General features: G+C 68.9%; 57 protein-coding genes and 7 pseudogenes (2 of these 64 only partly in view). 37 read left to right on the top strand and 27 right to left on the bottom strand.

The window, feature by feature from the left end; genetic code table 11:
* The 5 genes in view from ABZZ74_RS21755 to ABZZ74_RS21735 are tightly spaced (at most 42 nt apart) and all read left to right on the top strand, a layout consistent with a single transcriptional unit that may run on beyond the window.
* Nucleotides 1-346 carry the final stretch of an ABC transporter substrate-binding protein gene (locus ABZZ74_RS21755; RefSeq protein ID WP_356767266.1) on the top strand. It extends 983 nt beyond the left edge of the window, so the window shows 346 of its 1329 coding nt (coding positions 984-1329); its start codon lies beyond the left edge, outside the window; it ends in the stop codon at nucleotides 344-346.
* A 12-nt stretch (nucleotides 347-358) separates the two neighbouring features.
* A complete protein-coding gene (locus tag ABZZ74_RS21750) occupies nucleotides 359-1297 on the top strand; it encodes a sugar ABC transporter permease (protein WP_356767264.1) in 939 nt (312 codons plus the stop codon).
* A complete protein-coding gene (locus ABZZ74_RS21745) occupies nucleotides 1294-2187 on the top strand; it encodes a carbohydrate ABC transporter permease (RefSeq protein ID WP_356767262.1) in 894 nt (297 codons plus the stop codon). Before ABZZ74_RS21750 ends, ABZZ74_RS21745 begins: the two co-directional genes overlap by 4 nt.
* A gap of 42 nt (nucleotides 2188-2229) precedes the next feature.
* Complete coding sequence (locus tag ABZZ74_RS21740) at nucleotides 2230-3186, top strand: carbohydrate kinase family protein (protein ID WP_356767260.1); 957 nt, start codon at nucleotides 2230-2232, stop codon at nucleotides 3184-3186.
* Nucleotides 3183-4493, top strand: a complete 1311-nt coding sequence (locus ABZZ74_RS21735; RefSeq protein ID WP_356767258.1) for an alpha-glucosidase/alpha-galactosidase — start codon at nucleotides 3183-3185, stop codon at nucleotides 4491-4493. The genes ABZZ74_RS21740 and ABZZ74_RS21735 overlap by 4 nt, the downstream gene beginning before the upstream one ends.
* A gap of 126 nt (nucleotides 4494-4619) precedes the next feature.
* Here ABZZ74_RS21735 and ABZZ74_RS21730 read toward each other — a convergent pair whose 3' ends face one another.
* The 5 genes from ABZZ74_RS21730 to ABZZ74_RS21710 form a co-directional block, all read right to left on the bottom strand.
* The gene (locus tag ABZZ74_RS21730; RefSeq protein WP_356767256.1) at nucleotides 4620-5015 is read right to left on the bottom strand and encodes a DUF2267 domain-containing protein; all 396 of its coding nucleotides are present in this window, start codon (nucleotides 5013-5015) and stop codon (nucleotides 4620-4622) included.
* Nucleotides 5016-5080: 65 nt separating this feature from the next.
* Entirely contained in the window at nucleotides 5081-5473 is a 393-nt protein-coding gene (locus ABZZ74_RS21725; RefSeq protein WP_356767255.1) for a DUF2267 domain-containing protein, read from the bottom strand.
* Nucleotides 5474-5502: 29 nt separating this feature from the next.
* On the bottom strand, nucleotides 5503-6009 hold the full coding sequence (grpE, locus tag ABZZ74_RS21720) for a nucleotide exchange factor GrpE (protein ID WP_356767253.1): 507 nt from the start codon (nucleotides 6007-6009) through the stop codon (nucleotides 5503-5505).
* A 2-nt stretch (nucleotides 6010-6011) separates the two neighbouring features.
* Nucleotides 6012-7871: a molecular chaperone DnaK gene (gene dnaK, locus ABZZ74_RS21715; protein WP_356767251.1), complete on the bottom strand. Its 1860-nt coding sequence runs from the start codon at nucleotides 7869-7871 to the stop codon at nucleotides 6012-6014.
* 38 nt (nucleotides 7872-7909) lie between these two features.
* Nucleotides 7910-8272, bottom strand: a complete 363-nt coding sequence (locus ABZZ74_RS21710; RefSeq protein ID WP_356767249.1) for a J domain-containing protein — start codon at nucleotides 8270-8272, stop codon at nucleotides 7910-7912.
* A gap of 173 nt (nucleotides 8273-8445) precedes the next feature.
* Here ABZZ74_RS21710 and ABZZ74_RS21705 point away from each other — a divergent pair, with 173 nt between their 5' ends.
* Both ABZZ74_RS21705 and ABZZ74_RS21700 read left to right on the top strand, forming a co-directional pair.
* Nucleotides 8446-8835 carry a hypothetical protein gene (locus ABZZ74_RS21705; RefSeq protein ID WP_356767247.1) on the top strand — a complete coding sequence of 130 codons (390 nt, stop codon included), beginning with the start codon at nucleotides 8446-8448 and terminating at the stop codon, nucleotides 8833-8835.
* A 199-nt stretch (nucleotides 8836-9034) separates the two neighbouring features.
* Nucleotides 9035-9187, top strand: a complete 153-nt coding sequence (locus ABZZ74_RS21700; RefSeq protein ID WP_165955065.1) for a hypothetical protein — start codon at nucleotides 9035-9037, stop codon at nucleotides 9185-9187.
* A 487-nt stretch (nucleotides 9188-9674) separates the two neighbouring features.
* On the opposite strand, the pseudogene ABZZ74_RS21695 reads toward ABZZ74_RS21700, so the two are convergent.
* The 7 genes and pseudogenes from ABZZ74_RS21695 to ABZZ74_RS21665 all read right to left on the bottom strand — a co-directional run.
* Nucleotides 9675-10460: pseudogene (locus ABZZ74_RS21695) on the bottom strand (AAA family ATPase); the annotation flags it as partial.
* 216 nt (nucleotides 10461-10676) lie between these two features.
* Nucleotides 10677-11099, bottom strand: coding sequence for an Hsp20/alpha crystallin family protein (locus ABZZ74_RS21690; protein ID WP_356767245.1), 423 nt, complete (start codon nucleotides 11097-11099; stop codon nucleotides 10677-10679).
* Between the two features lie 87 nt (nucleotides 11100-11186).
* Nucleotides 11187-11471, bottom strand: coding sequence for a hypothetical protein (locus ABZZ74_RS21685; protein WP_356767243.1), 285 nt, complete (start codon nucleotides 11469-11471; stop codon nucleotides 11187-11189).
* Nucleotides 11468-11815 (bottom strand): DUF308 domain-containing protein, encoded by a 348-nt coding sequence (locus tag ABZZ74_RS21680; RefSeq protein ID WP_356767241.1) that lies wholly within the window; start codon nucleotides 11813-11815, stop codon nucleotides 11468-11470. Before ABZZ74_RS21680 ends, ABZZ74_RS21685 begins: the two co-directional genes overlap by 4 nt.
* A complete protein-coding gene (locus ABZZ74_RS21675) occupies nucleotides 11788-12045 on the bottom strand; it encodes a DUF308 domain-containing protein (RefSeq protein WP_356767239.1) in 258 nt (85 codons plus the stop codon). The genes ABZZ74_RS21680 and ABZZ74_RS21675 overlap by 28 nt, the downstream gene beginning before the upstream one ends.
* A 310-nt stretch (nucleotides 12046-12355) precedes the next feature.
* Entirely contained in the window at nucleotides 12356-12535 is a 180-nt protein-coding gene (locus ABZZ74_RS21670) for a transposase (protein WP_356767386.1), read from the bottom strand.
* A gap of 143 nt (nucleotides 12536-12678) precedes the next feature.
* A complete protein-coding gene (locus ABZZ74_RS21665) occupies nucleotides 12679-12867 on the bottom strand; it encodes a hypothetical protein (RefSeq protein ID WP_356767237.1) in 189 nt (62 codons plus the stop codon).
* A gap of 164 nt (nucleotides 12868-13031) precedes the next feature.
* Here ABZZ74_RS21665 and ABZZ74_RS21660 point away from each other — a divergent pair, with 164 nt between their 5' ends.
* The gene (locus ABZZ74_RS21660) at nucleotides 13032-14171 is read left to right on the top strand and encodes a glutathione-independent formaldehyde dehydrogenase (protein ID WP_356767235.1); all 1140 of its coding nucleotides are present in this window, start codon (nucleotides 13032-13034) and stop codon (nucleotides 14169-14171) included.
* Between the two features lie 411 nt (nucleotides 14172-14582).
* Here ABZZ74_RS21660 and ABZZ74_RS21655 read toward each other — a convergent pair whose 3' ends face one another.
* Nucleotides 14583-15491, bottom strand: coding sequence for a LysR family transcriptional regulator (locus ABZZ74_RS21655; protein ID WP_356767233.1), 909 nt, complete (start codon nucleotides 15489-15491; stop codon nucleotides 14583-14585).
* A 137-nt stretch (nucleotides 15492-15628) separates the two neighbouring features.
* Here ABZZ74_RS21655 and ABZZ74_RS21650 point away from each other — a divergent pair, with 137 nt between their 5' ends.
* Complete coding sequence (locus ABZZ74_RS21650) at nucleotides 15629-16447, top strand: 3'(2'),5'-bisphosphate nucleotidase CysQ (RefSeq protein WP_356767231.1); 819 nt, start codon at nucleotides 15629-15631, stop codon at nucleotides 16445-16447.
* A 40-nt stretch (nucleotides 16448-16487) separates the two neighbouring features.
* Nucleotides 16488-17084, top strand: coding sequence for an NAD(P)-binding domain-containing protein (locus ABZZ74_RS21645; protein WP_356767229.1), 597 nt, complete (start codon nucleotides 16488-16490; stop codon nucleotides 17082-17084).
* 439 nt (nucleotides 17085-17523) lie between these two features.
* On the opposite strand, the gene ABZZ74_RS21640 is transcribed toward ABZZ74_RS21645, so the two are convergent.
* On the bottom strand, nucleotides 17524-18078 hold the full coding sequence (locus tag ABZZ74_RS21640) for a TauD/TfdA family dioxygenase (protein ID WP_356767227.1): 555 nt from the start codon (nucleotides 18076-18078) through the stop codon (nucleotides 17524-17526).
* A gap of 263 nt (nucleotides 18079-18341) precedes the next feature.
* Between ABZZ74_RS21640 and ABZZ74_RS21635 the strand changes: the two genes are divergently transcribed.
* The 11 genes and pseudogenes from ABZZ74_RS21635 to ABZZ74_RS21585 all read left to right on the top strand — a co-directional run bounded on the left by ABZZ74_RS21635 (nucleotide 18342) and on the right by ABZZ74_RS21585 (nucleotide 30729).
* Nucleotides 18342-19568, top strand: coding sequence for an acyl-CoA dehydrogenase family protein (locus ABZZ74_RS21635; protein WP_356767225.1), 1227 nt, complete (start codon nucleotides 18342-18344; stop codon nucleotides 19566-19568).
* A 136-nt stretch (nucleotides 19569-19704) separates the two neighbouring features.
* Nucleotides 19705-20085 (top strand): annotated as a pseudogene (locus ABZZ74_RS21630) (heavy metal translocating P-type ATPase); the annotation flags it as partial.
* The gene (locus ABZZ74_RS21625; RefSeq protein WP_356767223.1) at nucleotides 20082-20492 is read left to right on the top strand and encodes a (2Fe-2S) ferredoxin domain-containing protein; all 411 of its coding nucleotides are present in this window, start codon (nucleotides 20082-20084) and stop codon (nucleotides 20490-20492) included. The pseudogene ABZZ74_RS21630 and the gene ABZZ74_RS21625, both read left to right, overlap by 4 nt.
* A gap of 108 nt (nucleotides 20493-20600) precedes the next feature.
* Nucleotides 20601-21047, top strand: a pseudogene (locus ABZZ74_RS21620) (chlorophyllase); the annotation flags it as partial.
* Between the two features lie 5 nt (nucleotides 21048-21052).
* Nucleotides 21053-21220: pseudogene (locus ABZZ74_RS21615) on the top strand (DoxX family protein); the annotation flags it as partial.
* Between the two features lie 608 nt (nucleotides 21221-21828).
* A complete protein-coding gene (locus ABZZ74_RS21610; protein ID WP_356767221.1) occupies nucleotides 21829-23073 on the top strand; it encodes a hydrolase in 1245 nt (414 codons plus the stop codon).
* Nucleotides 23074-23387: 314 nt separating this feature from the next.
* Nucleotides 23388-25604, top strand: coding sequence for a HAMP domain-containing protein (locus ABZZ74_RS21605; protein ID WP_356767219.1), 2217 nt, complete (start codon nucleotides 23388-23390; stop codon nucleotides 25602-25604).
* A gap of 15 nt (nucleotides 25605-25619) precedes the next feature.
* Nucleotides 25620-27119 carry a poly-gamma-glutamate synthase PgsB gene (gene pgsB, locus ABZZ74_RS21600; protein ID WP_356767217.1) on the top strand — a complete coding sequence of 500 codons (1500 nt, stop codon included), beginning with the start codon at nucleotides 25620-25622 and terminating at the stop codon, nucleotides 27117-27119.
* Nucleotides 27116-27598, top strand: coding sequence for a poly-gamma-glutamate biosynthesis protein PgsC/CapC (locus ABZZ74_RS21595; RefSeq protein ID WP_133047809.1), 483 nt, complete (start codon nucleotides 27116-27118; stop codon nucleotides 27596-27598). The genes pgsB and ABZZ74_RS21595 overlap by 4 nt, the downstream gene beginning before the upstream one ends.
* Nucleotides 27599-27643: 45 nt before the next feature.
* A complete protein-coding gene (locus ABZZ74_RS21590) occupies nucleotides 27644-28729 on the top strand; it encodes an NlpC/P60 family protein (protein ID WP_356767215.1) in 1086 nt (361 codons plus the stop codon).
* A 71-nt stretch (nucleotides 28730-28800) separates the two neighbouring features.
* A complete protein-coding gene (locus ABZZ74_RS21585) occupies nucleotides 28801-30729 on the top strand; it encodes a glycosyltransferase family 39 protein (RefSeq protein ID WP_356767213.1) in 1929 nt (642 codons plus the stop codon).
* A gap of 106 nt (nucleotides 30730-30835) precedes the next feature.
* Here ABZZ74_RS21585 and ABZZ74_RS21580 read toward each other — a convergent pair whose 3' ends face one another.
* From ABZZ74_RS21580 to ABZZ74_RS21565, 4 genes and pseudogenes are all read right to left on the bottom strand, one after another.
* Nucleotides 30836-30997: a hypothetical protein gene (locus ABZZ74_RS21580; RefSeq protein WP_356767402.1), complete on the bottom strand. Its 162-nt coding sequence runs from the start codon at nucleotides 30995-30997 to the stop codon at nucleotides 30836-30838.
* A gap of 78 nt (nucleotides 30998-31075) precedes the next feature.
* A pseudogene (locus ABZZ74_RS21575) lies at nucleotides 31076-31354 on the bottom strand (transposase); the annotation flags it as partial.
* Between the two features lie 234 nt (nucleotides 31355-31588).
* On the bottom strand, nucleotides 31589-32401 hold the full coding sequence (locus ABZZ74_RS21570; RefSeq protein WP_356767211.1) for a maleylpyruvate isomerase family mycothiol-dependent enzyme: 813 nt from the start codon (nucleotides 32399-32401) through the stop codon (nucleotides 31589-31591).
* A 166-nt stretch (nucleotides 32402-32567) separates the two neighbouring features.
* Nucleotides 32568-32897 (bottom strand): annotated as a pseudogene (locus ABZZ74_RS21565) (IS3 family transposase); the annotation flags it as partial.
* 362 nt (nucleotides 32898-33259) lie between these two features.
* On the opposite strand from ABZZ74_RS21565, the gene ABZZ74_RS21560 reads away from it, so the two are divergent.
* From ABZZ74_RS21560 to ABZZ74_RS21550, 3 genes are all read left to right on the top strand, one after another.
* A complete protein-coding gene (locus tag ABZZ74_RS21560; protein WP_356767209.1) occupies nucleotides 33260-33673 on the top strand; it encodes a peptidase inhibitor family I36 protein in 414 nt (137 codons plus the stop codon).
* Nucleotides 33674-33999: 326 nt separating this feature from the next.
* Nucleotides 34000-34407, top strand: a complete 408-nt coding sequence (locus tag ABZZ74_RS21555) for a hypothetical protein (protein ID WP_356767207.1) — start codon at nucleotides 34000-34002, stop codon at nucleotides 34405-34407.
* Between the two features lie 133 nt (nucleotides 34408-34540).
* A complete protein-coding gene (locus ABZZ74_RS21550) occupies nucleotides 34541-34885 on the top strand; it encodes a hypothetical protein (protein WP_356767205.1) in 345 nt (114 codons plus the stop codon).
* A 391-nt stretch (nucleotides 34886-35276) separates the two neighbouring features.
* Here the strand turns inward: ABZZ74_RS21550 and ABZZ74_RS21545 are convergent, their stop codons facing one another.
* Complete coding sequence (locus ABZZ74_RS21545) at nucleotides 35277-35726, bottom strand: Clp protease N-terminal domain-containing protein (protein WP_356767203.1); 450 nt, start codon at nucleotides 35724-35726, stop codon at nucleotides 35277-35279.
* Between the two features lie 129 nt (nucleotides 35727-35855).
* On the opposite strand from ABZZ74_RS21545, the pseudogene ABZZ74_RS21540 reads away from it, so the two are divergent.
* Nucleotides 35856-36095, top strand: a pseudogene (locus ABZZ74_RS21540) (cytochrome P450); the annotation flags it as partial.
* Nucleotides 36096-36343: 248 nt separating this feature from the next.
* Here the strand turns inward: ABZZ74_RS21540 and ABZZ74_RS21535 are convergent.
* From ABZZ74_RS21535 to ABZZ74_RS21520, 4 genes are all read right to left on the bottom strand, one after another.
* Nucleotides 36344-37858, bottom strand: coding sequence for a glycoside hydrolase family 43 protein (locus ABZZ74_RS21535; protein ID WP_356767201.1), 1515 nt, complete (start codon nucleotides 37856-37858; stop codon nucleotides 36344-36346).
* Nucleotides 37859-37907: 49 nt separating this feature from the next.
* Entirely contained in the window at nucleotides 37908-39359 is a 1452-nt protein-coding gene (locus ABZZ74_RS21530) for a cellulose-binding protein (protein ID WP_356767199.1), read from the bottom strand.
* A gap of 247 nt (nucleotides 39360-39606) precedes the next feature.
* On the bottom strand, nucleotides 39607-40653 hold the full coding sequence (locus ABZZ74_RS21525) for a LacI family DNA-binding transcriptional regulator (RefSeq protein ID WP_356767197.1): 1047 nt from the start codon (nucleotides 40651-40653) through the stop codon (nucleotides 39607-39609).
* Nucleotides 40654-41098: 445 nt separating this feature from the next.
* Nucleotides 41099-41971, bottom strand: a complete 873-nt coding sequence (locus tag ABZZ74_RS21520; RefSeq protein WP_356767195.1) for an alpha/beta hydrolase — start codon at nucleotides 41969-41971, stop codon at nucleotides 41099-41101.
* Between the two features lie 83 nt (nucleotides 41972-42054).
* On the opposite strand from ABZZ74_RS21520, the gene ABZZ74_RS21515 reads away from it, so the two are divergent.
* Complete coding sequence (locus tag ABZZ74_RS21515; protein WP_356767193.1) at nucleotides 42055-42612, top strand: ABATE domain-containing protein; 558 nt, start codon at nucleotides 42055-42057, stop codon at nucleotides 42610-42612.
* A gap of 84 nt (nucleotides 42613-42696) precedes the next feature.
* Here the strand turns inward: ABZZ74_RS21515 and ABZZ74_RS21510 are convergent, their stop codons facing one another.
* Nucleotides 42697-43239, bottom strand: coding sequence for a hypothetical protein (locus ABZZ74_RS21510; protein ID WP_356767191.1), 543 nt, complete (start codon nucleotides 43237-43239; stop codon nucleotides 42697-42699).
* 313 nt (nucleotides 43240-43552) lie between these two features.
* Between ABZZ74_RS21510 and ABZZ74_RS21505 the strand changes: the two genes are divergently transcribed.
* From ABZZ74_RS21505 to ABZZ74_RS21495, 3 genes are all read left to right on the top strand, one after another.
* Nucleotides 43553-43972 carry a hemerythrin domain-containing protein gene (locus tag ABZZ74_RS21505; RefSeq protein WP_356767189.1) on the top strand — a complete coding sequence of 140 codons (420 nt, stop codon included), beginning with the start codon at nucleotides 43553-43555 and terminating at the stop codon, nucleotides 43970-43972.
* On the top strand, nucleotides 43956-44237 hold the full coding sequence (locus ABZZ74_RS21500; protein WP_356767187.1) for a hypothetical protein: 282 nt from the start codon (nucleotides 43956-43958) through the stop codon (nucleotides 44235-44237). The genes ABZZ74_RS21505 and ABZZ74_RS21500 overlap by 17 nt, the downstream gene beginning before the upstream one ends.
* An 84-nt stretch (nucleotides 44238-44321) precedes the next feature.
* Nucleotides 44322-44783, top strand: coding sequence for an LLM class flavin-dependent oxidoreductase (locus tag ABZZ74_RS21495; RefSeq protein ID WP_356767185.1), 462 nt, complete (start codon nucleotides 44322-44324; stop codon nucleotides 44781-44783).
* Between the two features lie 52 nt (nucleotides 44784-44835).
* Here the strand turns inward: ABZZ74_RS21495 and ABZZ74_RS21490 are convergent, their stop codons facing one another.
* Entirely contained in the window at nucleotides 44836-45444 is a 609-nt protein-coding gene (locus tag ABZZ74_RS21490) for a hypothetical protein (protein WP_356767183.1), read from the bottom strand.
* Nucleotides 45445-45751: 307 nt separating this feature from the next.
* Here ABZZ74_RS21490 and ABZZ74_RS21485 point away from each other — a divergent pair, with 307 nt between their 5' ends.
* Complete coding sequence (locus ABZZ74_RS21485) at nucleotides 45752-46126, top strand: hypothetical protein (protein ID WP_356767181.1); 375 nt, start codon at nucleotides 45752-45754, stop codon at nucleotides 46124-46126.
* Nucleotides 46127-46279: 153 nt separating this feature from the next.
* Nucleotides 46280-46723, top strand: a complete 444-nt coding sequence (locus ABZZ74_RS21480) for a spore-associated protein A (RefSeq protein ID WP_356767179.1) — start codon at nucleotides 46280-46282, stop codon at nucleotides 46721-46723.
* Between the two features lie 164 nt (nucleotides 46724-46887).
* Here ABZZ74_RS21480 and ABZZ74_RS21475 read toward each other — a convergent pair whose 3' ends face one another.
* Entirely contained in the window at nucleotides 46888-47493 is a 606-nt protein-coding gene (locus ABZZ74_RS21475; protein ID WP_356767177.1) for a dihydrofolate reductase family protein, read from the bottom strand.
* Between the two features lie 129 nt (nucleotides 47494-47622).
* A complete protein-coding gene (locus ABZZ74_RS21470) occupies nucleotides 47623-48423 on the bottom strand; it encodes a hypothetical protein (RefSeq protein WP_356767175.1) in 801 nt (266 codons plus the stop codon).
* Between the two features lie 264 nt (nucleotides 48424-48687).
* Here ABZZ74_RS21470 and ABZZ74_RS21465 point away from each other — a divergent pair, with 264 nt between their 5' ends.
* From ABZZ74_RS21465 to ABZZ74_RS21440, 6 genes are all read left to right on the top strand, one after another.
* Complete coding sequence (locus ABZZ74_RS21465) at nucleotides 48688-49998, top strand: ABC transporter substrate-binding protein (protein ID WP_356767173.1); 1311 nt, start codon at nucleotides 48688-48690, stop codon at nucleotides 49996-49998.
* A 118-nt stretch (nucleotides 49999-50116) separates the two neighbouring features.
* Nucleotides 50117-52132 (top strand): ABC transporter permease, encoded by a 2016-nt coding sequence (locus ABZZ74_RS21460; protein ID WP_356767171.1) that lies wholly within the window; start codon nucleotides 50117-50119, stop codon nucleotides 52130-52132.
* Entirely contained in the window at nucleotides 52129-52959 is an 831-nt protein-coding gene (locus ABZZ74_RS21455) for an ABC transporter ATP-binding protein (RefSeq protein WP_356767169.1), read from the top strand. Before ABZZ74_RS21460 ends, ABZZ74_RS21455 begins: the two co-directional genes overlap by 4 nt.
* Nucleotides 52956-53669, top strand: coding sequence for an ABC transporter ATP-binding protein (locus ABZZ74_RS21450; RefSeq protein WP_356767167.1), 714 nt, complete (start codon nucleotides 52956-52958; stop codon nucleotides 53667-53669). Before ABZZ74_RS21455 ends, ABZZ74_RS21450 begins: the two co-directional genes overlap by 4 nt.
* 103 nt (nucleotides 53670-53772) lie before the next feature.
* Nucleotides 53773-54615, top strand: coding sequence for a lysophospholipase (locus ABZZ74_RS21445; RefSeq protein WP_356767165.1), 843 nt, complete (start codon nucleotides 53773-53775; stop codon nucleotides 54613-54615).
* Between the two features lie 181 nt (nucleotides 54616-54796).
* Nucleotides 54797-55349 carry the 5' portion of a helicase C-terminal domain-containing protein gene (locus ABZZ74_RS21440; RefSeq protein WP_356767163.1) on the top strand. 1865 nt of this gene lie beyond the right edge of the window, so only the first 553 of its 2418 coding nucleotides appear in the window; it begins with the start codon at nucleotides 54797-54799; its stop codon lies off the right edge, out of view.

The raw sequence follows: 55349 nt of genomic DNA, 5'->3' as shown, positions 1-55349 counted from the left end.
CGACAACGGCGGCGCCCGCAAACGGGCCGCCAAAACCTTCGTGACCTGGCTCATGCAGCCCACGCAGGATGTGCGTTGGGACATCGACGCAGGCAGCCTGCCACTCAGCCGCCGCACCCGCGACCTGCCCGCCTGGCAGCACAAGGAAAGCGGCACCGAGGGACTGGGGGTGTTCACCAAGGCCCTCGACACGGCCCGGGCACGCCCCGTCCACGCCGCCTATCCGCAGATCTCCCAGGCTCTCGGACAGGCCATCGTCGCCGTGCTGCTGGGACAGAGCAGCCCCACCAAGGCACTGCGCGATTGCGCCGCCGACGCCAACGCCGCACTGCTCATCCCGCGCTGAGGAGCCCCCGTCATGTCGCGACTGCCCACCCCCATCACCGTGTCCGGGCCCCCGGACAACCGGCGAGCCCTGCGCCGCAGACGAGCCGGTGAAGCCGCCATGGCCTGGACGTTCGTCTCCCCCGCCGTCCTGATCATCATCGGCCTGAGCGTGGTACCCATCATCTGGTCGCTGCTGCTGTCCTTCCAGGCCGACGACCTCGTCACCCCCAGCCGTTGGGTGGGCCTGGACAACTACCGCGCCCTCGCCCAGGACCCGCACTTCAGCCAGGCGCTGCGCAACACCCTGCTGTACACCGCGCTGTACGTGCCGGCCAGCATGGTGCTCGGCCTGCTCCTCGCCCTCGCCCTCAACCGGCGCATCCGCTTCGTCGGGCTCTACCGCACCCTGTTCTTCGTCCCGTTCGTCGTCTCAGCGACCGCCCAGGGCGTGCTGTTCTCGTTCATCCTGGACCCCGAGTTCGGCGCCGCCAACGCCGTCCTGCACCACCTGGGCATCCCGTCCCAGGGCTTCCTCACCGACCCCTCCCAGGCACTTCCGGTACTCGTCGCGATCAGCCTGTGGAGCGGGACCGGCTTCTGCCTGGTGATCTACCTCGCGGCGCTCCAGGACGTGCCGGCCTCGCTGATCGAGGCGGCACGGCTGGACGGTGCCGACCGCCTCCAACTCCTGCGCCACGTCACGCTCCCCGCTCTCAGGCCCGTCACGGTGTTCCTGCTGCTGTGGCAGACCATCGAATCCCTCCAGGCGTTCGACCTCGTGTACGTCACGACCAAGGGCGGCCCTCTCGGCTCCACCACGGTGATCGTCTACTTCATCTGGCAGCAGGCCTTCCAGAACGCCACCGCCGGATACGGGGCCGCCTCGGCCTACGTCCTGGCCGCCTCCCTGGGCCTGATCGGCCTGATCCTCCAACTCCTCCGCCGCCGCGCCCAGGGGGCCTCCGCATGACCACCCTCTCCGCCCCGCCCGACGCCGCGCAGGCGGCTTCCCCCGCCCCCCGCCGCGCCGTACGACTGCGCCACCCGCGACTGCCGTTCAGCCCCTGGCACTTGCTCCTCGCGCCGATGGCCCTGCTGTTCGCCGTGCCCCTGATCTGGCTGGCGCTCAGCTCGGTGATGAGCAACGCCGAGATCAACCGTTTCCCGCCGGCGCTGTGGCCCTCGCATCTGGACCTGGGCGGCTACCGCTATGTGCTGGGCAACGCGATGTTCCCCCGCTGGTTCGCCAACTCGTTCCTCGTCAGCCTCGTCACGGTCACCGCCAACCTCGTGCTCGGCACGCTCGGCGGCTACGCGTTCGCCCGGATGCGGTTCGCCGGCTCCCGGCTGCTGCTGGGCCTGATGCTGGCCACGATGGCGATCCCGTTCCAGCTGACGATGATCCCCACGTTCCTGGTGATGAGGCAGCTCGGCCTCATCGACACCCTCGGCGCGCTGATCGTGCCGTCCCTGGTCACGCCCTTCTCGGTGTTCCTCCTGCGCCAGTTCTTCCTCTCGCTGCCCCGCGAGCTGGAGGAGGCCGCCTGGATCGACGGCTGCTCACGGCTGCACGTGCTGTGGCGGATCGTGCTGCCGCTGTCCCGGCCGGCCCTGAGCACGGTGGCCGTCCTTACGTTTCTCAGCACCTGGAACGACCTGACCTGGCCCCTGATCGCCATCAACCACGACACCCAGTACACGCTCCAGCTCGGCCTCACCACCTTCCAGGGACAGCACCACACCCAGTGGGCCGCCGTGATGGCCGGCAACGTCATCACCGTGGTGCCGGTCCTGCTCGCTTTCCTCGGCGCGCAGAAGGCGTTCATCCAGTCCATCACCTCCACCGGTCTCAAGGGCTGACCCCGCTCGCCCCCGACACACCCCTCAGGCAGGAAGACCTCAATGCCGCACTCGTTCGACCTGCTGGTCATCGGTGACGCCAATCCCGACGTCGTCGTCGGCCCGCTCGACGGCCCGCTCGCCTTCGGCCAGCGTGAACAGTTGGTGCCCACCGGCACCCTCACCGTCGGGGGATCCGGCGCGATCGTCGCCTGCGGGGCCGCGCGCCTCGGCCTGAGGGTCGCCTTCGCCGGCCGGGTGGGCGACGACGACGCAGGCCGCTACATGCGCGACCGGCTCCTCGCCCACGGCGTCGACACCGAGGCGCTGCGGCTCGACCCTGGCCGGCCCACCCCCATGACGGTCGTGCTCACCCGCGCAGACGACCGGGCCATCATCACCGCCCCCGGCACCCTGGCCGCGACCACGGCCGACGACGTACCCGCGACGCTGCTGGGGGCCGCGCGGCACGTGCACGCGGCTTCCTACTTCCTGATGCCACAGCTCGCCGTCGCGCTCCCCGAACTCCTGCGCACCGCACGCCGGCACGGCGCCAGCACCTCCCTGGACACCAACGACGACCCGTCAGGCCAGTGGGAGGCCTCGGGCCTGGACGCGGCCCTGGCCCACACCGACTTCCTGCTGCCCAACGCCGCCGAAGCCCGGCACCTGGCCCGCCTGGACACCGACGACCCCGCCGCGGCCGCCGCACGGCTCGCCCGCCGGGGCCCGGTCACCGCGGTCAAGAACGGCGCAGACGGCGCACTGTGCCACGACGGCGTACGGCTCTTCACCACCCGGGGCATCCAGGTCCAGCCCGTCGACGCGGTCGGCGCCGGCGACAGCTTCGACGCCGGATTCATCGCCGCCCTGCTCGACGAGACACCCCTGCCGGATGCCCTCCGCTTCGCCGCGGTCTGCGGAGCCCTGTCCACCCGTGCTCACGGCGGCACCACCGCACAGCCCACGCGGGACGAAGTCCTCGCCCGCCTCTCCGAGACCGAGGAATCGCCGGTATGACCACCCCCAAGATCGCGTTCATCGGCGCGGGCAGCGTCGTCTTCACCCAGGGACTGCTCGCCGACCTCCTCGCGTTCCCCGAACTGAAGTCGGCGCACATCGCGTTGCACGACATCGACACCGAGCGCCTGGCCACCGCACACGCCGCCGCCGCCCGGATCGCACACGCCCTCGGCGCCGACCCCACCGTCACCACGGACACCGACCGCCGCAAGGCCCTGGCGAACGCCGACTTCGTCATCAACATCGTGCAGATCGGCATGGGCGAGGCCACCCGCACCGACTTCGAGGTACCGGCCCGCTACGGCGTACGCCAGACCATCGGCGACACCCTCGGCGTCGGAGGCATCTTCCGCGCCCTGCGCACCTTCCCGTTCCTGAGGGAACTGGGACAGGACATCGCCGAGGTCTGCCCGCACGCCTGGCTGCTGAACTACACCAACCCCATGGCCATGAACGTCCAGTACCTGACGCAGGCCACCGGCCTGACCCGGGTGGTGGGACTGTGCCACTCGGTGTACTGGACGATGCGCGACCTCGCCGATCTGGTCAAGGTCCCCTACGAGGAGATCAGTTACCACGCCGCGGGCGTCAACCACCAGGCATGGGTACTGCGCTTCGAGCACCAGGGCCAGAGCCTCTACCCGAAGCTGGACGAACTGATCGCCTCCGACGGCCAGTTGCGCCGAAGGGTCCGGGTCGACATGTACCGCCGGCTCGGCTACTACCCGACGGAGACCAGCGAGCACTCCTCCGAGTACGTTCCCTGGTACCTGCACCACGCAAGCGAGGTCGAACGGCTGCGGCTGCCGATCGGCGAGTACCTCAAGATCGTCGACGAGAACGTCGCCGCCTACGAAAAGACCCGCGAAGCGCTGGCCGCAGGAACACCGCTCGCCGTCGAGGGGACGATGGAGTACGCGCCCCAGATCATCCACAGCATGGTCACCGGCACCCCGCGCACGGTCTACGGCAACGTCCCCAACCAGGCTCTGATCGACAATCTGCCCGCGCACGGGGTCGTCGAGGTGCCGTGCCTGGTGGACTCGCTGGGCGTCCAGCCGACCCGGGTAGGCTCCCTGCCGCCCCAGCTGGCGGCGCTCAACCGCACCTACCTGAGCGCGAACGACCTCGTGGTGCGGGCGGCGATCGAGGAGGAACCGCGGCACATCAGGCACGCCGCGATGACCGACCCCGCCACGGCCGCGGCCCTGCCGGTCGAGGACATCTGGCGCCTGTGCGACGACATGGTCACCGCCCACGGCGACCTCCTCCAGCCAGGGCTGCGCATCCGCCTCGCCCCGTAGGTGCCATGATCGGCGGGCCGCCCGTGTCGGCCCGCCGACCGGACCAAGTACAGGGAGAGCTGATACGTCCGCCCCCGCGCACTTGCCTGCTGTCGCTTGCACCCGGTGTGCGGCACCGGATGCCGGTCAGGTGGGCTGGGGGCGGCCGAAGAGCAGGTCGTAGCCTGTCGGGAGCTGGAGCAGGACCTGCTCCAGGAGGTCGTGGCCTGCTGCGTCGGCGACGGTGCTGAGGACGGCGCTGACGTCCCAGGCCGCGGTCTGCTCGGTGGCTCCCTCGATCCAGGCAGCCGTCGCCCGCACGAACCGCTCCGGTGTCAGCGGCTCGGCGCTCTGTAGGGGGTTCAGGAGGATCAGGGCAAATTCGTCTGGCAGGCGTGCCGCCAGTTGGGCGCGCACCTCGCCGACCAGGTGTGCACCCAGTAGGGCGAGGACAACGCGCGCCGCGCGTTCTGCCTCGTGTGGCGTTTCGTACTCGCCGCGTTCTTTGACCTGGTCGAGGAAGGCTTCGTGTCGCAGGGTCACGTGGCAACCACCCTTTCGGCTCTTTGCTGCGGCGTGGCCGTACTCGGGGCCCCGGGGTCGTGGTGTCAGCTAGCCAGATCGGCTGTGCCGAACAGGACGGCGTAGCCGGAGGGGAGTTGGCTGATGATCTGGTTCAGCTCACCGCCGGAGACGGCGTCGGCCAGGGTGGTCAGGACCGCGCCGGCGTCCCACTGTGCGGTGCGCGGCCGGGCGCCGGTGCGCTCGGCGACCCGGCGGTAGAACTCCTCGATTCCGAAGCTTTCGGCCTGCGCCTGTCTGGCCTGGGCCAGTGCCTGTCCCAGCGGTGCGGGCAGCTGGGAGGCAAGGTCGTCGACCTCGCCGGGGCTGATGCGCTGGGCGAGCACGCTCAGCACCGCGTCGGTGACCTCCGCGGCTTCGTCCTGGCTGGCGTAATCGCCGAGCTCGCGTACGCGAGCGAGGAACTCGTGGTGCTGCACGGTTTGTCACCTCCGCTTGCCAGTGATTCTCAGGGCATCGCAGGCGATGCCCTCTTCTCCGGTGCAGCGCTGCTCGCGGGCGGGGCCGGCCCGGTGACCTCGACAGTTGCTGGGCGCAGCAGGTTCTCGCCCAGCCGGTAGCCGGGACGCAGGACAGCCGAGCACACCAAGCCGTCCGCGGCGGCGCTGACGTGGTGGGCGAGGGCCTCGTGGCAGGCGGGATCGAACGGATCGCCCACATCACCGAACGACGTGACACCCAGCGAGCCGAGCTGCCCCTCGAGGCTGTCGGCGATGTCTTTGAGACCGGGCGTGAGCGGCTCGTTGGCGCACGCCCGGTCGACGGCGTCCAGCACGGGCAGCAGCGCCTTGAGCACGTTGGCCGCGGCGATCTCGCGCACGGCCATGCGGTCCCGCCGCACCCGCTTGCGGTAGTTGTCGTACTCGGCCTTGACCCGCTGCAGGTCGGCGGTCCGCTCCTGAACCAGGCGCCGCAGCTGCTGAAGTTCGGTGCTCTGCGGACCGCTCCTGTTCATCGTCAGCCAGCCTCCGGCTTGTCGTCATCAACGATCTCGGCGTCCACCACGTCATCCTCGGCCGAACCACCACTCCTACCATCGCCCGCGGAGGCACCGCCCGGCTGCTCGGCCTGGGACTGCTGATACAGGGCGGTGCCGATCTTCTGCGCGGCCTGGGCGGTGCGGTCGATCGCCTGCCGGATCGCGGGGGTGTCCTCGCCCTTCAGCCTCTCCTTCAGCTCGGCCAGCGCCGACTCGGTCTCGCTCTTCGCATCAGCCGGGATCTTGTCGGTGTTGTCCTGCAGGAGCTTCTCGGTGGAGTAGACGAGCTGTTCTCCCTGATTGCGGGTCTCGGCCGCCTCACGGCGCCTGCGGTCCTCCTCGGCGTGCTGCTCCGCTTCGCGGACCATGCGGTCGATGTCGTCCTTGGGAAGCGCCGAGCCTCCGGTGACGGTCATCCTCTGCTCCTTGCCGGTGCCCAGGTCCTTGGCGGAGACGTGCATGATGCCGTTGGCGTCGATGTCGAAGGTGACCTCGATCTGCGGCACCCCGCGCGGCGCCGGGGGCAGGCCGGTCAGCTCGAACATGCCGAGCTTCTTGTTGTAGGCGGCGATCTCGCGCTCGCCCTGGTAGACCTGCACGGTCACCGACGGCTGGTTGTCATCGGCGGTGGTGAAGATCTCGGAGCGGCGGGTGGGGATGGTGGTGTTGCGCTCGATGAGCTTGGTCATGATGCCGCCCTTGGTCTCGATGCCCAGGGACAGCGGGGTGACGTCGAGCAGCAGGACGTCCTTGACCTCACCCTTGAGGACACCGGCCTGGAGGCTCGCGCCGACGGCGACGACCTCGTCGGGGTTGACGCCCTTGTGCGGGTCCTTGCCGGTCAGCTCCTTCACCAGCTCGGTCACGGCCGGCATGCGGGTGGAGCCACCCACCATGACCACGTGGTCGATGTCGGACACCTTGATCCCGGCGTCCTTGATCGCGTTGTGGAAGGGCGCCTTGCACCGCTCCAGCAGGTCGGCCGTCAGTTGCTGGAACTGGGCGCGGGTCAGCTTCTCGTCCAGGTGCAGCGGGCCTTCGGCCGAGGCGGTGATGTAGGGCAGGTTGATGGTTGTCTCGGTGGACGACGACAGCTCGACCTTCGCCTTCTCCGCCGCCTCCCTAAGGCGCTGCACGGCCATCTTGTCCTTGGACAGGTCGACGCCGTGGTGGTTCTTGAACTGTGTGACGAGGTGGTCGACGATCCGCTGGTCCCAGTCGTCACCGCCCAGGTGGGTGTCGCCGTTGGTGGCCTTGACCTCGATGACGCCCTCGCCCATCTCCAGCAGCGACACGTCGAAGGTGCCGCCGCCCAGGTCGAAGACGAGGACCGTCTGGTCGTTCTCCTTGTCCAGCCCGTAGGCCAGTGCGGCCGCCGTCGGCTCGTTGATGATGCGCAGCACGTTCAGGCCCGCGATCTCCCCGGCCTCCTTGGTCGCCTGCCGCTGGGTGTCGTCGAAGTACGCGGGCACCGTGATCACCGCGTCGGTGACGTCCTCACCCAGATAGGACTGCGCGTCCCGCTTCAGCTTCTGCAACACGCGCGCGGAGATCTCCTGCGCGGTGTACCGCTTGCCGTCGACATCCCCGTGCTCGGGGAACCGCCAGCCGTGGTCGCCCATGTACCGCTTGACCGAGCGTGCGGTGCGCTCCACGTTCGTCACGGCCTGCCGCTTGGCCACCTCGCCGACCAGCACCTCGCCGTTCTTGGAGAACGCCACCACCGACGGGGTCGTCCGCGCGCCTTCGGTGTTGGCGATGACGGCGGGATCGCCGCCCTCCAGGACCGAGACCACCGAGTTCGTCGTACCGAGATCGATACCGACCGAACGCGCCATCCGAGCTCTCCCTTCTCGTCCTCACCTCATTCTTCATCTCACCGCCCGGGGATCCACCGGACCGGCCCGGCGCGCAGCGGCGGGTCACGCCGGACGTCCCCGAGCACCACCGCGTACCGCCGTGCGGGCCGCACGGGCTCGGTGGGGGCAGCACCTCGATCAGGCGCAGGCAGCGTGCGTTCGAGGCGCTGATCGTAGGCCGCCCGCAGGATGGGATCGTGCAGCGTCTCGTACGCCGCCCGCACTTCACCGAATCGTGCGGTGATGTCCGCGTTCACGCGGGTGTCCGGGCGCAGTTCCCGCACTCGGGCGCGGAAGGCCGAGGTGATCTTCTCGGCAGTCGCCGAGGGCTGCACTCCCAGCACCGCGTACAGGTCAGATTCTGGCTCCGGCGCCTGCACGTCGGGCCACCTCCCTTGCACCATGCTGAGCTGCGACTTCCTCCTTCTTGCCTACCTTCTGGGATAAAACTTGAGTCTTGCCTTGTCAAGTCTGGGTGAGGTATAGGGGAGGTCGAGACGGCTTTGTCGGCACCCCGGGCCGCGCCCACACACCGGATGGGAGGTGCAGTGCAGTGATCACCGAACTCGCTGTCGAACGTGTGGAGTTCACCTGCGGCTCGTGCTGGCACCGCTGGAGCGTCGACTACGACGTGCAGCGCTGGCGCGACGCTCTCGACGCCGAGTGGGAGGTCTTCTACCGCGACAACACCGCTGTTCCCTCGCCGTACACGCCGCAGGGTGCCCCGCCCTGCGCGCATTGCGGCCGCCACTGGGTCGGACGCCTGGTGGCGCGTCGGCCCGTGCCGCTACCCGGTGACGACGAGGCGCCCCGCAGCCGCGTCCTGGCCGAGGGCGGCCATCGTCCCGAGCGGCATACCGCGCCGATGCTGCACGCCGCCGACCACCCGCAGCCGCAACCCGGCGCACGAGCAGGGCAGGCACCCACGAAGCCGTCCGGTTGATCCGGACAACGCGCGCCCACCCCGTGACGGCGGGCGCGCACTGGTCTGTCAGGAACGTCGCACGCCGATCTCCCGGGCCCTGCGGCGGACCCTGAAGGGCGGCACGATCGGCCCGCATGTGTGAGCTGCGGCATTGCCGGTGAACGCGGTCGGCCTCCACGATGACCGGACCAGACGAGGTCAAGGAGGGCAGCTCCCCATGGGTGATCATGTGCACGTACGGCTCAGCCAGGGGCTGAGTGTGTCGGCCGATGGAGAACTGATCGAGCACTCCCGCTGCCGGTGCGGGGCCACCTTCACCAAGGTGTTCGACGCGGACAGCGGGAAGCCGGAGGGGCCGGCCCCGTCCTGATGCGCTCCCAGAGCCGCACGCGAGAAGCCGGCAAGGATTCTGTCGGCCTGACGGTCCGCGGCTGACCGTCGCGTCTGTTGCCCGCCGTCCATGCGGGTAAGCGGGTAACCGTGCGGGAGACCGTCGCTTTGCCCGGGATGACGGTGGCACCTCGGCGCCCCGGCGGATCGCGCGGAAGTGGGTTCGTATGGGCGGCGGCCGCCTTGCTCGGCAGTCCGGGATCCGCCGCGCCCCCGCCCGCCACGCGGCATCGTCCGCCCTCTCCTGCCCGGACCGCGGTTGCTGCAAGGGCGGCGCCTCCTTGTCGTCGCGGGCGAAGGAGTCGGCGCCGGTGGCATTCCGGGGCACCAGGCGGTCGGCTGCCCCTCGGGCTCATGGCCCGTGCCACGGCCTTCTGCCCGCACGGGTCCCTTCGGTACTGCCGCTGTTCGCCGGGCGCAAGGGCTGTCCGTCCCCGTCTCTGCGCAGGCGAGCAGCCCCCTTTGGGCTATGCCTGCGACTGTTGCACCGCCCCTGTCCTGGCAGCCGTGTCGGCCGATATCGGCTGTAGGTCGATGCGGCCGTCGACGACGTTCACACGGACGCGGTCGCCGGGGCTGAGGGTGCCGAACAGCAGCAGGTCGGCGAGGCGGTCGTCGAGCTCGCGCTGGATGGTCCGGCGCAGCGGGCGGGCGCCGCACTCGGGCTGGTGGCCCAGATTCGCGAGCAGGTCGGCCGCGCCGTCGGTGCCCTCCAAGGAGACGTCCTGGGCGTGCAGACGCCGGCGGCTGTGTTCCAGCAGCAGGTCGACGATCTGTCGCAGCTGGGTGCGTTCCAGGCCGCAGAAGACGATGATCTCGTCGATGCGGTTGAGGAACTCCGGGCGGAAGTGCTGCTGCAGCGCGGGCATCACCAAGTCGCGGACCTTGGCGCAGTCGGTGACACCGGCGCTCAGGATGCGGTCGGCACCGATGTTGGAGGTCATGATGACCACGGTGTTCTTGAAGTCGACCGTGCGGCCCTGGGCATCGGTGAGCCTCCCGTCGTCCAGGATCTGCAGCAGGGCGTTGAAGACGTCCGGGTGCGCCTTTTCGATCTCGTCGAACAGCAACGCCGCGTACGGCTGGCGGCGCACCTGCTCGGTGAGCTGGCCGGCCTCTTCGTAGCCGACGTAGCCGGGCGGGGCGCCGACCAGGCGGGAGACGGTGTGCTTCTCCTGGAACTCGCTGATGTCGAAGCGGATCATCCGGCTCTCGCCGCCGAAGAGGGCGACGGCCGGCGCGCGGGCGAGATCATGCCGCCTCATGGCGTTGCAGCCGCGTACCCAGCCCACCGCGCTCCTCACCCGCCCTCGGCGTCGGACTGTGCGGTGCGCGGCCGCGTTATGGACTGCCCCCCGGGGTCTGTCACCTGCCGGCGCCCGCGGTCTCAGATGCGCGAAGGGGTCAAAGACGGCGTCAGGGCCCCGGGCTGGTGCCCGAGACCCTTGGAGAGAGGAGTCGCTGTGGCGTCAGCCGCCCAGTTCCTTGCGGTCGCTGGCGCCGCTGATGGCGATCTTGCGGGGCTTGGCCTGCTCGGCGACCGGGATCCGGAGCCTGAGCACACCGGCCTCGTACGAGGCTTCGATCTTCTCGGTGTCGAGAGTCTCGCCGAGGAACAGCTGCCGGCTGAACGTCCCCGCGGGCCGCTCGGTGACCACCGTGTCGGTGTTCTCGCCGTACGTCGGCTTGCGTTCGGCCTTCACCGTCAGGACGTTGCGCTCGACATCGAGATCGATCGACTCCGCGTCCACGCCCGGCAGGTCCAGCTCCACGAAGAACGTGTCACCCTCACGCCAGGCGTCCAGCGGCATGCCCGCCGGGTGCGCGGCCGTGCCCCAGACCCGTTCGACGAGCCGGTCAAGCTCACGGAAGGGATCCGTACGCATCAGCATCTGTCATCCCTCCTTTACGTCGTTCCTTGCGTCCAATCGGCTCTACTTCTGATATAGCACCGGGCCGAAAAGTTGACAACTATCGACTCAACTTCTTTGTCTGGCAGTGTCCTGCCGCAGCCAGGCCGCGTCACCCTCCGGATCGGCGGTGGACACAGCCAGGCGGGCATACGGGGCGCCGTGACTCAAGGTCGTCACCACGAGCACCGGGACGCGGGCGCACGCACGCCGCCAGTGCGGCTCGAAGCGGACCTCGTCCACGAACTCAAGGGGCAGGCGCATGCTGCGGCGCCGCGCCGCCAGCGCCCACCGCCACGGCAGACGAACCACCAGATCGCCGCCGCCGATGTGCGGCCGCGTCACGATGCTCACCTGCCGATGCGCCGCGCCTGCAGTACTGGGGAGCAGGTCAGCGGGCCAGGCGGGCCCCCGGAGGCCGGCCCGCTCCACGACGGCGCACGGCGTCCGGTGCGGGTGCGGTACTCCCGCCAGGCGGCAGCCAGCCACAGGCAGCCCGCGATCAGTGCGTACACGCCCAGGACCAGTGCGATGGCCACCGCATCGGCCTCCGGGCGCAGCCACATCAGCGCACCCGCCCTCACCGACACCACGGCGGAGGCCCGCCACCACCAGGCGTGGCGGAGCTCATGCCGCATCCGGGTGGCGACCCACAGCTCCAGGCAGCCCGTCACAATGGCCCAGGCGACGCCTGCCATGATCCCAGCGCCAGGGCCGTCAGACCCGGCCACACGGCCGCGACGAGTCCGGCCACCGCTCCCAGCGCGCCGGCCGCCGCACACGCCACAGCGGGTCGGCACCCGTGCAGGTGCCGCCACGCCGTGCCCAGCAGCGTCACACCGTCTACCAGGGCGTACGCGCCGAACACCCAGGCCAGGGCCAGCACCGTCAGCTGCGGCCAGAGCAACGTCAGCACGCCGAATCCCATGCGCCAACCGCCCGTACCGCCGCGGTGGCGGCCACGGCGTCGTCGCAACCGAACACTCACAGCACGTGGCCCAACGACTCAGCGCCGATACGCAACGTCCAGGGCCGCCCCACCGGCGAGCACATCGCGGGCCTTGACGGATACGACGCTGAAGAGGGATCTGTGTCGGGAAAGCAAGCAGATCACCGACGGTCGCCCGGAAAGTCGTCCGCCTCAGCGACGCCGCACCCGGCGGGATGAGTGCCCGGCGGTTAGTCGATCACGGGCCCGAACTCCGTGGCCGCGGCCTGCTCTATGCCGACGGCCGTGCTCAGTCGGGCTGCTTCTGATTCTCGATGTAGTCCTTGACCACCCGGAGCGGCGCGCCGCCGCAGCTTGCGGCGCAGTAGGAGCCGGACCGGAACCGGCCGTACATGATCGCCCGGTTCACTGGGCCGGTGAATTTCCGTCGCAAGCGGCGGGAGGAGACCCGTTTGAGGGAGTTGACCAGGTTCGACAGGGCAACCTTGGGCGGGTAGTGCCAGCAGGTGCACGTGGTTCTCTTCGCGGCTCGGCAGGTGGCCGGCGCCTCACGCCGCTCGCCGCGCTTCTGGCTGGGCTGGGCCCACCGATCGTCCGCGGCGGTACGGCCGGTCAGCCTTCAGCGGCGTCCTCTCCCCGCCCCTCGGCGAACTCCCACCAGGCGAGGGGGAGCCAGTCTCCATTGACGAAACCGTCGACTGCCGACCCTCGGCCGTTGATCGACACGGCGGTTCCAGGGGGGTAGGTGGTGCCGGACAGTCCGGACACGGGGACGAGGAGGGTCCCGAAGCGTGGCGTCACTGTGGGCTTTCTCTTTCCCGGGGCTTGGTATGCGGGCTCGCGTGATCCGCAAGTGCGTGATGACAGTAGCCAATTTGGCTTAAGGCGCACAACGGACGGAACATGAGATAGAGCACAAATAACCGAGGTCTGATAGCAGCTGTGCCGAGCGGAGGTGCGTAGGCATGAAGGCCGTCGTCTATAAGGGACCGTTCGAAGTAGCGGTCGAGCAAGTGGAAAAGCCCGGGCTCCAACACCCGAACGACGTGATCGTCCGCGTGACGTCCACGGCAATCTGCGGTTCCGACCTGCACATGTATGAGGGCCGTACCGCCGCCGAGCCCGGCATCGTCTTCGGCCACGAGAACCTGGGGATCATCGAGGAGACCGGGGACGGCGTCTCGTCGCTCAAGGCGGGCGACCGGGTGGTCATGCCCTTCAACGTCGCTTGTGGCTTCTGCAAGAACTGCACGGCCGGCTTCACGGGCTTCTGCGTCACCGTGAACCCCGGGTTCGCCGGCGGGGCGTACGGCTACGTTGCGATGGGTCCGTTCAGCGGAGGTCAAGCCGAGTACGTACGGGTGCCGTACGCCGACTTCAACTGCTTGAAGCTACCGGAGGGTGACGCCAACGAGAGCGACTTCGTCCTGCTCGCCGACATCTTCCCCACGGGCTACCACGGCAACGAACTGGCCGACGTCCGTCCGGGCGAGAGCGTCGCGGTGTACGGCGGCGGTCCGGTGGGCCTGATGGCTGCCTACTCGGCCATGCTGCGCGGAGCCAGGAAGGTGTTCGTCGTCGACCGGGTCGCCGAGCGGCTGCAGAAGGCCGAGGAGATCGGCGCGATCCCCGTCAACTTCGGCGAGGGCAATCCAGTGGAACAGATCAAGGACCAGACGGAGGGAGAAGGCACCGACAAGGGCATCGACGCGGTGGGCTACCAGGCCCAGGCGCGGGGCGCGGAACGCGAGGAGCCGGCGACCGTCCTGAACTCGCTCGTCGAGACGGTGCGACCGACCGGAGCGCTCGGCATTCCGGGCCTGTACGTTCCCTCCGACCCCGGCGGCCCCGACGAGCAGGCCAAGCAGGGCTTGCTGCTGGTGGCGATCGGCAGGCTTTTCGAGAAGGGGCTGCGGCTGGGTACCGGCCAGTGCAACGTCAAGCGGTACAACCGGCAGCTGCGCGACATGATCATCGAAGGGCGCGCGCGGCCCAGCTTCGTCGTCTCGCACGAGCTGTCGCTCGACGAGGCGCCGTCTGCGTACGAAAAGTTCGACAAGCGCGTCGAGGGCTACACCAAGGTCGTCCTGCATCCGAACCGGTGACCTGACCTGGGGCACCGGTCGCAGCAGGTGGGGCTGTGCGCCGCCCCACCTCGGCCGGCGGCCGGTGCCACTCGGGCGGCGAGGTTCTCGAGGACTTGGAGTGACACGGCGGACGTTCGGGTCTGTGCACGCAGCCGGGCGATGGTTGCCAACGAGTGGTCGCAGGACGCTGCACTTTCAGCAGGCCACGACCTCCCTAGGGGTGGGGGACATGCGCGTGGACGAGATCTCGGCCCGCAGCGCGTTCCAGATCGATTTCCTGCACCGCCTCCACCATCACCCGATGGCAAGCGCGGGCCCTCTTCCCGTCCACAGGACGGGCCGCGAGGGGCGGTAAAGGACAACCGCAAGCAGCTGCGTCCGCCCCCTGAAGTGGCCTTCGGCCACGGTGACGCGGCCGGACGGCGCCGACTACGACGACGCTCCGCCCGTGGCCAGCGCGGTTCGCGCCAGCCCGCGCAACCAGGCGTGGGCGTGGTCGGTGTCGTAGCGCTGGTGCCACGACAGGTATATCGGTGCCGACGGCAGTTCGAGCGGCAGGGAGAGCACGACCAGGCCGAGGTCGGCGACCGCGGACCGCGTGGTGGCTTCGGGGACGCTGATCAGGAGATCGGAGCCGCGCGCGAACTCCAGCGCGGCCGCTTCCGTGGGCGCGGACGCCACCACGCGGCGGGTGAGGCCGAGCCGCGCGAGGGCGTCGTCGAGGGCATTGCTGAGGTTTCCACGTCGGGAGACGGTGACGTGCTCAGCGGCGGCGTACCGCTTTGCGGTAATGGTCCCCACGCGGGTGAGGGGGTGCCCTCGCCTCACGACGATGACGAGGCGGGTCTCGCCCACGTTCTCGGCATGGATGTCCGGTGCGCTCGGACGGTGGGCGTTCGCCTCCAGGTCCACCTCGCCGCGCCGCAACCCGGGGGTGTCGATGCTTGACTCCGCGACGAAGCGCAATCGCACGCCCGGCGCCTCTTCACGGACGGCCGAGAGCAGTGCGGGGCCACTCAAGGCGACCAGCGAATCGTGCCAGCGAAGTGTGAAAGTGCGCTCCAACGTTGCCAGATCGAGTTCACGGCTCGGTGCCAGCACTCCCTGGACCTGGTGCAGCAGCTCATGCACCTGTTCCCGGACAGCGATCGCATACGGCGTCGGGGTCATCGTGCGGCCGGTGCGCACCAGGATCTGATCCCCCGTCGTGCGCCGGATTCGACCCAGACTCCGACTCATCGCGGGGGCGGTGACATGCAGGCGCGCGGCGGCCCCGGCCACACTGCCCTCCTCCAGCAGCGCGTCGAGCGCAGCCAGCAGGTTCAAATCCAATTGCATGTGAGTAATCCTAGCCGTGCTTTACATGCATTTGAAGTTAATCAAAGGGCTCTATACCTTCGAGACCAGAGCGCTGAACAGAGCGCACAGTTCGGCCCGAACGGCCCCATCTCCTCCTTCTCAAAAGGGAGTTCACCATGTCCGAAATGCTTCAGGCCCCTGACGTCGCCGCCTCCGACTCCGACCTGCTCGGCCAGACCGCGATCGCCGTGCGCGCGGCCGGCTCGGCGCTGCGCGAGCGCTTCGGCGAGGTGGTCCGCTACCAGACCCGCGAAGAGCTGATGCGCGCGCTCGCCGCCAACGACGACACGGCCCTGGACATCCTGCGCCCCCGCCTCACGCGTCTACGCCCGGACGCCGGCTGGGTGGAGGACGAACTGGACGGCGGGGCGCTGCCGCCCGGCGAATGGTGGGTCGTGGATCCAGCCGAAGGCAACATCAACCACCTGCACGCCCTGCCGGAATGGGCGGTGACCGCCACCCTCGTGCGTGAGAACCAGCCGGTACTCACCGCGGTCCACCTGCCGTTGACCGGCGAAACCTACACCGCGCTCACCGGCGCAGGCGCCCACCTCGACGGCCGACAGCTGCACATCTCCCAGACCGCGGACCTCGGCCTGAGCGTGGTGGCCACCAGCCAGGCCCGGCCGGACGAGGACGAGAAGGTCGTGCGGCGCATCGGCTCCTCGATCACCGCGATGCTCTTCGACGCGCTCGTCGTCCGCACCGCCGTGCCCGCGACCCTGCACCTGCTGAACGTGGCCGCCGGCCGCATCGACGCCTTCTGGCAGTTCGCCGGCGCCCGCGCGGACCTGCTGCCCGGGGCGCTGCTCGTCACCGAGGCCGGCGGACAGATCTCCGACGCCCAGGGCCGCCCCTGGACCCCACAGAGCGAGAGCTTCCTGGCCGCCGCGCCCGGCATCCACGCCGAGGCCGTCGCCACGCTCTCACGCTGACCGCCCACCACACCTGCGCGCACGGAAGGACCAGATCATCATGACCACGATCGCAGTTCTCGGAAACGGCCGCGTCGGCGGCAACCTGGCCACAGCCCTCACCCGGGCCGGGCATGAGGTGACCGTGGCGGACCGCGCGCCGGGCGCCGCCGGCGCCGCTGCCAGGACAGCCCAGATCGTCATCAACGCCACCCCGGGCGCCGGCTCGCTGGACCGGCTCGTCGCTCTGCGCGAGGAACTGCGCGACAAGATCCTCGTCGACGTCTCCAACGCCACCATCGACGATCCGGACGGACTGCCCGCCGACCTGATCTACCCCGGCTCAAGCCTCGCCGAGCAACTCCAGGAAGCGCTCCCCGAAACGCGCGTCGTCAAGACACTCAACACCATGCTCTTCCCGGTGATGACCGCGCCAGCCACGCTTCCCCAGGCGCCCGACGCCTTCCTCTCCGGCGAGGACCCGCAGGCCAAGCAGACCGTCCGTGATCTGCTCATCAACCTCGGCTGGCACAAGGAGTGGATAACTGATCTCGGCGGGATCAAAACCGCCCGCGCCACGGAGGCCGCGATCCTGTTTGTACCGCACGTGATTCGATCCAGCGGATTCGCACCCTTCGCGATCTCGATCGCCCGCTGATCCGCACACCGCGCACCACCGCCAGCGGGTCCACAAGAACAGATACGCCGCCGACCGCCGACCGCCGGCCATCGAGCGACCGGCCCAGGCTCTGCGCTCAGCCCGTGGGCGGTTGAGCTGGGCCATGAGCTCACGGTTGGTCGCCCGGGCGGCGGCGAGCTCGTCGCCTTGGTCCTGGAGTTTGAGCTCCAGGACGATCCGGGCCTTGAGCTGCTCGGTGTCCTCGGGGCCGCGCACCGCTGGCCGTGGTCAAGGAGCACATCGACAACCACAAGCGGCCGGCCACGATCCACTGGATGTCCGCCGCACCGGCCCCGAGCGAGTGCCGCATGCTCGGGATCGCGATGTGCAGGACTGCCTGGTCCAGCAGGGTCGTTGCCCCTGCGGCCATACACACCAGCAGGATGCGGCGGGCGACGCGGTCTTCTCCCGGGAGCATTCAGGCGTCCCGCTCCGTGGCGCCCGCGTCCGGCTCCACACCGAGGACCTTGCGGTAGACGCGCTCGCCGTCGCCGTAGTCGTCGACGGCGTAGTGCCAGGTCGCCCGGTTGTCCCAGAGGACGAAGTCGCCGGGCTTCCAGCCGAACCGGATCGTGTAGTTCGGCGAGGAGAGGTGCCGGAGCAGATGGTCGAGCAGCACCCTGCTCTCGGCCGGGGTCACTCCGGTGAGTTGCTTCGCCGAGCTGCCGATGAAGAGGCCCCTGCGGCCGGTGACCGGGTGAGTGAGGACGACCGGGTGCTCGACGGGTTCGCCGGGAGCGTTCTTCTTGCTGCCCTGCGCGTAGTTCTCCGCGTTGCCGTCGAAGAGGGCGCCGACCGATTCCAGCAGCACCTTGAACGGTTCTGGCAGGTCGTCGTACGCGGCCTGGAGGTCCGCCCACAGGGTATGGCCGCCCAACTCGGGCACCACCTCGTACGTCAAGGACTCGATCGCGAACACGGGGTCGCGCCAGAGGCCGCCGAAGGGCCAGGTGCTGGCCTTGCTGTCTCGCATGTCGATCAGCACTCGCAGAATCTGCGGATTTCATCCCGTTTTGTTCGCATCGTTTTTGAGACAGAGCGATGTCACATGTTGTCCGCTGCGCCACGGCCCCCGCGCGGTTCCGCCGGTACGCCGACACCACGCCTCCACCAGGCACGCCCCGCCGTTCACTCATTCCCTATAATTCCTATCGGATTACTAGGAAAAGAGCCCGGTCCTCCCGGCGGATGAATGCACCGCGCCAACCGACAAGCAGCTTGAGGAGACCACCCACCATGGGCGTTGCCGCTATGCCGTCCCAACCCGCCCCGGCGTCCGACCGGAAGGGGCCCGGCCGCGCCCACTGGTTGCACGTGGCTCATGAGATGGCGGACGACCTCGCCACGGACGCGGCGGCCAGGGAGCATGCGGGCAAGGCCCCCTTCGGCGAGGTCGCCGGACTCCGTGAATCCGGACTGCTGACCCTGCTCATACCGGCCGAACTCGGCGGAGGCGGCGCGGACTGGTCCACGGCTTACGCCGTCGTCCGGGCGATCGCAGCCACCGACGCCGCGATCGCCCAACTTCTGGGCACGCACTACTTCCTGTCATGGAGTGCCCGGTTCTTCACCGAACCCGACCTCGCCACTCGAATCGAACGTCGATCAGCGACGGAGCAGTGGTGTTGGGGAGGAGGTTTCGCCGCTCAGGATCCCCCGCTGATCCTGACCAGGAAAGGGCGGGGCTATGTACTCGAGGGCCGGCAGAGCTACGCCACCGGAGTTCTGGTCGCCGACCGCCTCGCGGTGCGGGCCGAGCGAGCGGGTAACCGCGAACCAGTCGCCGTCGTCGTCGCTCCTACCCATCCCGGCGTGAGGATCGACGCCGCGGAAGCCTTCGGACAGCGGCTCGCGGCCGGAGGTGACGTGGAATTCGACGCCGCGCCTGTCACCGTCCACGACGTGCTCGGCTCCCTGGCCGCCGACGACGACGTGCTCTCGCCGTCGGCCGCTCTGGCCTCACCGATCGGGCGTCTCCTCTCCGTCCAGCTCCTTCTCGGCCTCGCCGAAGGCGCACTCGCCGAAGCGCGCGAGTACAGCAGGATGGGCCAGTCGTCCTGGCGCCCCTCCTGGCCGGACGGCACTCCCCAGGATCCGCACGTGCTGGCCACCTACGGGGAACTCACGATCCTCACCCGCTCCGCCGCCGCACTCACCGATCAGGCACTGACAGCCGTCCACGACGGACTGGCACGCGGCGAAGACCTCACCTACGACGAGTACGCCGACATCTCGGTCCACGTCACGATGGCCGAGGCAGCCGCTTCCAAGGCCGCACAGGAAACCACCAGCCGCGCCCTGGACATCGTCGGCTCCCGCTCCGCATCCGCACGGCTGGGCCTCGACCGCTTCTGGCGCAACGCCCGGGCGCACACCCTGCACAGGCCGGTCGCCCACCAGATCCGCGACGCCGGGGACTACTTCCTCAACGGCGCCCACCCCCCGTTCGTCCTGCCGGCCTGACCGGGAAACCAGGAACGCCGGATCAGCGGCCTGGGCCACAGGTCGTCGACCGCGGCGCGCGTCGTCGCATACGCCGCCACTGCGGTGTCGCTCGGACCCGGAGTGGCCGGCGGACCGGTCCTGGACGCGCTGACCAGGGCGATCAGTCATTAAAGTCGTCGTGGGCGACGGCGTCAACGACGCCCCCGCCCTGGCCGCCGCGCACTCCGGGATCGCGATGGGCAAGGCCGGCTCCGACCTCGCCCTGGAAACCGCCGACGCCGTCGTCGTCCGCGACGAACTGACCACCATCCCCTCGATCGTGCAGCTCTCCCGCACCGCACGCCGCTTCGTCATCCAGAACCTGGCCATCGCCGGGACGTTCATCGCCGTCCTGGTCGCCTGGGACCTGATCGGCACCCTCCCCCTGCCCCTCGGCGTCGCCGGCCACGAAGGCTCCACCGTCATCGTCGGCCTCAACGGCCTGCGCCTGCTGCGCGAGACCGCCTGGCCCCACCTCACCAAGGACACCGCGTGAGCAAACGCACCCGCCGTGCCGTCCCTGCCCCGGGGGCCGCACGGCCCACCGTCACCGTCTGCCGCGGCTGCTGCTGCGGCACCCCCAAGGTCCCTGGTCTCGACCACACCGCCCAGTTCCGCAACCTGCGCCTGGCCCTCGACGGCACGGCGACCGTACGCGTCACCGACTGCCTCGACGCCTGCGAACGTGCCAACGTCATCGTGGTCCAGCCCTCCGTCGAAGGCCGCAAGAACGGCGGTCGGCCCATCTGGCTCGGCCTCGTCAACGACCCCGATGCCACCACCGACATCACCACCTGGATCAAGGACGGCGGTCCCGGCCTCACCGACCCGCCCGACATCCTCGACCTCTACACCTTCCGCCCCTCCCGCCGCGTCCAGGCCGAACTCCACGACGACGCATGACCCCAACGCCCGCTTCGCGTGCCGTCAACCGATCGTTTGACGACTGGCAGTCGACGCGGGAACCCTGACCGCGTGCCTTGCAGCCCTGGTCTTCCTGGCATTCGCCGTCCCGCCGTTACGGCGGGCGGGCTCATCGCGGCGGCCGGTGCCGGGGACGCCCTGACGCCCTTCGCGCTCACGTATCTCCCGTTCGCGCGCCCGGACTTCTCCGCCATGACCGCCCCCGCCCTCGTCATCGCCGGCGGAAAGGACCAGTCGGTGATGACTACCCGCGGACCGGAATGGTTCACCGACGCCTACCACCTCAGCCCGGGCCCGAAGCGACTGCTCACCATCGCCGAGGCCGAGCACCTCTTCGGCGGAATCTCCGGCGAGGCCACCAACGACACCACCGACGAAAACCCCGCCCGCGTCGCCCTCGTCGCCGACGCCGTCTCCGCCTACCTGCACGACGTCCTCAGCGCCGACGCACGAAGCTGGCCCCGAGCACCAGGCCGGGAGACGGCGAGACCGGGGATGTCCGCTTGCTGCCCTGCCCCGCAGGGGTTTCGTTGACTCCCCCGGTGCTGGGCGTGCTGCTGGCGGCGGGCACGGTGGGGTTGTTGGGGCTCGCCGTGCCGCTGCTGGGAAGCCTCGCCGACTCCGGCCTCGTGCTGTACTTCATCGGCGCTGTCATCGCCCACCTGCGGGTGAGTTCACGCGACATTGTCGGCCGGCGGATCCGGTAGCGGCTAGCAACCTGGGCGCGGCGAGCACAGGCGGGCGCATCCGCGATCGAACTCCGGCCTGCTTGGCCCTGGCGCCGGTTCAGTCGGGGCCGGTTGACGGTCGTCGCCGGTCGTCCTCGCGGGTGAGCGGGGGCGGTCAGCGATGTCTTCGGCTCAAGCGGAGATGGTGGAGTCGGTCCGCTGCTTCGGGCGGGCAGCGCAGGATGAGGGCGATGGCGTCGCCGAGGAGGGTGAGGGCGGCGGCCGCGTATCCAGCGGTGCGCAGGTCGGGGACGAGATCCGGGCCGGTGGTGCGGATGTCCGCGTTGGCGATGGCGACCAGGATCGCCGGGCCCCGGCAGAGCCGATCTGCTCCTGTTCCGGTTGCTGTGGCCGGTGCAGCGGCTGTGCGAAGGCCAGTTGGCCGACTTACGCACCACCACTTCGCAGACCGCTCCCCCCGTGGCGGTACGGTATGCGGCAGTCGATCGCGTGTTCTGTGATCGCTGACCATCAAGGGGGTTTTAATGAAGCACCGTCGTCCGCGCCCGCCTCGTAGAACGATCGCCAGAGCGGTCGGTTCAGCAGGTGCGCTGGCCGTCGCGCTGGGCGTGGGCATATCACCGGCCATGGCCGCCGAGAAGACGTCCGACAAGCCTGCGGCCACTGGGGTCTCGCCCGATGAGCCCGACGGGAACACGGCCTGGGCGCCCGAGAACGACGCGGCTGCGCTGTCCGCCAAGACCGCGCACACTGAGGCTCTCGCATCCAGCCGCACGACCGCGGCCGCTCTGCAGCTCAAGATGCCCACGCCGACGGGGTCGAACAGCGTCGGCATGGTCGGTCTGCATCTCGTCGACAACTCCCGCACTGATCCGTACGTGCCCGGCACGAAGCGCGAGTTGATGGTCTCGCTCTGGTATCCGGCCACGGCCACGTCGGGGCACTACCAGGCACCGTGGATGCCGTCGATCTCCGGCGCCCACTTCCTCGCGACACGCGGTCTGTCGCCGCAGCAGGTGACTCTGCCGAAAACCGCAGGTCACGTCCTGGCTCCGGTGAAGACCTCGCTCGGCAAGCTGCCCGTCCTGCTGTACTCGACCGGGCTGCACTCGGACCGTGCGATGGGCACCGCGCTAGCCCAGGATCTCGCCAGCCGCGGCTACCTCGTCGTCACCGTCGACCACACCCATGACGCCAACGAGGTGCAGTTCCCCGGCAACCGGCTGGAGCTCAACAGGATGCCAGCGGGCACCCACTCCTCCGACACGCTCAAGGTGCGCGCGGCCGACATCAAGTTTGTCATCAACCAGCTCGGCAAGATCAGCACGGGTGGCAACCCGGACGCCGGCCACGCGACGCTCCCCACCGGGTTGAAGCAATCGGTGGACATGTCCCGTATCGGGATGTTCGGCTGGTCGCTGGGCGGCGCGGCGGTCGACACCGCCATGCAACTCGACCACCGCATCGCCGCCGGCGCCAACTTGGACGGTCAGTTCTTCGGAACGGCTCCGAGCAAGGACCTGGACCGGCCCTTCATGCTCTTCAGCTCTGGCAGCCACAACCGGAACAATGACGCGTCGTGGCGCACGCTGTGGTCGCATCTGAAGGGTTACCGGGTCGACATCAAGCTCCATGGTGCCGCCCACCAGTCGTTCAGCGACAACGCGTGGATGGTGCCCCAGGAGGCGGGTCTGCTCAGGCTCTCCCAGGCTCAGCTGCAGCAGATGTACGGCACGATCGACCCGAAGCGGTCAGTCCTGGTCCAGTCGACCTATCTCGCCGCCTTCTTCGACCAGACGCTGCGTCACAAGCACAGCACGCTGCTCGACGGGCCCTCCAGCAAGTACCCTGAGATTTCTTTCGTCCGCTGACCGGACGGCCGCCCGGGACGCCGAAGGGCCGGACTTGTCCGCAGGCCCGCCCTTCGACGCGTCGGGGCGGCGGCCCCGTGTGTGTCGCGTCACCCCGCCCCCGTTAACTTGGACGATACGGGGCGGAAGTGTGATGGTTATGTGACCGCAGGGCGCTAAATTGTTCACCCTATTGAACGTCTGGGCGCTTGACGCCAGTTGAGGAAGGATCCACTCCTCTGTCCTCCGCACCTCGTGCGCCGCGTCGGCACCGCATACGTCGCCGCGCCGATATGCCGATTCTCGGCGGGGTGCGCCCGCCGATAGCCGCGTTTGTGGCGCTTTTGCTGGCGGTCGCCGCCCTGACCGTGATCAGCCTCGACTCTGTCCGCAGCGGGCGTGTTCCGCAGGCGGTGCTGGACGAGGAGCAGCAGATCGCCGCGGACACCGCCCTGGCGACGCGCACCGCGATCGATGCTGAGGCGAGCACGGTACGCAGTGCAGCCAACGCGTATCCGGCGACGAGCACGTCGACCCCCGTGACCACGCTCAAGGCCCTCACCTCCGCCCGGAAGACCGTCCTCGGCAGCGTGCTGCTCGACCGGCGGACCGGCCAACTGCTCGCGGCCAGCGGCAGGGTGGTGCCGCTGGCCGGACTCGACGGCGCCAGGAAGGCATCCGCGAAAGGGGCGGTTCCGCCTCGTCTGGTGACATCGGCAGGCACGCGGCAACTGCTGTACTTCGCCAAAGTCGCGCTGCCCGCACAGCAGGACCCCGACCAGGACCAGGCTCCGAACGGAACGGACCGGCAGTGGCTGCTGGTGGTGTCCGAGCCCGTACCCACCCCCACGACGTACGGTCAAGGCCGCACCGCCGAAGTGCTGGACGCCAGTGGCACGGCGATCGCGCGCACGGCCCACGGCACGGTGTCGCCCGCTGCCGCCGACAGCACTCTGGTCGCAGCGGTGACTCGCGCGGCTCATGGAGCGGGGCGTGACACCGATGGTTCGGGCAGCCTGCTGCGTGCCACTGCGGGCGGCCGGAGCACCGTGGCGGGCTGGGCCCAGGTCGCCTCGGTGACGGGCCCGGGCGACACCGACGACCTCGGCCTGCTCGTCCTCACCGCGAGCCCGGCCCCGGCCCCGACTCCGGCCGCCGACTACTCGCGCTTCGCGTTCGGGGCCGCCGCGGCGCTGGTCGGAGTCGCGCTGCTGCTCGGGCTGGCCCTGCACTTCGGCGTGCAACGGCCGCTTCTGCGGCTGTATCTTTCCGCCGGGCGTCTGGCCCGCGGCGCCACCGGGGACGGGCCGACCGCGTGGTCGGAACTGTCCCGGCCGGTCCCGGTGCATGGCTTCGGGGAACTGGCCCGTATCGGGCGGGCGCTGGACTCACTGCGCCGGCAACTGCTCGGCGAGACCGGTCCGCAGGATTTACCGGCCCGGCGCGGACCGGGCTACCGGGCGCTGGCGGTGGTCGGCGTGCTCGTGGTGGCCTGCTGGTCGGTCCCGATGATCTTCCTGCTGAACCGGGCCGACTCCGCGACCGCGGTTCCCGCCGGGGTCCTCGCGGACCATCAGGCACGCACCGAGATGGCCACGAACCGGATACGGCAGTCCCTCGACCATTCCTACACGGATCTCAGTGACGCAGCCGCCAGCCTTGGCGGAAGCCGGGCCGCTCAGACCGAGGTTCTGCGGCGGTCCCTCGCCGCGCACAAGCAGTACCGCTCGATGTACCTCCTGAACCGCTCGGGCGAGATCACGCTGCGGGTCGGCGAGACACCGCTGCGCACCCTCGTCCACGTGCCCTCCGGCGGCGGGATCACCAACGTCAACACTTCCGGTCGGATCCCGGTGATCGCCGCTTACGCCCAGGTCCGGTCCGGCAAGGCCAAGGCCTCGGGGACCGGGGTCGTCCTGTTCGGAGAAATCGACGTGAAGGCTCTCAACTCCCTTCTGCCCAGGCCGAAGCTGGGCAGCGTCTGGGTGACGGACCGCGACGACAAGGTGCTGGCGGCGAGCGTGGGCTACCAAGCCTTCCAGTCACTGCCCGCCGCCGAACTGACCCGTCTCGCGCGCGCCACCCAGGGCACTCCGGGTACACCGGGCACCGCGACCTCGGCGGTGCGTCTCACCTCCTCCGGTCCGTCGATCGACGCGGCCGCGCCGCTGGCCAAGAGCGGTCCGACCGCTCGTCTTGGCTGGCACGTGGTCGCCGAGGAGCCGGCGGCCGCTCTCCAGATCCCCGCAGTACAGGCCCAGCAGCACACCATGCTCGCCGGGATCCTCGGCCTGACCATGGGCGCGGCGTGTCTGGGCTGGCTCCATGTCGTGGTGATCCGACCGCTGTGCGCGGTCGCCGTGCTCGTCGAGCGGCTCGCCGGCGGAGACCGCCGTACCGTGCTGCACCCGGTCAACCACGACGAGATCGGCTCGGTCACCCGCAGCCTGGAACTGATACGCCAGACCCTGGCCGAACGCGACCGGGCTGCCAGATCGAGCCAGACCGCCGGGCCCTCCCGGCCCCTGCGTGCGAACACTCTCCAGCGGTAGAAGGACGGAATAGGCGTGCTCTTCCTCTATGTCGTCGTTCTGCTGTGCTGTGCCGGGCTGTGGCTCGCCGGAATCCTCGAGCAGCGGCGGCACTTCGCCTCGCTGGAGCAGATTCCGACGCGAGTGCTGGTCAACGGTATCCGCGGCAAGAGTTCGATCACCCGGCTGTGTGCGGGCGCCCTGCGCGGCGGCGGCCTGGTCACGGTGGCCAAGACCACCGGCACCGCGGCCCGGTTCATCCATCCGGATGCCACCGAGGAGCCGGTGTACCGCAAGTTCGGCATCTCCAACATCGTCGAGCAGATCGGCATCGTACGGCGGGCGGCGACCTACCGGCCGGACGCCCTGGTGATCGAGTGCATGGCGGTGATGCCGGCGCTGCAGGAGACCAACCAGGAGAAGCTGATCCGTTCCACGATCGGCGTGCTCTGCAACGTCCGCGAGGACCATCTGGAGGAGATGGGACCGACGTTGGACGACGTCGCCCGCTCCCTCTCCCGCTCGATGCCGGTGGGCGGGGTGTGCGTGACGGCGGAGAAGGACCGGCTGCACATCCTCCAGGAGGAGGCCGACAAGCGGAACTGCCGGCTGATCGCGGTCGATCCCGAGACGGTGACCGACGCCGAACTGCGCGGCTTCAGCTGGTTCACCTTCAAGGAGAACGTGGCGATCGCACTCGCCGTAGCCGAACTGCTGGGCGTGGAGCGGCAGACCGCGATGCAGGGCATGTGGGACGCGCCGCCCGACCCGGGTGTGCTGTCCGTGGAGCGCTACGTCACCCCCGAGGGCAAGCGGCTACGGTTCGCCAACGTGTTCGCAGCGAACGACCCCGAGTCGACGCTGATGAACGTGAAGCAGCTCGAGGACCTGGGCGCGATCAGACGGCCCCTCAGCGTGGTCATCAACTGCCGGCCGGACCGGGTCGAGCGCAATGGGCAGATGGGCACGATCATCCCGGAACTCGGCGCCGAGACGGTGTTCCTCATCGGCCACCCGACCAAGAGCGCCCGGGACGCGATTCCGGCAGGCTTCACCGGGCGGGTGGTGGATCTCGGCGGCGACCGCCGGGACCCCGAGGAACTGACGACGGCGATCCTCGCCGAACTCGACCCGGTCTCCTCGCTGGTGGCGATCGGCAATATCCACGGCCAGGGCGAGTTGTTCCTGGAATGTCTCGCGGAATTGCCGCTGGACGAGTCCGAGGCCGTGTTCGACGCCGTTCCGGACGGGGACGGCCTGGACCAGGAGACCATGCAGATCGCCCTGCCCCGGCCGCGGGTCTCCGTGGCAAGGCCGCCCGAGCCGGAGCCGTACAGGTGGGTCGCGCCGCTGGACTCGCCGACGCAGACCATCCGTATCCCTGAACAACGCGATCCAGCCCGCCGTCTCGCCGCCCGCCAGGGCCAGCCTGTCGAGCAGACGCACAAGGACGACTCGTACTCCTCCCACGCCCCGTATCACCCCGACGAGCTGCACCACTCCTACGATCCGCCCCAGTCCACGAGGAACCCGTGATCCCCGCCAACCTCAACGCACAGACCGCCGCACTCGGGATCGCCCTCGGGCTGGTCTTCTCGCTCGTCTGCTATCTGACCACCAACCTCTCTCCCGGAGGGATGATCACCCCCGGCTGGATCGCCCTCACGCTCGTCACCAACGTGGAGATGGCCGGGCTCATGGTCGCTGTGGCGGCGCTCACGTACTTCATGACCAAGCTGCTGCAGCGCACGGTGATTCTCTACGGCAAACGGCTGTTCGCCGCCGTGGTGCTGTGCGCCGTGCTGATGCAGACCACCGTGATGCTCGCCCTCAGCCACGAGTTCCCGTTGCTCTACACCTCACAGACCCTCGGCTTCATCGTTCCCGGCCTGGTCTCGTACCAGATGGTCCGGCAGCCGCTCGCGGCCACGGTCATCTCGACCACCGCGGTGACGCTGGCCACCTACGTGGTACTGATCTCCGGCCTGTTGATGGGCGCGCTGCCCACGGGCTGACCGGCCCACCACCCACCCACCGCACCCCTTCCAGGAGGATCGGCCATGCACTCCCAACCCGTCCGCAGACGGAGCAACCCGACCCGTCGCGCCGTGTTCCGCACGATCGCGGGCGTGGCCGTCGCCGGTGCGGCCGGCGGGTACGCCTGGAACCGCCTCGGGCACGGCGGCGACAACGACGGCGGCACGGTCGCCGACGGCGCGGGCTCCGGTTCCAGCTCCCGGCCCACCGGCCCCCACACCTTCGAGCGGCTGTCCGCCCCCAGCCGCACAGTGGTCCGCGCGAGCGACGGCAATACTCTCGCCACCTTCACGGACGGCGCCCGAACGGCCGTACTCACCGGGCCGACCCGCACCTTCAGCGAGCCACGGACCACCGAGGCCACGGTGACCACGGACGCCTGGGTGCGCCTACTGCCGCAACCGTGGCAGCGGGGCATGGAGAAATCCGCGTCGTTCAAGAGCTGGTTCGACAAGGCGCTCGGTGACGACAGCCCCGACGTCTTCGCGGTGGCCTTCCAGTACAGCAGCGCCGGCGCACCCGACAAGCGCAACGCCAAGGGCGTGCGCTACGCGGGCACCGCGCACTTCGGCCCACGCAACTCCACGGTCAAGAACCCGCTGGACTTCGCCTACTACGACGAGAAGTCGGATTTCTACGACTATCTGGGCATCGACTGGACCTTCCCGGACGGCACGCGCGTGCAGCCGGAGCAGGCCCGCTACGGCGATGTCGACTGCTCCGGCTTCCAGCGTCTGGTGTGGGGGTACCGCATGGGCATCCCCATGCACAACACCAATACCTCGGGTGTCGGTCTGCCGCGCCGCGCCTACGCCATCGCCGCCCACGGTCCCGGCCGCACGGTGATTCCCCACACCGGCACGAAGCAGGCCACCGACCTGGACGTCCTGCAACCCGGCGATCTGGTCTTCTTCGCCATCATCAAGGACAAGCCCGACTTCATCGACCACGTCGGCATGTACATGGGTCTCGACGACCAGGGACGGCACCGCTTCTACTCCAGCCGCTCCGCCGCCAACGGCCCGACCCTGGGCGACCTGTCGGGCCACGCGCTGCTGGACGGCACCGACTTCTACGCCCGCGGATTCCGGGCGGCCCGCCGCCTGTGACCCCGTCGGCCATGACCGCACCACTGGTGCACCGCCGCTCCACCTGACCTGCCGATCCGAGGACCACCGCCATGACCGCCATCCCCGCCGTCCAGCCCACCGGCTCGCACCGGGGCCGCCGTGCGGCGAACCGTCGTTCCGGCCTGCCCGAAGGCACCCCCCGCTGGGAGCGTCCCGCGCTCGCCGCGGTCCTGGCCGTCGCCGCGCTGCTGTACTCCTGGGGCATCGGTCACGCCGCCCTGCACCCCTTCTACGGTGCGGCGATACGCTCGATGGCCGACGGCTGGCGCGCGTTCTTCTTCGGCGGGCTCGACGCCAGCGGTTCGATCAGCATCGACAAGCTGCCCGGCGCCTTCTGGCCCGACGCCGTCTCCGTCTGGCTCTTCGGCCCGTACACCTGGGCGGCCGCGCTGCCGCAGGTCGTCGAGGGCGTGCTCACCGTATGGCTGCTGCACCGGATCGTACGGGCCTGGGCCGGCCCGTTCGCCGCGCTGATCGCCGCGCTGGTGCTCACCCTCACTCCGGTCACCGTGGCGCTCACCCGTGCCACCATCCCGGACACCGCGCTCACGCTGCTCCTGGTGGCGGCTGCCGGGGCGCTGCAGAAGGCGTTGCGCACCGAGCGACTGCTGCCGGTGATCACTTGCGGGCTCTGGGTGGGACTCGCCTTCCAGGCGAAGATGCTGCAGGCGTGGCTGGTGCTGCCGGTCTTCGCCGTCGTGTACCAACTCGCCTCCCCCGGCAGGCCGTTGCACCGGGCCGTGCGCCTCGTCGTGGGCGCCGCCGTCGCGCTGGCGGTCTCCTGCTCGTGGATGCTGATCGCCTCGGTGACACCGGTGTCCAGCCGCCCGTACCTCGACGGCACGTCCGACAACAACCCGTTCGCCCTGGTCTTCGGCTACAACGGCCTGAGCCGCTTCACCAGCGATCCCACCGCCTTCGGGGCCGTCGCGGGCACAGCCGCCAGCCGCACCACCGGCAACACCGGCTGGGACATGCTCATCAACCACACGGTGGGCCCGCAGGTCGCCTGGTTCCTGCCGCTCGCCGTGCTCGCCGCGATCCTGGGCGTCGTCCGGCGGACCGGACGACCGCGAACCGACCCGCAACGCGCGGGATTTCTGCTGTGGGGCGGCTGGCTGGCCATGCACACCGTGGTGTTCAGCATCTCGAACGGCAACCACGCCTACTACACCGCCGTCATCGCTCCGGCACTGGCCGCGCTGGCGGGCGGCGGCCTCGCCCTCTTCCGCTCGGAGTACGAGGCGAAGCACCACCCCGACGCACAGCACGAGGCGGCCGACCGATGGCACACGGCGCTGCCGGCGGCGATCGCTTTCACCACCGCGTGGGCGCTGGTGATCGACTGGCCCACCCGGTTCGTGTCCTGGCTGCTGCCGATCGCCGTGATGCTCGCCCTGTGCGGCGTCGTGGGACTGTGGAGCCGAGGGCCGCGCACCTCCCCACGGAGGATCAACGCCGCCCTGGCCGCAGGGATCGCGGCCACCCTGGTCGTGCCGGCGGGGTGGGCCCTCTCCAGCCTCAACCCTCTCTACGCGGGCGCCACCACATCGCCGATGGCCGGCCCCGTAGGCAAGTCGTACTTCGAACATCCCCGCCACGCTCCGCGGAGAAAGGGACTGGGCCAGCCCAGCGCCCGCGACAGGGCCCTGCTCGACTACCTCACCACCCACCGCCACGGGGAGAAGTACCTGCTCGCCACCCAGGCCGCGTACACCGCCGAGCCCCTCCTGCGCGCGAAGTCCGAGCCCATCCTCGTCATGGGTGGCTTCACCGGCAAAACCCCCTTCCCGACCGCCCAGCAGCTCGCCGACCTGGTCACCGCCCGTGAGGTCCGCTATGCGCTGCTCACCACCCAGCGCCCCAGCACTCCGGCCACCGCCTGGGTGAAGTCCCACTGCACCCGCATCAGGCCTGCCGCGTACGGCCGTCGCACCGACGGCAGCTTCGCGCTCTACGACTGCACCCCGCACAAGTGAGCCGACATCGTCGCGCCCGTCTCCGCCACCTCGCGCAGCGACGGCGCGCCGTGTCTTGGGGATCTCTTCGCGGCCATCCGGCGGACGTGGGAGTAACCGACGTGAGTCAGCCCTTGACCGCCGAGCCGGCGACGCCTTGGACGAACCACCGCTGGAAGAACGCGAAGACGATCAGGACGGGGCAGGACGAGGACGACGCCAGTTCACACGCCCTCCCGACGCTGTGACCTGCCTGCTTCTCCGCCTCGATGAACGGGTGCACCGTCACCGGGTCTCCTTGGCGAAGGGAGCCGTGGCCCGCCTGAGGATCTCCACGTCCTCCCGCAGCCGGCGGGTTCTCCCGCCGCGACTGGGCCAGTTCCTCGCGTTCACTGCTGGTCAGCCCATCACGCTCGCCGTTGTCGACCTCGGCCTGCCTGACCCAGTCGGGCACCGCGGTCTCGGTCCGGTCGAAGTCCTTGGCGACCTGACCAACTGAGCGGTCTCCGCGCCCGCACAACTCAACGATCTCGACCTTGAACTCCGGCGTGAACGAGCGGCGAGGACGCGGCTTCTTCTTCCCTAGATCTCCATGATGGACATCATCCTTCCGGGGCCGAAGCCCCTGATCTTCAATGTCCCTCAAAGCGAATCACGCTCAGTCTTCGGCGGCGCGTGCTGCACTCGGGACTTCCCTGTCGAGCGCTACGTGCGCGAGGCCAAGTCATGCCGATCTTCGAGGGCAGCAACCAGATCCAGGTCCCGGTCGTCAGCCCCGGACCGATCCGCTGCCTCACCGACCGCCATCCCACTACGTCCTGCGCGCCGCGCCCCACGACTCCCGGGCATGAAACTCGGCGCCGGCGCCGGCGCCGGTCCATCATGGTGCGGTGAACAATGCGGGGAACCCTGGCGCGAGCCAGGGCTTGCGCCCCCAGGCGAGGACCTTGCCACGGGCGATGGCACCGATGGCACTGCGCCTGCCCAATGCGAGCAAGAAGAACGTGATCGGGTCTATCAAGATCGTGCAGTCCGGACGACGCGGGGGCTCGGCATGTACGGCCAACGCGCCGTTGGTGAACGTCACCGTTAGCCGGGAGAGGCCGCGCAACCTCAGCTCGTAACAGGCACTATGACCAGCAGTCGCTCGTGCATCGACGACACGGTCCATCGCAGTGATCAGAAACGGCATCGCCAAAGCGACCCTGTCACGGTCGACCATGTGTGGTCGACCGAGTGCCACCGCGATGTCATAGCCGTGCCCAAGCATATGGGTCAGTAGGTAGGAGCTAAGAGTCCCCAAGTCCATGGGCCCCAGCGGTGTCACCGTGGGTGTGTCCGCCGACCGCAGGCCGGCCGCCTCTGTGAATGCCCTCGCATGCTCCACGACGCCGCCCGCCAGGACGGATGTGTCGCGTTCGGGGAAGGAAATCAGCGAGGCCGCGTTGGCCGCCGCAAGTCCCCCTGGTGTGCCGTCGCCGTAAACCTGCTCATGCCCTGCGGCAAGTGCAGCCATCAACTTGTTGGCCAGGAGCAGATGCGCCGCGGACTCTCCAACCGTCCACTCAGCCCCAGGAATAGGCACCGTGGCATCCTCACACAAACGGAGCAACCCGGCTATCTCCTCGGCTACGACACAAATGGCTTCGGGCAGCCGCAATCGCGTGGCAGCCTCACGATGAGGGGCAGTCATAGATGGGAAGGGTGGACCAACGCTTCCCATCTGTCCAGGTACACCGATCAGCGCCCGGGGAACCCGGATGAAGGGACAACGAGAACCTCGGCAGCTGCCTCGGTCGGCGGAACGACTCGAGCATGCCCGTTGACCCGGCACCCGCACCCCGTGCCTTGGAGAGTGGTTCGTACTCGATCGGGGTGCGGTAGCCCGATGCTGAGTGGCGCCGCTGTCGGTTGTGGAAGACTTCGATGTACTCGAAGATCGCGTTCGCAAACTCGCACCGGTTCTTCCGCCGTTGCGGTTCAACAGCTCGATCTGCATCGAGGACCAGAACGCCTCCATCATCGCGTTGTCCAGGCCGTTTCCGAGCGTGCCGAACGATGGCAGGAGCCCGGCGGAGCGGATCCTTTCCCCGAGCCCCAGGGGGAGGTGATCCCTTGACCACGAAAGTGGAGTCCTGTCTGGAGTCGATCGACCAGCCCACAATCCTCCGGCTGAACGCGTCCGGGATTGGCGTGGTGAGATCACCGTTCCGGGAGACGGTGCACGCGGCTTCGCCTCCAGGAGGCGACGGAACCGAGCGATGTGCGAATAGACCGAAGCGCGGGCCTCGGCGGGCGGATGCTCGCCCCACAGCCGGTCCACCAGCAGGCCGACCGGGACCGGCAGTCGAAAGTCCGTCATCCAACCCGTCTGCTCGGTCCACTTCATCACCTGGGGTGCGGATCCATCACAGCAGGCGCGTACAGGTCGGACAAGGTTTCGACAAGGTCGCGACAAGGTCGGTAATCCACCATCCGTGCACGCACCGCCGAGGGGCCGGCCCGAGACGTGTTCTCCGCCGGAAGGATCACTCACGGGAAAGGACCATGAATGAACGTCACAACACGCACAGCCCGCAGGACTCTGAGTGTGACCGTCGTCGCCGCCACGGTGGCGGCCCTGGGCCTGTTGGCACCGAGTTCGGCCGAAGCCGCCGCGAGTGACTGCCCTTCCGGCAGCCTGTGCGTCTGGGACCAAATCAACTACACGGGCAACCGCTGCAGTTGGAGCAACGCCGACAGCGACTGGACCAGCGGCTCCGTGAGGTGTTCATGGGCCGACGACCGCAACGTCAAGTCGGTCTACAACCACGGGACTTCTTCCTCGTACGAGGGGGTCGGCCTCTATTCCGGAACGGGCTACTCGGGGTATCTCGGCTGCATAGGACAGGGCGTGAAGGGCCCTGGCGTCAGCGGCGGCCCCGGCCTCAAGGTGCTGTCCCACAAGTGGCTCGCCAGCTGCTGAGTCCGGACGCCGGAGAGGGTGGGCACGGCACGGGCCGAGCGCCCGGTGGGGCCGTCAAAGGGAGCGGCCCCACCGTAGCCGATGCAGATCATGACGGTCACGGGCACCCGGCGCTGAGGGAGCCTGCTGCCGCAGTACAGGCCATCCGATCCGACTCTCTGTCTGCTGCATCTGCTGCACATCCCGTATAGGGGTCTTCCGCCTTGGGGCGACCGCATAACCCCCAGCCCAGTTGGTCTGCCCCCGGCCAGCTGGGTTTGCCCTCAGGGGATGGGTCGTCCCGCTTCTGTGCCTCAGCAACATTCACCGCAACGGAGGGAGCCAGCATGATCACGAAGAAGACATGGGCGGGGTGGGCGGCGTCCGCTGCCGTCGGCACGTTGGTGGCAAGTGCCCCACCCGCGTCCGCCGAACCGACCTTGCACGGATGCGTCTATCCGCGAGTCTGCTTCTACCAGACGGAAGCCCAGTACACGGCCGGCAGTCCCACGGCCGCCTACCAGGATCCGGACTACAACCAGACGCTCGGTCCCAGGAGCAAAGGGGCCGACGTGGTCTACAACTCGCGCAACGACGACACGGTCCTGCTGCGCATAGGCAGTACCAGCACCGCCTTCTGCCTGGACCCGAACAGCACGGTCCACAACGACGCGTCCGTCACGGTGACCGCCATCCGCATCCGGTCCAACCCGGCGACGTGCAGCAGCATTTTCGTGACATGGCCGTCGAGCTGACAGTGGCAAGACCTGCCGCACGGTGCGGGTCGCTCACCCGTTGCCGCCGGCGCGACGTCGTACCCACCAAGAGATCCAACCAGTGAAAACAAGCGAAGGGGGATGCATCATGTCTTACAGAAAGCAGGCTTCGGTGGCGAAGAGGCTGGCCGTCGTGGCCGTATCGGCCGCCGCCGCCCTCGTCGGCTTCTCGGCCATCCCTGCCCAGGCGCTGTCCTACGACCTGAGCACCACCGGCGCGGCGGGCAGGGTCACCTATGTCGGAAACAGTGACTGGTCGCTCCACGCCCACGACCCACTCACCGACGGACACTGCGCTCGCTATCAGGTGAAGGACACCGACGACACCAGCTGGCGCTGGTACGGCGACATGGTCTGCACCTCAACCGATCAGTATGTGACGGGAGCCCGCACATCGTGGTCGGTGCGAATCTGTCGCACCGGGGTAGGGAACTGCTCTGCCGCAGTCAAGCTGTGACCAGCACTTTTCGCCTGCGTGCACTTGGCAGGCCGTAGGGTGCCCTGCCATGGCTGCGACCAGGGCAGGGCACCTGGCACGTCATCGTGCCCGCCGCCAACCTGGCCTGCCGACGGGCACGATGACGTGCCAGGCCAGGCGCCGGCCGGCACACCGCGCAGGTGCCGCGAACACGGCAACCTGCACGGTTCCGAAGACTCACATGTACGGAAACCGCTTCTCGTCGCGCCCCGTTGGCGGACGGCGATGGCGTTGGCCAGGCCGACCGTCCCGACCGGGGTCAGGCATGCGACCACAGGGCGGGCAGTCCGGAGCCTGTGCCGGTCTCCCTGGACGACGGACGGCGTTCCGGGCTGACGGGCGTCAGGTGGCGTTGATCCACCTGACGACGTCACACGGACATGTTCTTGCGCAGCGCGTCCAGGCTCTTGCGCACCGGTGCGTACGAAAGGCCGAAAGTGGCCCAGGCACCTTTGCCCGGACGGTACTTGAGCGCCGCCAACAGCAAGTGCTCGGTGCCGAGCCGACTGTCGCCGATCTCCGCCATCTCCGTGGCCGCGCCCTCCAACAGACCCGCGTGTTCCTGGCTCGGGCGGATGTCCTCCGCCGACACACGCGACACCGGTGGAATCATCTGTCGGCTGCGGTTGACGGCGAATTCATGGAAAGCCGCCAGATCCACTCCGTTCGCGATCAGCAGGGCCGAGAACGTGGAATCGTCCTGCGCACTGAGAACGGTGAGCAGATGAATGGTGAATAATTCGGGACTGCGCTGCGCGGCGGCGAGTTCGCTCGCCGACCGCACGGCAGCCGCCATGCGGTCGGTGTACTGGACCTGCATGAGTGATTCCCCTCTTACGGATGAACTCGATCCGATTTCATTTGTCCGAGTTGGCCCGCCGTCTTCCGGGACTTGCCTGAAGTCACCTCACACAATTGTGACTTGACGGAGCAAACGGCCAGTGAAACCGACGCCGACCGTTTCGACGTCACCCGCGCCACACGGAGCGAGCACCTGTCCTTCGGCCACGGCGTCCACTACTGCCTGGGAGCCCAACTGGCCCGCCTGGAGGCGTCCATCGCCCTGTCGGCCCTCTTCACCCGTTACCCGGACCTGAACGCGGCCGTACCCATGGCCGAACTGCGCCCCCTGGAGTCCTTCATATCCAACGGCCATCGGGAGGTGCCTGCTCGGCTGGGCGCTGTGTGAACCAACCCATGTGAGCCGGCCGACGGGGCGGGCGTAGGCGGGCGGTTCCCTCCGGGGCGCGCTCCACGTCACCGGCGGTCCGGGGCACTGGAGCGCCGGTCGCACGGCGGTGGCGAGTACGGCCGGCACGGCGGACCAGCGGCCGTGCCGCCAATCGATCCTCCCCTGGTGTTCGGCACGGTCCATACCCTGGAATCAGGACCTCCCAGCGGCGTAATTCGTAGGCATCAGCAAGCCATGACCATGTATCAGCGATCGAGCGGCTTGTAGTCGAACCAGTCGAAGTGAATGGATCCGGCTGATGCGAACATCCCGAGGACTCGGCCGGTGAAACCGCCGGCGACCTCCGTGGAGAGGTACTTCCCGTCGAGCGAGGTGAGTACGACGAAGGTGCCGTCCGGTTCCTCGATGCCGATGGTGACGGTATCGGGACCGGTGCGTGCGTCGTTCAGTGTGTCGATGGCGGCCACGTCGACGCGCAGGACGACGGGTCCGGGCGGCACTGGTCGGGACGCCACGATGGTACTCAAGGGGCCGATACGGGCACCGACCCGAACCTCACCTGACGTGGCCTCGATGTCGTAGTGGTGCTGTTCGTCGAGGCGAACGGCCAAACCGCCACGCCCTTCCGCCACATCGACCAGAGCGCGCACCTGGCAGGAGGCGTGCTGCTGCCGGCGGCCGACGAACGTCACATCGGTGTCGTCCAGGGACACGCCGCGGGCGCGGAGCGTGAGCCAGCCGGGCCGTTCCTTGGTGGTGCAGTACTCAGCGGGTCGACGGCGCAGCGAGACCCAGTGCGGGGCGAGTTCGCTCAGGTCGAAGTCGTCCCGGAGGGGCGTGACGGGGCCCGGTTGGAGGGGCCACGGGGGTGCGGGGGCCTCGAGAGACAACTCACCGACGACCGGCCAGCCGTCCGCCCACTCGACCGGCACCAGGAACGTCTCCCGGCCCAGGACGTGCCAGCCGGGGGTACCGCCGCCCGGCCGCACCCCGAGCAGCACCATCCACCAAGAACCATCGGGCCCCTGGACCAGATCCGCGTGCCCGGTGTTCTGGATGGGGTCATCGGTGCCACGGTGGGTGAGGATCGGGTTGGCCGGGCAGGGTTCGAACGGACCCTCGGGCGTGTGGCCGCGGGCGATCGACACGCTGTGGCAGCGCTCGGTCCCGCCCTCGGCAATCATGAGGTACCAGTAGTCGCCGATGTGGTAGAGGTGCGGGGCCTCCGGCGCCTTGGCGCCGGGCGATCCGGACCACACCTTGTAGTCGGGGCCGAGGGTCTCCCCGGTGTACGGGTCGAGGCGGACCTGTCCCACACCGGCCACGGTGCACCAGCAGTTGCCGTGCTCGTCCCATGCCAGATCCGGATCGATGCCCGGGACTCCGGGCAGCGGAACCGGGTCGGACCAGGGGCCCGCCGGATCGGTGGCCGTGAACAGCATGTTGCCGTCACCGCTGACGTTCGTGACGATCAGCCAGAACCGGCCGTCGTGGTGGCGCAGGGTGGGTGCGTAAATCCCTCCCGAGGAGGGCGAGTCCAGCGGCAGCCGCAGCTGACCGGGACGGTCCAGCGCGTTGCCGATCTGCGTCCAGTGCACCAGGTCCCGGCTGTGGAAGACGGGCACACCGGGGAAGTACTCGAAGCTGGAGCACGCGAGGTAGTAGTCCTCACCGACCCGGCAGATGCTCGGATCGGGGTGAAAGCCGGGAATCACGGGGTTGTTGAAGGTGGTGGTGCCCGTCTCGGCCAAGCTCGACACCCTGATCGCGTCCTTTCAGTGGTTCACGGATCTTTCACGGACCGGCGGTTCAGCGGGCCGGGCGGAGTTGCAGGACCACGATCGAGTAGGCCGGCACGGTCTGCCGGGTGGCGCTGCCGGTGGTGGCGGAGCCGATCGACATGGCGTTCTTGCGGTACGAGTACACGGTCGGCGTGGCAGACGACGGGATGAACCCGCCGTAGGACAGGGTGACCGTGGCGTCGTTGACCGGGTCCTTGTTGATGAGCAGGACGCTCACGTCACCGTTCGCCCGGCGCACGGCGTGAGCGGACACCGACGACGTCGAACTGGCGGTCCGGACGAGCCTGTCGCCCGGTGCGCCCAGCTTGGTGATCATCTGGACGCCGTAGTACGGAGGGAAGGGCGTGTTCAGTGGCGGCTCGCAGGAGGCGCCACTGGAGAGGATTCCTCCGTCGTCGTAGTCGCTGGCGCCCTCCACCGTGGTCACGTGGCTGCAGTCGGTGCCGTTGTGGAGGTTCCACCAGTCGAGGGTGAAGGCCCCTTGCTCCATCCACGTCAGGTACTCGTCCGGCGCGAACAGCCCGTTCGGGGAGGTGTCCTTGTAGGCGTTGGCGTTGGCCTCGGTCACCGCGATGCCCACGTTGGGGGCGTTTCTCCCGGCGTACTGATTGATCAGTGAGCGCAGGGTCGTGGCCATGCCGGGGATTTCGGCCTGGGGTTTGCCGAGCAGGTCGGCCTGGCTGTTGCCGTTCGGGTAGTGGTGCACGACGACGAAGTCGATCTTCGAGGCGGCGATCGAGAGGACCGTGTGGTTCCAGTCCGTCGTGTCGCCGGGGCCGGTGATGCCGTCGGGCCAGGCTCCCGGGGTGGTGAGGACGGCACCGAGCTTGATGGTCGGGTCCACTGCCTTCATCGCGTTGGCGTACTGCACGAGGTTGGTGGCGTACGTCGTGGCGGTCTTGCTGGTGTGGTGGTCGGTCTCCCAGGTGGCGCCGTAGAGGCCGTTGCCATAGACCTCGTTGCCGATCTCCCAGTACTTGACCCCGTAGCCCTTGGTCACGTTGGCATACCGCACCCAGCCGGCCGCCTCCTCGGGCGTACCCGAGCCGTAGTTGGCGGTGATGATCGGCTGCGCTCCGGTGGCGCGTACCGTACCCATGAAGGTGTCGAAGTCGGTGTTCGGGGCGACGTATCCGCCCTCGACCGTGTGTGTCTGCCAGTGGTAGCCGTCGGCGTAACTGCCGCCCGGGTAACGGACCATGCCGACGCCGGCGTCCTTGAGCAGCCTGGGAACGGCCGCGTGATTCATGTTGCCGTCGTAGACGGCAACACTCATACCGACGCCGGTGGCCGGGATGTTCGCCAGCGTACGACCGGCGTCCACCGACACCGAGGCGGCGATCGCGGCTGGGGCGGCCTCGGCCGGCGGGGTGGCCGTGATCGAGCCGGCCGTGGCAAGCAACACAGCCGCGACCAGCCCGGCGAGGCGTGCGCCCTGTCCCCGGATCGACCTCCGCATGAGTTCCTCCAGCGTGCTGACGACCGAGGCGGGTGTACTCGCGCACCACGGTCAGGGCCCGGCGCACACCTGGCAAGTACCGTGACCCAGACTCGAAACTTTCGCTGCTTTTTGCTGAAGAATTTCTATGCCCGGAGGCCAGCGGTGGTCGGGGCAGGGATCAGCGCCGACCGTCTGGTACGTGCCGAGCGTCTGCAGCCTGTCAGCGGGGGAGATCGTCGTCGGGGTCGATCAGCAGAGCCCCGCGTCAGCCCTTCGGCGGGGCGGTGCTCTCCCGGACCGTGAGCGTCGTCGCGATCTCCAGACCGGGCTGGGGCGCCTGCTCACCGCGGCCGAGGGTGAGGGCCAGTTCGGTTGCCGCCACCGCCATCTCGGTCAGGGGCTGGTGGACGGTGGTCAGCGGCGGCTCGACCCACGCCACGACCGGGAGATCGTCGAAGCCGACGACACTCAGATCGTCCGGGATGCGCAGGCCGGCCTCCCGGGCAGCCTGGTAGACGCCGAGCGCCTGCAGGTCGTTCGCGGTGAAGATCGCCGTCGGGGGCTCGGGCAGGGACAGCAGGGAGCGCGCCGCCACGCAGCCGTCCTCACGGGTGAGGTCCGCGTGCACGACAAGGTCGGGGTCGACCGGCAGGCCGGCGGCCTGCATCGCGGAGCGGTACCCGTCGAGCCGGGCGACGCAGCACAGCACGTCCTGCGGTCCGGCGATCATCGCGATACGGCGGTGCCCTAGCTGGGTGAGGTGGCGAGTCGCGGCCCGGCCACCGGACCAGTTGGTGGCGCCCACGAACGGGACATCGTCCGGGAGCTCGGCGGTCGGGTCGAAGACGACGAACGGGATGCCCTTCTCCTTCAGCTGCTCGCGTTCCTCCGCCGAGAGCTGGGCCACAGACAGCACGCATTTCGGCCGCCGCGAAACGGTGTCGTCCCAGCTCGGCGTGGAGTCGTGCAGGCCGAACTGCGACACCATCAGCCCGACGCCGTGCTGCCGGGCCACTTCCTCGACACCGCGGATGATCTCCACCGCCCACAGGTCCTTGAGCTCACGGAACACCAGCTCCACGACGTTGTTCCGGCCGGCGCCCCCGGGCTTGCGGTAGCCGTACCGGTTGACGAGCTCTTCGATCCGGGCACGCGTGTCCGCGGACACCCCCGACTTGCCGTTGATCACCTTGGACACGGTCGGGACGGAGACTCCCGCCGACTCGGCGATGTACGCGATCGTGACCGGCCTCGACGAATTGCTCCGCCCGCTTTCCTCGCCCGCCTGTCCGGCAGCTGTGTAGTCCCCCACGGTCGCCTACCCGATCATCGAACGCCTGCCCACCGAGGACCGGTGAGCGAAAGCTGGTTGAACAACGTCACGTGGCCCTGCCGGGGCATTCTCGCATCTATCCCCCATCGAGCCTGTGGCTTCGAACACAAGGTCGTGTTCGTTTCTCTGCCGCATAGTGCGAAAGTTTCTGCGCAACCGCCTTCACCGCATACACCGGCGACTCGGTCAAGCTGACCCTGACGTCGTCAACTCTCTACACGGTGACCGACACCGCCCCTGCCCAACCAGCCCGTCGGCCGAACCCATGGACGCCGCCCGCATGGCCGGGGCCATGACTGGCAGATGCTGTGGCTGCAAGCGGTCAGGTGCGCCACGGGAAGGACGGCATCGCGCTTTGCGGACGGTCTGCGGCATCGCCCGGGCAGTCGGCCGTGAACCGGCTGCGCTCCGGTCGCGGGCTTGATCATTTCCAGACGCGGTCGAGGAAGTCGGCGACCAGCGGAGCGATCTGCGGCAGATGGGTTTCCAGGGCGAAGTGGCCGGTGTCGAAGAGGTGGAGTTCTGCGCCGGGCAGGTCGCGGAGGTAGGCGTGCGCCCCGGGCTCGGGGAAGAAGGGGTCGTTGCTTCCCCAGGCGATGAGGGTGGGCGGAGTGTGCCGGCGCAGCCACGCGTGCCAGTGTTCGTAGCGCTCGACGTTGGTGTGGTAGTCGAAGATCAGTGCCTGCTGGGCTTCCTTGCGACCGGGCAGGTCGAGGAAGTGCTGGTCGAGGGTGTAGCCGTCAGGGGCGATGAGGTCGGGGGCGGGGACTCCGGTCTCGTACTGGCTGCGGGTACCGGCGAGGGTGAGCATGCCCTGGATTACGTCCTCGACGCCCGGAGTTTGGGGGGTGAGGGCGATGAGGCCTCGGGCTGAGTCGGAGAGCCCCTCCTCGTAGGCGTTGCCGTTCTGCACGACCAGGCCCGCCATCCACTCCGGGTGGCGTTCGGCGATGCGGAAGCCGATGGGCGCTCCGAAGTCGAAGACGTACATCACGAACCGGTCAAGGCCAAGGCTCTGGATGAAGCCTTCGGTGATGTCGGCGAGCCGGTCGAAGGAGTAGCTCAAGCCGTCCGGGACCTGGGTGTGACCGAAGCCGGGGTAGTCCGGGGCGATCAGCCGGTAGCCCGAGCCGAGCGCGTCGATGAGGCCGCGGAACTGGTGGGAGCCGGACGGGAATCCGTGCAGAAGCAGCAGCGCCGGCGCGTCGGCCCGTTCCGGGACGGACTCCCGGTAGAAGACACGGACGCCGTCGACATCGATGTGCCGGTGGACGATGCGGGCGACTGTCACATCCATACTAATGCCTTTCGACGAGGATTAGGCATTAGGATTAACCCGATCTGGCTAACGTGTCAATGCGGTGTTGTACCATTAGATCTATGAGTGATCTTGTTCCGCTGACCGGAGAACCGCTGGCGCTGGACCTGGTCAACACCCTTCCTACCGCAGGCGATCTGCTCGCTGCCCCCGACGATCTGCGGCACTGGTGGGCCCTTCAGGCCGACCGTCTGCCGGACGAGGTGCCACAGACCGTCACCGCCGCGGACCTGGCTGCCGTGCGCGCCGTACGGGAGCACACCGCCCGCGCCATCGACCGCGTCCGCCGAGGCGACGAGCCCCTGGCCGCCGACCTGCACGCACTCAACCAGGCGCAGCGCGCCGCGCCGGCGATCAACCAGCTGGCGTGGAACGGGTCGGCGGTGGCCGCCACACGCCGACGCGACGGCTCACCGGGCCTGCGGCTGGCCGCCTGCCTCGCGGAGGCCGCCGCCGAACTGCTGGCAGATCCCGCGGTCACCAGAGTCCGGCAGTGCGAAGCGGACGACTGCGTCATGCTCTTCCTGGCCGCCCATCCGCGCCGCCGCTGGTGCTCCGCCACCCGATGCGGCAACCGGGTCCGCGTCTCCCGCCATTACCAGCGCACCAAGGCCAAATGACCCGAATCCCACGCCCTCGGGCCCCTTCGATCCCCAACCGCTGTCTCGGAGTCCGAGGTTCGCAGACCTGAGCGCTCCGGCCGTTCAGCGAAGCAGCCGGGAGCGTGCTGGTCGTCGGGTCCGGGCCATTGCGTCGAGGACGTGTTCTGGTGGTAGCGCTGCCGCCAGTCGCGCCAGCTCCTCGAAGATCGACATGTATGAGCCTCGGCCGGTTTCGCCGCGCAACTCCCGCTCGCGTTCCACGAACGGCCACACGGCCTGCCAGACCGAGACGATCCGGGTCCGCAAAACCGTGACCATGAGGGTTTCGTCGAGCATGTCGAACACGGCGAGGTTCGCGAAGGACTGGTAGTAATACACGACGTTGTAGAAGGCCGCCTTGGCTTCCGAGGGTAAACCCCGTACACCGCCTTCCGGATCGTGCTCTGCGCCCAGGCGCGTGCAGAGGTAGTCGTGCTGCTCGTGGAAGTCTGCCGAGCGGAACTCCTGGAGCAGGTCGACCATGACGGATATGTGGTTGGCGTGCTGCGCGGTGCGGACCTGTCGGGCGTTGAAGACGACGGAAGTCACCACTGCGACAACGGCGATACCCGTGGTGACGACATTGAAGACGACGGAACTGTCCATGCGATCACCGTATGGAGCGCTCACCCGTGGTGCATACAGGGCGTGGGACGGGTCTTGAGCGGACCGTCGGTCGCGCGTCGGCGCCAACCGGTGGTTACCGCTTGAGAGCACCAGGCCCGTTCGCTCGGCGGGCCGTGCGGCGCAGGCCGGCGGGAAGGAACTGGTGTCGGGGGCAACGAGGTCGTAGCTGGGCTTGTCGTTGCACCCCGCCTTCGCCGCGGCGATACCGGAAGACCCTCGCAGGCCTCAGCGCCGGGCGGGCACGCAAGTGCCGTGCAAGTGGGTGGCAATTACCGTCAGCAGGCTTGCGGGCATGACGACGAGCAATGCTTCCCATTCCACCGCCCACCCCTACACCCTCGAGATGGCGATGATCCACCAGGTGTTCCGCCGTGAGTCGCGCTTGCTGGCCGAACTCGTACAGGACGTTGCGCCATTGGACACCGCCCGCGCGGGGATCCTCGCCGAGCACTGGCGCGAGTACACCGTCGGGCTGTACGCGCATCACACCGGGGAAGACCAGGTGCTGTGGCCTGTCCTGCTCCCCCGCCTCGATATGGACGCAGAGCAGGTGCTGGCGATGGAGGCGCAGCACCACGAGCTCAGTACGGGGATGGACGAGGCCCAGGTGCTCATGGACCGGTGGCGGACGCAGGCGCTGGCAGCCGACCGTGACGAGCTGGCCGAGGCGCTGCGCCGACACCACCGCCAGTTGAGTGCCCACCCTCGATGAGGAGGAGCAGATGGTCATGCCGCTGGTCGTGCGCCACGTGAACGAGGGCGAGTGGCGCGCGGTCGGGGAGCGGGGTCTGGCCGAGACGCCCAGGAACCGCCTGATGATCGCGCTGGGCGCCATCCTGGAGGACTGCCCGCCCGATGAGCGCAGAGAGTTCCTCGCCCGCCTGCCGGTCGCCGCGAGGGTGATGTGGAAGGTCCTCGGGCAGCGGCAATACCGGCGCGAAACCCGCCGCATCCGCGGCCGACACACGTCCGTATGAGCCGCCACATCCCGCCGCGCGGTCCGGATGCCCGGCCGCCGTCCGCCCTGTACCAACCGAACCGCTTGAGGAACCTCCTGACCGATGCGCATCGGATTCTCCGTCCCCCAATTCGGCCCCTTCGCCGACCCCGACCACACTGCCGTCATGTGTGCCGCCCTGGAGGCGCTGGGCTGTCACAGCCTCTGGGTGGCCGACCGGCTGCTGGCGCCGCTGACCCCGCCCGAGGGCTACCCGGGCGGCACGATGCCGACCCGGTACGGCACGCACCTCGATCCGTTGCTCGCGCTCGGAGTGGCGGCCTCGGTGACCGAGCGGGTGCGCCTGGGCAGCAGCACCCTCAACGCCCTGTGGCAGCCGCCCCTCGTCCTCGCCCGAGCGCTCACCACCCTGGACCTGATCAGCCGAGGGGGTCTGGACGTCGGGCTCGGGCTGGGCTGGGCTGGATGCGTGAGGAGTACGAGGCCGTCGGAGTGCCCTGGCACGGGCGCGGTGGCCGGCTGGAGGAGACGCTGGACGTCCTCGAGGCTGTGTGGCGGTAAGTGATCATGACAAGAACATCTTCACGTGCTCCCTGGCCTGAAGTCCGGGGAGCACGTCAAGCACCACCCCTCAACGCCTGAACCGCGTCGATCACGCTGTCCACCACCTCGGTCACCGGCTTGGTGGCGTCGATGACCGTCGCGCCAAGGCCCTCGTAGATCGCTCGCATCCGAGGATTCCACTCCAGGGCCGCCGCGAGCTCTTCGGGATGTTGACCGAATGCGTTCGTCGTGCGGGACGCAAGCCGGTGGCGGAGGGTGTCCTCGTCGATGACCAGGCAGACGGTGACGTCGAAAAGTTCGCGGACGTCTTCCTCGTTCTCCGCCGACCCACACAAGAACGCGAAACGGGAACGCGACTCCTCGACGAGGGCCTCGACGCGTTCGCGGACGATCACCCACCCGTATCGTTCGAGCCAGCCCTCGGGGACCGGATAGGGAGGATCCATCACGACCTCGCCTTTGGATCGGTCGATCCAGCGGCTGAAGCCGTCCTCGTCGGCGTCGAACGCGAGGTAGCCCCGCGCGCGCAACACCCCGCACACCGTGGACTTACCGGTGCCTGAATTGCCCGTCACCCACACGACTGTCACGCGGCCAGCGTAGCCACGACAGTCCCGGGCCAACGACGCTGTCGCCGCGATCACGCGAGGCGAAGCTTCCACTACGGACACCTCGCCCGTTGGTCGCTTTGAACAGGATCGAATTGCTGGACCAGGCGCCCCATCCGCCGCAGGGTTGGTGCGACCACGACAGGTCGGCGACCCGTCAGTCGACCAGGTCGCCGATCCCGGCCCGCCACGGACCAGTACGAGTGCGTCACCAACGTGAGACTGACGGCCTGAGCCTGACGGGCAGCCGCAGAGAAAAGCGCCTTTCCGGTCACGTCACCGGAAAGGACCGGCCCGGCATCCGCCCGGCGCCGGTGGGGAGGGCCGGCAACGCGCCCGGCCGCGACGGAGGGACACCACCATGCGCACCATCACGCGAGGCGCCGCCGCGCTCGCCATCGCCACGGCCGCCGTGGCAGCGATCGGCACCAGCTCGGCACAAGCGAACGACCGCACCGTGTACGGCTGTCCGGGCGGGGCAGTCTGCATCTACCCCCGGGACGCCGACATCCACAACAGCACGCCGACCAACATCTACTACAGCTACGGCGCCCACAACCTGAGCAACCAGTTCGGCAACCACTACGTGCTCAACAACCAGTACGGCGGCGCCAATGCCACCGCCCAGCTGTGCAACGGCTACAACGGCGCCGACTGCGTGATCACCATCGGGCTGAACGAGTTCGGCGTCTACAACCTCACGCCCATCAACTCGGTCGTGCTGAACCGACCGTAGCCACCCGTCGGCAGGCCTGATGGGGGCACGTTCCGGCACACCGATCTACCTCCAGACTTCCTGGTCTCACCATGCGTGGGCGGCAACGACCAGCCGTCCCAAGGGCATTGACCGACACGGCACCTCATCGAACACATCAGCAGGGGGAAAACCATGAAGCTGTCCCGTCGCGCCACCACCGCCACCGCACTGGCAGTGCTGGCCCTGGGAGGCACGCTCGCCGCGACCACACCGGCCTCGGCGGCCACGACCCGGACCACCACCCAGGCGGCGCCCACGGCGACGTACAACGGTGCCTGCGGCACCGGCTACACGGTCATCGACTCCACGCCGGTCGGCAACTCCGGCAAGGTGTTCCTCACCTGGAACCAGTCGACCGGCAAGAACTGCGCCGTGACCGTCCGCAACGCCGTGGGAAGGCAGATCAACATGGAGGTGACCCTGGACGCCCTCGGCGACTCCGACGAGCCCTCCGTCGACTCCGGCGTATACACCAGCTACGCCGGCCCCGTCTACGTCAACGGCCGCGGCTCCTGCGTCGCCTGGAGCGGCACCATCGGAAACGCCTCGGCCAGCGACTCCGGCCACTGCGGCTGATCCAGCATCCGGGGGCGGGACCACCACCCGCCCCCGGCACCGCCGAGCGAACGCAGTCGCCGGCGCCCTTGGCCGGTCCGGTGGGTGGCCATCGTGGTGGTGCACGGACCAGATTCCTGCATTGCTGTTGGCCAGATCCACGGGGTCCTCGGGACGGCGTGACGTCATGCGGGGACGGCGAGTGGCGGGTGCTCGAGCACGCGGGGCTTGTACTCGACCAGCTGGATACGGCCGTCGAAGGTGCGGTGCTCGATCATCTCGAGGGCGACGTCTGGATAGCCGTCGTAGATGCGTTCTTCGCCCGTGGCCCCGGTGATCACCGGGAACATCACGACCCGGAAGCGGTCGACGAGTCCGGCTCGTAGCAGGGACCGGCACAGGCTGACGCTGCCGATGGTGCTGAGGAGCCCCGAGCCGCTCGACTTCATGGCCCGGACCGCCTCGACGGCGTCGTCGCGGACGAGCGTGGAGTTGGCCCACGTCAGTGGCTCCTCGAGTGAGGAGGAGAACACCACCTTGGACGCTTGCGTGAGTTCGTCGACGGACGCCTCTTCCTCGGGCCTGAACTCGTCTTGACCTTTCGGGACCTCGCCTGCGGCGAAGCCCGACATCAGGCGGTAGGTGTTCGCTCCCATCAGGTAGGTGGCCTCCGGCTGCTCGCCGAGCCATGCGAGGTACTCCGGGCCCTCGAGGCCCCAGAACCCGGGCCATCCCTCTCCCGATGCGTAGCCGTCGAGGGAGGTGATGAAGTCGACGAGAAGCTCTGACATGGCGGTGTCCTTTCCTGGGTGTCACGAGCTTGGACCGGCCGGGAGCCACAAACTCATCGGCCGCGCTGCAGCTACCGCGCCGTTGGACAGCCCGCGAAGGCGCTGTGGCTCACCCCACCACGCGCACGGTTACGTCGGTGTGCTCGAGGTCGCTCGGACGTGCCCGGTGTTGCCGCTCGGCGGTGCCGGCTCGGTGAACTGGTCGAACAGCGTGACGGCGGCCCTGGTCAGGAGGGACCAGCCGTCCTGTCGCTCCGGGTCGTCCAGATCGGCGTATCCGGCGATCCATCGCATATGGAAGCCGTCGAGCAGGGCCGCGAGAGTGGTGGCGAGGTGTTCGACCTTGTAGGGCGCGCGCATCCGCAGTCCGTAGGCGTCGAGCAGGGCCTGGTACGCCTCACAGGCGACCTTGGTGAACGAATCGCCGTAATGCCCCAGGGCCTCGCGTACCCGTGGGTTGGCCGCGCTGGCGTAGAAGCCGAGCATCACGCGGTAGATCGGGTCGACGCGGTGGTTCTCGTGGTTGTGGGTCAGTACGTCGTTGAGTGCTTCCTGCCAGGTGATGCCGTTGTCGATGGCTTCCTCGAAGCGCCGGATGCTGTCGGGCAGGCTCGGGACCAGTTCGGCCTGGCGGGTGGTCAGGTGGAATAGGAGTTCCGCCTGGAAATCCGCCTGTGCCGGCCAGATCTGGTAGATCGATCCGGTCGTGATCGCCGGTGCCTGGTCGTCGCCCAGCCGCTCCCGCATGATGCGCGTGGCTTCCTCGGTGACCTGCTTGACGCGGATATGGGCGAGGGCGGCAGAAACGGCTGCCTCGCTGGTGTCGCCCGTGCCGGCGCACACGAGCTTGGTGGCCGCTTCGAGCATCAGCGCCCGCGTCTCCTCAAGGGAACGTCGCGGGAGCCGGCGCCGCCCAGCTTCCGTTGTCATGCCTGCCCCTCCTCATTGCATGATCGTTAATTCGGTGTCACCAAGGCGTTGACACGACGCAAAGCCTACACCTAGATTCCAGCTTCGTAAGAAAGTTACGAAAGCTCGAAAGGCTCAATGAGCAGGCCTTTCGCGCCTCTTCGAGCCAGTCCGCCGCGCCGGTCACCCCGGGCCGCCCGCAGACTTCTCGCTGCCTTCCACCTCTCCTTCCGCATGCCCCGCCGGGCACCGCCCCGCCCCTGTTCCCACCACGGAGGATCCCGCATGCCTGCAAGCTCACGTCCCCGAAGACTGGTCCTCGTCTCCGCCGTCATGACGTCTCTGCTGGGCGTCTCGGCGTGCAACGGTTCGAGCACACCCGCATCGACATCGGCCGCCGGCTCGCAGGCCTCCTCCTCCGCTGCGGACTCCCGCCCGTCGAGCGCCGTCGTGACCGACTACCTGCGTTACGTGGGGGGCAAGGCAGGAAAGGCCGACACCAGCCTGTCCCCCGTCGGCCTGGGCTGGGTGAACGTGGAGGGCGGCCCTGGAGGCAACCCCGAGGCGACCGCGGGCGCCCGCGCCGCCGTGAAGTACGTCAACGAGAAGCTGGGCGGGATCGGCGGGCATCCGCTGGCACTGAACGTCTGCACGGTCGTGTCGGCAGAGGAGGAGGGGCAGAAGTGCGGCCAGCAACTGCTCGGCGACAAGAGCGTCTCCGCCATCGGTGTCGGCAATCTCTACCTCGGTGACGCTTCCTTCAACGCCGTGGTCGCCGGCAAGAAGCCGGTGCTGGTCGGCGTGGCGACGGGCCCGACCATGCCCACCGCGAAGAACACCTTCAGCACCTTCGGCGACCTGCCGCACATCTTCGGCGCCTGGGGGACGTACTCCCGCGACGTGCTGAAGGCGAAGACCGCGGCGGTGATCCACACCAACACGCCGGGCGACAAGATCGCCTCCAGCGCGGCGGTGAAGGGCCTCGAGGCGGCCGGCCTGACGGTGAAGTCGGTCGGATTCGACGCCCAGGCCACCGACCTCATCGGCCCGGTCACCGCGGCGGGGGCGAGCACCGCCGACGTCGTCGTGCCCATCACCATCGGTTCCGGATGCGTCGGTGTGGCCAAGGCCCTGAAGCAGCTGGCGGTCACCAAGCCGGTGGTCGCGACCCCGCTGTGCATGTCTCCGGATGTGGCTCAGGGCCTCGGCGGCGACCTGCCCGCCTGGACGTACGGGGTCGCCCAGACGCTGACAGCCGATCCCTCGGCAGCCGACTCCAAGGCGTTCCTCACCGCCTCGGCGCAGGTGGGACTGACCAAGGACACGGCAGCCAAGGTCTTCGCACCGCTGGCCTGGAGCACGGTGCTGACCTACGCCAAGGTCTTCGACGCCGTCGGCCCCGACAAGATCACTCCCGCGACGGTCACCGAGCAGCTGAAGACGTTCACCGGGCCGGTCATCATGGGCGCCGCCGAGGTCAAGTGCGGCAAGTACAAGGACGCCCCCGCGGTCTGCAACGACCAGGCGCGGCTCTACCAGTACCAGGGCAAGGGCCAGTTCAAGCCGCTGACCGACTGGCTCCGCCCGCCCCAGTGAGCCCCGCTCTCACCCTCCCACGGGCCCTCGGGCCCACCCCCGTGCCGACGGTGTAGCCGTCCCTCCCCAGCGGAGCACCGTCGGCACGGGACTCCCACCGTCATGACAGGAGTCATGCATGGATCAGATCCTGCTCTTCGCCGTGCTCGGACTCGGCCAGGGAGCGTTGATCGCCGGTATCGCGCTCGGGGTCGTCGTGACCTACCGGGGCTCGGGCATCATCAACCTGTCCACCGGTGCCGTCGCCATGGCCTCGGCCTACATCTTCTGGGCGCTCACCTCCGGCTTCTTCGGCTTCACCCTGCCCACCGTGGCCGCTCTCATCGGAGCGCTCGTGGCCGCACTCGCCATCGGAGTCCTCATCGAGGTGGCGGTGTTCCGGCCACTGCGCACCGTCTCACCGCTGGCCAAGCTGGCCGCCTCGCTCGGCATCCTGCTCACCCTGCAGGCCACGGTGCTGCTGGTCTTCGGCACCCAGCCCCAGCAGGCACCGAGCGTCCTTCCCGGCGAGACCGTCGGCGTCCTCGGCATCACCACTCCGGCGGACCGGTTCCTGCTGACCGGTCTGATCATCACGATCGCCCTGGCACTGGGCGCCCTGTACCGGTGGAGCCGGTTGGGCCTCGCCACCCGCGCCGCTTCGGAGAACGAACAGGCCGCGCTGCTCGCGGGCCTGTCCCCCAACGGCATCTCCCTGGCCAACACCCTCCTGGCCGCCCTGGTCGCCGGGCTGCTCGGCGTCCTGGCCGCGCCCATCGTCCAGGTCGACTCCATCACCCTCCCCCTCCAGGTCGTCCCCGCCCTCGCGGCCGCCCTCTTCGCCGGGTTCACGTCGCTGTGGATCGCCTGCACGGCGGGCATCCTCATCGGAGTGCTGCAGTCGATCGTGTACTACCTCTCCACGCAGAGCTGGTTCCCGACCGACAACGGCAACGCCATGCCGGGCCTTCAGCAGCTGCTGGTCTTCGCGCTGATGGTGGTCGCCCTGTACGTCCGGGGCGCCGGCCTGCCGCGCCGCGGGGAAGCCATCGAACAGCGGCTGCCCGCCGTCCCCCTGCCCGAACGGCTGCTACGTCCCGCCCTGTTGTCCGCGGTCGTGGCCGCGGTGGCCCTGGTGGTCCTGCCGTTCGACTTCCGACAGGCCCTCACCAACTCGATGATCGGCATGGTCATCGTTCTGTCGTACGTCGTCATCACCGGCTACGTCGGACAGATCTCCGTGATGCAGCTGGCCCTCTCCGGCACTGCGGGCTTCGCCCTCTCCCACCTCGCGGTCCAGTTGCGCATTCCCTTCCCCTTCGACGCCCTCGGCGCCACCTTGCTCGCCACACTGCTCGGCGTGGCCGCGGGCATCTCCGCCCTCCGGGTCCGCGGTGTGAGCCTCGCCGTCGTCACCCTGGCCGCCGCCCTCGCCATGGAACAGGCCCTGTTCGGCAACACCTCGTTCGGCGGCACCGCCGGTGTGTCCGTACCACCGCCGCGCCTGCTCGGGGTGAACCTCGGCCCGGGAGCGGACTTCCGCGGTCTGGACGGCAACGAGCCCAGCCCCATGTTCGGATTCCTCGTGCTGGCCGTCACCGTCTGTCTCGGACTGTACGTCGCCCATCTGCGGCGCACCGGTCTCGGCAGGCGCATGCTCGCGGTCCGCTCCAACGAACGGGCCGCCGCGGCGGCGGGAGTCGACGTACGGGCCGTGAAGATCGCCGCCTTCGCCATCAGCTCCTTCATCGCCAGCGTCGCCGGCACCCTGTACGGCTACAACTTCGGCTCTGTCAGCGCTGCCCGGTTCACCGCGCTGGCCGCTCTGGGCCTCATCGGCTTCGCCTATATCGGCGGCATCACCATGGTGTCCGGAGCCGTGATCGCCGGACTGATGTCCACCGAAGCCCTGCTGCCGCACGCGCTGGACAAATGGTTCGGGATCAAGGGGACCTGGGCGCTGCTGTTCGGCGGGGTGTCCCTGATCCTGACGCTGATCGCCAACCCCGACGGAATCGCGGGCGCCAACCACCGCCGTAAAACGGCGAAGAGAGCCGCACGTGCAGCGGCCCAGGTGAGTGCGCCGGATGACCCACACGCCGCCGGGGAACACCGCGCACCCGCCGCGCTCGACACCACGGAGGTCGCCTCGTGAACGTACTGTCGGTCCAGTCGATCAGTGTCAGCTACGGCGGTGTGCACGCGCTGAGCGAGGTGTCCCTGGAGATCGGGCAAGGCCAACTGGTCGGGCTGATCGGCCCGAACGGCGCCGGCAAGACCACCTTCGTGGACGCCGTCACCGGCCTCGTCCCGGCGCGTGGACGAATCAGTCTGGACGGTCAGGACCTCACCGGTCTGCCGCCGCACGCGCGAGCACGACGCGGGCTCGCCCGTACTTTCCAGAGCAGCGAGCTCTTCGAGGACCTCACGGTCGCGGAGAACCTTCAGATCACGGCGGACCGGCCAAGCTGGTGGAGAGCATTCGGCGAAACACTCGGCCGCCGCGTGTCCCCCGACGTGGCCGCCGCACAGGCCCTGTCTGCCCTGGGGCTTGAGGATCTCGCCCACGCCTCGGCCCACCAGCTGTCCCAAGGACAGCGCAAACTCGTCGGCGTGGCCCGGGCCCTGGCCGCCCGACCGCGCGTCGTCTGCCTCGACGAACCCGCTGCCGGGCTGGACACAGCGGAGAGCGCCGAACTCGGACACCGCCTGCGTGCCATCGCGGACGACGGCACCTCCCTGCTCCTCATCGACCACGACATGAGTCTCGTCATGGGCATCTGTGACCACGTGGTCGTCCTGGAATTCGGCAAGGTCATCGCCTCCGGGCCACCCGCGCAGGTGCGCACCGACCCGGCCGTCATCAGCGCCTACCTGGGGGCCTCGGCCGTCCAGCCCACCGCTGCCTCCCGGCAGCACGGCGGCACACCATCCGCCGACCGCCCGTCCAAGGTCGCCACCACCACACCGGAGCCATCATGAGCACCCCTGTTCTCGAGGTGAGGGGACTCACCGCCGGATACGACGGTGCCCCTGTCATCCGTGACGTCGACCTGACCGTGGCGACGGGACAGGTCGTCGCCCTGCTCGGAGCCAACGGAGCCGGGAAAACCACCACGTTGAAGGCCATCTCCGCACTGCTGCGCCCCATGGCCGGCACGGTCACCTTCGCCGGTTCGCCCCTCGACAGAATCCCGGCCGCCACCCGCGCCCGTCTCGGCATAGCCCATGTCCCCGAGGGACGGGGCATCTTCTCCGCTCTCACCGTGGCGGAACATCTGCGCCTCGCCCATCGGGGCGAGCGCCTGGACGAGGCCGCCGCCTACCGTTACTTCCCGGTCCTGTCCCGCCTCAAGGACCGCAGGGCAGGCCTGCTCTCGGGGGGTGAGCAACAGATGCTCGCCATGGGGCGCGCACTGGCCCGGCGCCCGAAACTGCTTCTGCTCGACGAACTCAGCCTCGGCCTGGCACCCATCATCGTGGAGGAGCTGTTGCCCGTCGTACGGCGCTACGCGGACGACTCCGGCTGCGGCGTCCTGCTCGTCGAACAGCACGTCGGTCTGGCCCTGGAGGTCGCGGACCACGGCTACGTCCTCTCCCACGGCGAAATCACCACCCACGCCGCGGCCCGGGAACTTGGCGCCGACCAGGCCAGGATCGTCGCCGGCTATCTCGGCGAACACCCCGCCTGACCCATCCCCCGGGCCTCGAACACTGCCTCTCAGCCGCGGCCGGCCACCCAGGACAGCCGGCCCGGCACTCGAAGCTGCCCGGATCCCCACAACAGGAGTTGCGTTGTTCACTTTCGACAGCCCCGACGGTGTCACGATCCACGTGCACGAATGGCGGCCCGACACACCACCGCGTGCCGTCGTGCAGATCGCCCACGGCATGGGCGAACACGCGGGCCGCTACGCGTCGCTCGCCGCGGCACTGACCGAGCAGGGCTACGCCGTCTATGCCAACGATCACCGCGGACACGGACTCAGCAGACATGCCGCACCCGGCCATCTCGGTGACGACGGCTGGAACCGGCTCGTCGACGACATGGCCGCCCTTTCGGCAGTCGCCCGCGAACGGCACCCGGGTCTCCCGCTGGTACTGATCAGCCACAGCCTCGGGTCCTTCGCCGCCCAGCAGTACATACTGCGGCATGCCGCCCTCATCGACGCTGTCGCGCTGACCGGCACCACAGCGGTCGACCTCATGCTCGCGGGACAGACCGCCGAAGCGGACCCGCTGCGCGCCCTCAACGCGGCCTTCGAGCCCGCCCGGACACCCTTCGACTGGCTCAGCCGCGACGAGCGCGCCGTCGACGCCTACCTCGCGGACCCTCTGTGCGGCTTCAGCCTCGACGCGCAGGGCATGGCGGACCTCGCCGCCGCACTGCCCACGCTCGCCGATCCCCAGGGCGTTCCGGCCCGGCTGCCCATCTGCGTCATGGTCGGAGACAGGGACCCGCTCAACGAACAACTCCAGCTCAGTGACCTGCTGGTGAAGCGCTACCGCACGGCCGGCGTCACGGACATCACGTACCGGACATATCCGGGAGCCCGCCACGAACTGTTCAACGAGACCAACAGCCAGGAGGTCATCAACGACCTGCTGCATTGGCTGCACCAGACCCTGCCCCGCTGACCTCCCTTGCACGAACGGATCCACCGTGCGGTCAATCCCTTTCCTGCTTTCGCCCATCAGTGACGACGCACCCCCAACCACCCGCTTGGTGCGCGACACTTGGAGCGCGTACGGCGTGCCACGCTTCGCCCAGCCCGACGGCGCGAAGCGTGACGTTCTCCTACATGAGGTGCAGTGATCAGTGAAGTCCGGTAAGTCGAGCCTGGCAGCGTGGCTGCACCACCTCGACGTCGAGGTTCTGGAGCAGGTACTCGCAGCACGGCCGGACGCCGTGGCCCCGCCTCAGCCCCGCTCGGTCAGCGAACTGGCTGAACGCTTACAACGCCCGGGCTCGGTGGCGCTCGCGCTGCCCCCGCTCCCGCTGCCCGCCCTGCAGGCGGCCGAGACGCTGGCGGTCCTGAGTTCGCCGGTCTCTCGACATGTCGTTGCGGATCTGCTCGGCGCGACCGAGGGAGAGGCCGCACGCGGACTGGAAGCTGCGCTCCAGACATTGTTCACTCGTGCGCTGGTCTGGCCGGACAGCGAGGGAAATCTGCACATGGCCTCCGCGCTACGGCGCGCGTGGGACGCCCCTCTCGGACTGGACAAGTCGCTGGCGACGCTGTTGAACGATGCGACGTCCGAGGAGTTGCGACGCATCCTCGCGACCCTGGGTGTGCGGCCTCCGAGCACCAAGTCGCAGCGTCTCGCGACACTCGTGGAGCACCACACTGATCCGGCACGTATCGCCGAGA

The sequence above is a fragment of the Streptomyces sp. NPDC006476 genome (assembly GCF_040612015.1).
GTDB lineage: Bacteria > Actinomycetota > Actinomycetes > Streptomycetales > Streptomycetaceae > Streptomyces > Streptomyces griseorubiginosus_B.
The sequence above is the reverse complement of the archived record's forward strand: the minus strand, read 5'-3'. Positions and strand labels throughout refer to the sequence as shown.

Coding starts and splice junctions, on each gene's coding strand:
- ABZZ74_RS21660 (WP_356767235.1), top strand. CDS start 13,032: ATGAAGGCCGTCGTCTATAAGGGACCGTTCGAAGTAGCGGTCGAGCAA.
- ABZZ74_RS21480 (WP_356767179.1), top strand. CDS start 46,280: ATGAAGCTGTCCCGTCGCGCCACCACCGCCACCGCACTGGCAGTGCTG.
- ABZZ74_RS21655 (WP_356767233.1), bottom strand. CDS start 15,491: ATGCAATTGGATTTGAACCTGCTGGCTGCGCTCGACGCGCTGCTGGAG.
- ABZZ74_RS21475 (WP_356767177.1), bottom strand. CDS start 47,493: ATGTCAGAGCTTCTCGTCGACTTCATCACCTCCCTCGACGGCTACGCA.
- ABZZ74_RS21735 (WP_356767258.1), top strand. CDS start 3,183: ATGACCACCCCCAAGATCGCGTTCATCGGCGCGGGCAGCGTCGTCTTC.
- ABZZ74_RS21585 (WP_356767213.1), top strand. CDS start 28,801: ATGACCGCCATCCCCGCCGTCCAGCCCACCGGCTCGCACCGGGGCCGC.
- ABZZ74_RS21510 (WP_356767191.1), bottom strand. CDS start 43,239: ATGGACAGTTCCGTCGTCTTCAATGTCGTCACCACGGGTATCGCCGTT.
- ABZZ74_RS21470 (WP_356767175.1), bottom strand. CDS start 48,423: ATGACAACGGAAGCTGGGCGGCGCCGGCTCCCGCGACGTTCCCTTGAG.
- ABZZ74_RS21460 (WP_356767171.1), top strand. CDS start 50,117: ATGGATCAGATCCTGCTCTTCGCCGTGCTCGGACTCGGCCAGGGAGCG.
- ABZZ74_RS21610 (WP_356767221.1), top strand. CDS start 21,829: ATGGCCGCCGAGAAGACGTCCGACAAGCCTGCGGCCACTGGGGTCTCG.
- ABZZ74_RS21650 (WP_356767231.1), top strand. CDS start 15,629: ATGTCCGAAATGCTTCAGGCCCCTGACGTCGCCGCCTCCGACTCCGAC.
- ABZZ74_RS21485 (WP_356767181.1), top strand. CDS start 45,752: ATGCGCACCATCACGCGAGGCGCCGCCGCGCTCGCCATCGCCACGGCC.
- grpE (WP_356767253.1), bottom strand. CDS start 6,009: ATGAACAGGAGCGGTCCGCAGAGCACCGAACTTCAGCAGCTGCGGCGC.
- ABZZ74_RS21555 (WP_356767207.1), top strand. CDS start 34,000: ATGATCACGAAGAAGACATGGGCGGGGTGGGCGGCGTCCGCTGCCGTC.
- ABZZ74_RS21645 (WP_356767229.1), top strand. CDS start 16,488: ATGACCACGATCGCAGTTCTCGGAAACGGCCGCGTCGGCGGCAACCTG.
- ABZZ74_RS21505 (WP_356767189.1), top strand. CDS start 43,553: ATGACGACGAGCAATGCTTCCCATTCCACCGCCCACCCCTACACCCTC.
- ABZZ74_RS21740 (WP_356767260.1), top strand. CDS start 2,230: ATGCCGCACTCGTTCGACCTGCTGGTCATCGGTGACGCCAATCCCGAC.
- ABZZ74_RS21675 (WP_356767239.1), bottom strand. CDS start 12,045: ATGGGATTCGGCGTGCTGACGTTGCTCTGGCCGCAGCTGACGGTGCTG.
- ABZZ74_RS21495 (WP_356767185.1), top strand. CDS start 44,322: ATGCGCATCGGATTCTCCGTCCCCCAATTCGGCCCCTTCGCCGACCCC.
- ABZZ74_RS21520 (WP_356767195.1), bottom strand. CDS start 41,971: ATGGATGTGACAGTCGCCCGCATCGTCCACCGGCACATCGATGTCGAC.
- dnaK (WP_356767251.1), bottom strand. CDS start 7,871: ATGGCGCGTTCGGTCGGTATCGATCTCGGTACGACGAACTCGGTGGTC.
- ABZZ74_RS21570 (WP_356767211.1), bottom strand. CDS start 32,401: ATGACTGCCCCTCATCGTGAGGCTGCCACGCGATTGCGGCTGCCCGAA.
- ABZZ74_RS21530 (WP_356767199.1), bottom strand. CDS start 39,359: ATGCGGAGGTCGATCCGGGGACAGGGCGCACGCCTCGCCGGGCTGGTC.
- ABZZ74_RS21640 (WP_356767227.1), bottom strand. CDS start 18,078: ATGCGAGACAGCAAGGCCAGCACCTGGCCCTTCGGCGGCCTCTGGCGC.
- ABZZ74_RS21750 (WP_356767264.1), top strand. CDS start 359: ATGTCGCGACTGCCCACCCCCATCACCGTGTCCGGGCCCCCGGACAAC.
- ABZZ74_RS21635 (WP_356767225.1), top strand. CDS start 18,342: ATGGGCGTTGCCGCTATGCCGTCCCAACCCGCCCCGGCGTCCGACCGG.
- ABZZ74_RS21700 (WP_165955065.1), top strand. CDS start 9,035: ATGGGTGATCATGTGCACGTACGGCTCAGCCAGGGGCTGAGTGTGTCG.
- ABZZ74_RS21745 (WP_356767262.1), top strand. CDS start 1,294: ATGACCACCCTCTCCGCCCCGCCCGACGCCGCGCAGGCGGCTTCCCCC.
- ABZZ74_RS21450 (WP_356767167.1), top strand. CDS start 52,956: ATGAGCACCCCTGTTCTCGAGGTGAGGGGACTCACCGCCGGATACGAC.
- ABZZ74_RS21465 (WP_356767173.1), top strand. CDS start 48,688: ATGCCTGCAAGCTCACGTCCCCGAAGACTGGTCCTCGTCTCCGCCGTC.
- ABZZ74_RS21680 (WP_356767241.1), bottom strand. CDS start 11,815: ATGGCAGGCGTCGCCTGGGCCATTGTGACGGGCTGCCTGGAGCTGTGG.
- ABZZ74_RS21515 (WP_356767193.1), top strand. CDS start 42,055: ATGAGTGATCTTGTTCCGCTGACCGGAGAACCGCTGGCGCTGGACCTG.
- ABZZ74_RS21545 (WP_356767203.1), bottom strand. CDS start 35,726: ATGCAGGTCCAGTACACCGACCGCATGGCGGCTGCCGTGCGGTCGGCG.
- ABZZ74_RS21560 (WP_356767209.1), top strand. CDS start 33,260: ATGAACGTCACAACACGCACAGCCCGCAGGACTCTGAGTGTGACCGTC.
- ABZZ74_RS21590 (WP_356767215.1), top strand. CDS start 27,644: ATGCACTCCCAACCCGTCCGCAGACGGAGCAACCCGACCCGTCGCGCC.
- ABZZ74_RS21690 (WP_356767245.1), bottom strand. CDS start 11,099: ATGCTGATGCGTACGGATCCCTTCCGTGAGCTTGACCGGCTCGTCGAA.